General features: G+C 55.4%; 46 protein-coding genes. 29 read left to right on the top strand and 17 right to left on the bottom strand.

Features of this window, described 5'->3' with window-relative positions:
• A partial coding sequence (locus tag VFO10_RS17115) for an MFS transporter (RefSeq protein WP_325142351.1) occupies positions 1 to 808 on the top strand: 808 nt, incomplete at its 5' end.
• Positions 809 to 936: 128 nt separating this feature from the next.
• Complete coding sequence (locus VFO10_RS17110; RefSeq protein ID WP_325142349.1) at positions 937 to 1,131, top strand: hypothetical protein; 195 nt, start codon at positions 937 to 939, stop codon at positions 1,129 to 1,131.
• Positions 1,132 to 1,178: 47 nt separating this feature from the next.
• Here VFO10_RS17110 and VFO10_RS17105 read toward each other — a convergent pair whose 3' ends face one another.
• The 3 genes from VFO10_RS17105 to VFO10_RS17095 form a co-directional block, all read right to left on the bottom strand.
• Complete coding sequence (locus tag VFO10_RS17105; protein WP_325142347.1) at positions 1,179 to 1,775, bottom strand: YceI family protein; 597 nt, start codon at positions 1,773 to 1,775, stop codon at positions 1,179 to 1,181.
• A 105-nt stretch (positions 1,776 to 1,880) separates the two neighbouring features.
• Positions 1,881 to 4,583, bottom strand: coding sequence for a 7TM diverse intracellular signaling domain-containing protein (locus VFO10_RS17100; RefSeq protein WP_325142345.1), 2,703 nt, complete (start codon positions 4,581 to 4,583; stop codon positions 1,881 to 1,883).
• 130 nt (positions 4,584 to 4,713) lie between these two features.
• The gene (locus VFO10_RS17095; protein ID WP_325142344.1) at positions 4,714 to 5,853 is read right to left on the bottom strand and encodes a hypothetical protein; all 1,140 of its coding nucleotides are present in this window, start codon (positions 5,851 to 5,853) and stop codon (positions 4,714 to 4,716) included.
• Between the two features lie 364 nt (positions 5,854 to 6,217).
• On the opposite strand from VFO10_RS17095, the gene VFO10_RS17090 reads away from it, so the two are divergent.
• The 3 genes from VFO10_RS17090 to VFO10_RS17080 all read left to right on the top strand — a co-directional run bounded on the left by VFO10_RS17090 (position 6,218) and on the right by VFO10_RS17080 (position 8,665).
• Positions 6,218 to 7,330, top strand: coding sequence for a helix-turn-helix transcriptional regulator (locus VFO10_RS17090; RefSeq protein WP_325142342.1), 1,113 nt, complete (start codon positions 6,218 to 6,220; stop codon positions 7,328 to 7,330).
• Positions 7,331 to 7,717 (top strand): response regulator, encoded by a 387-nt coding sequence (locus VFO10_RS17085; protein ID WP_325142340.1) that lies wholly within the window; start codon positions 7,331 to 7,333, stop codon positions 7,715 to 7,717.
• Positions 7,718 to 7,948: 231 nt separating this feature from the next.
• A complete protein-coding gene (locus VFO10_RS17080) occupies positions 7,949 to 8,665 on the top strand; it encodes a hypothetical protein (protein ID WP_325142339.1) in 717 nt (238 codons plus the stop codon).
• A gap of 47 nt (positions 8,666 to 8,712) precedes the next feature.
• On the opposite strand, the gene VFO10_RS17075 is transcribed toward VFO10_RS17080, so the two are convergent.
• Positions 8,713 to 9,888 (bottom strand): tetratricopeptide repeat protein, encoded by a 1,176-nt coding sequence (locus tag VFO10_RS17075; RefSeq protein ID WP_325142337.1) that lies wholly within the window; start codon positions 9,886 to 9,888, stop codon positions 8,713 to 8,715.
• Positions 9,889 to 10,062: 174 nt separating this feature from the next.
• On the opposite strand from VFO10_RS17075, the gene VFO10_RS17070 reads away from it, so the two are divergent.
• From VFO10_RS17070 to VFO10_RS17050, 5 genes are all read left to right on the top strand, one after another.
• The gene (locus tag VFO10_RS17070; protein WP_325142334.1) at positions 10,063 to 11,358 is read left to right on the top strand and encodes a S8 family serine peptidase; all 1,296 of its coding nucleotides are present in this window, start codon (positions 10,063 to 10,065) and stop codon (positions 11,356 to 11,358) included.
• An 89-nt stretch (positions 11,359 to 11,447) separates the two neighbouring features.
• Complete coding sequence (locus VFO10_RS17065; protein ID WP_325142331.1) at positions 11,448 to 11,789, top strand: hypothetical protein; 342 nt, start codon at positions 11,448 to 11,450, stop codon at positions 11,787 to 11,789.
• 183 nt (positions 11,790 to 11,972) lie between these two features.
• Positions 11,973 to 13,250, top strand: coding sequence for an alpha/beta hydrolase family protein (locus tag VFO10_RS17060; protein ID WP_325142329.1), 1,278 nt, complete (start codon positions 11,973 to 11,975; stop codon positions 13,248 to 13,250).
• A 24-nt stretch (positions 13,251 to 13,274) separates the two neighbouring features.
• Complete coding sequence (locus tag VFO10_RS17055; RefSeq protein WP_325142328.1) at positions 13,275 to 14,645, top strand: OmpP1/FadL family transporter; 1,371 nt, start codon at positions 13,275 to 13,277, stop codon at positions 14,643 to 14,645.
• 437 nt (positions 14,646 to 15,082) lie between these two features.
• Entirely contained in the window at positions 15,083 to 15,736 is a 654-nt protein-coding gene (locus VFO10_RS17050; RefSeq protein WP_325142326.1) for a hypothetical protein, read from the top strand.
• 4 nt (positions 15,737 to 15,740) lie between these two features.
• Here the strand turns inward: VFO10_RS17050 and VFO10_RS17045 are convergent, their stop codons facing one another.
• The 4 genes from VFO10_RS17045 to VFO10_RS17030 form a co-directional block, all read right to left on the bottom strand.
• On the bottom strand, positions 15,741 to 17,615 hold the full coding sequence (locus VFO10_RS17045) for a hypothetical protein (protein WP_325142324.1): 1,875 nt from the start codon (positions 17,613 to 17,615) through the stop codon (positions 15,741 to 15,743).
• A 69-nt stretch (positions 17,616 to 17,684) separates the two neighbouring features.
• Entirely contained in the window at positions 17,685 to 18,530 is an 846-nt protein-coding gene (locus tag VFO10_RS17040; RefSeq protein WP_325142322.1) for a hypothetical protein, read from the bottom strand.
• A gap of 115 nt (positions 18,531 to 18,645) precedes the next feature.
• Positions 18,646 to 19,392, bottom strand: a complete 747-nt coding sequence (locus tag VFO10_RS17035; RefSeq protein ID WP_325142320.1) for an SDR family NAD(P)-dependent oxidoreductase — start codon at positions 19,390 to 19,392, stop codon at positions 18,646 to 18,648.
• A gap of 7 nt (positions 19,393 to 19,399) precedes the next feature.
• Positions 19,400 to 21,205, bottom strand: coding sequence for a DUF885 domain-containing protein (locus tag VFO10_RS17030; RefSeq protein ID WP_325142318.1), 1,806 nt, complete (start codon positions 21,203 to 21,205; stop codon positions 19,400 to 19,402).
• Between the two features lie 101 nt (positions 21,206 to 21,306).
• Between VFO10_RS17030 and VFO10_RS17025 the strand changes: the two genes are divergently transcribed.
• The 8 genes from VFO10_RS17025 (at position 21,307) to VFO10_RS16990 (ending at position 28,070) form a co-directional block, all read left to right on the top strand.
• Complete coding sequence (locus VFO10_RS17025; RefSeq protein WP_325142317.1) at positions 21,307 to 22,812, top strand: glycosyltransferase family 39 protein; 1,506 nt, start codon at positions 21,307 to 21,309, stop codon at positions 22,810 to 22,812.
• A 24-nt stretch (positions 22,813 to 22,836) separates the two neighbouring features.
• Positions 22,837 to 23,301, top strand: coding sequence for a Cys-tRNA(Pro) deacylase (ybaK, locus tag VFO10_RS17020; protein WP_349259374.1), 465 nt, complete (start codon positions 22,837 to 22,839; stop codon positions 23,299 to 23,301).
• A gap of 164 nt (positions 23,302 to 23,465) precedes the next feature.
• Entirely contained in the window at positions 23,466 to 24,089 is a 624-nt protein-coding gene (locus tag VFO10_RS17015; protein ID WP_325142313.1) for a hypothetical protein, read from the top strand.
• Positions 24,090 to 24,102: 13 nt separating this feature from the next.
• Positions 24,103 to 25,158 (top strand): hypothetical protein, encoded by a 1,056-nt coding sequence (locus VFO10_RS17010; RefSeq protein ID WP_325142310.1) that lies wholly within the window; start codon positions 24,103 to 24,105, stop codon positions 25,156 to 25,158.
• Complete coding sequence (locus VFO10_RS17005; RefSeq protein WP_325142307.1) at positions 25,148 to 26,089, top strand: metal ABC transporter substrate-binding protein; 942 nt, start codon at positions 25,148 to 25,150, stop codon at positions 26,087 to 26,089. Before VFO10_RS17010 ends, VFO10_RS17005 begins: the two co-directional genes overlap by 11 nt.
• 4 nt (positions 26,090 to 26,093) lie before the next feature.
• On the top strand, positions 26,094 to 26,708 hold the full coding sequence (locus tag VFO10_RS17000) for an ABC transporter ATP-binding protein (protein ID WP_325142305.1): 615 nt from the start codon (positions 26,094 to 26,096) through the stop codon (positions 26,706 to 26,708).
• The gene (locus tag VFO10_RS16995; protein ID WP_325142303.1) at positions 26,705 to 27,523 is read left to right on the top strand and encodes a metal ABC transporter permease; all 819 of its coding nucleotides are present in this window, start codon (positions 26,705 to 26,707) and stop codon (positions 27,521 to 27,523) included. Before VFO10_RS17000 ends, VFO10_RS16995 begins: the two co-directional genes overlap by 4 nt.
• 91 nt (positions 27,524 to 27,614) lie before the next feature.
• On the top strand, positions 27,615 to 28,070 hold the full coding sequence (locus VFO10_RS16990) for a hypothetical protein (RefSeq protein ID WP_325142301.1): 456 nt from the start codon (positions 27,615 to 27,617) through the stop codon (positions 28,068 to 28,070).
• Between the two features lie 49 nt (positions 28,071 to 28,119).
• On the opposite strand, the gene VFO10_RS16985 is transcribed toward VFO10_RS16990, so the two are convergent.
• Positions 28,120 to 29,346, bottom strand: a complete 1,227-nt coding sequence (locus VFO10_RS16985) for a hypothetical protein (protein WP_325142299.1) — start codon at positions 29,344 to 29,346, stop codon at positions 28,120 to 28,122.
• A 234-nt stretch (positions 29,347 to 29,580) separates the two neighbouring features.
• On the opposite strand from VFO10_RS16985, the gene VFO10_RS16980 reads away from it, so the two are divergent.
• The gene (locus VFO10_RS16980) at positions 29,581 to 30,402 is read left to right on the top strand and encodes a PstS family phosphate ABC transporter substrate-binding protein (protein ID WP_325142297.1); all 822 of its coding nucleotides are present in this window, start codon (positions 29,581 to 29,583) and stop codon (positions 30,400 to 30,402) included.
• Here VFO10_RS16980 and VFO10_RS16975 read toward each other — a convergent pair.
• Both VFO10_RS16975 and VFO10_RS16970 read right to left on the bottom strand, forming a co-directional pair.
• Positions 30,389 to 31,582, bottom strand: a complete 1,194-nt coding sequence (locus tag VFO10_RS16975; RefSeq protein WP_325142295.1) for a hypothetical protein — start codon at positions 31,580 to 31,582, stop codon at positions 30,389 to 30,391. The genes VFO10_RS16980 and VFO10_RS16975 overlap by 14 nt on opposite strands.
• 8 nt (positions 31,583 to 31,590) lie before the next feature.
• The gene (locus VFO10_RS16970; protein ID WP_325142293.1) at positions 31,591 to 32,709 is read right to left on the bottom strand and encodes a GNAT family N-acetyltransferase; all 1,119 of its coding nucleotides are present in this window, start codon (positions 32,707 to 32,709) and stop codon (positions 31,591 to 31,593) included.
• Between the two features lie 249 nt (positions 32,710 to 32,958).
• Here VFO10_RS16970 and VFO10_RS16965 point away from each other — a divergent pair, with 249 nt between their 5' ends.
• From VFO10_RS16965 to VFO10_RS16955, 3 genes are all read left to right on the top strand, one after another.
• Positions 32,959 to 33,900 (top strand): M14 family metallopeptidase, encoded by a 942-nt coding sequence (locus VFO10_RS16965; protein ID WP_325142291.1) that lies wholly within the window; start codon positions 32,959 to 32,961, stop codon positions 33,898 to 33,900.
• A gap of 117 nt (positions 33,901 to 34,017) precedes the next feature.
• Entirely contained in the window at positions 34,018 to 35,331 is a 1,314-nt protein-coding gene (locus VFO10_RS16960; protein WP_325142289.1) for an FAD-binding oxidoreductase, read from the top strand.
• On the top strand, positions 35,324 to 36,079 hold the full coding sequence (locus VFO10_RS16955) for an SDR family NAD(P)-dependent oxidoreductase (protein ID WP_325142287.1): 756 nt from the start codon (positions 35,324 to 35,326) through the stop codon (positions 36,077 to 36,079). The genes VFO10_RS16960 and VFO10_RS16955 overlap by 8 nt, the downstream gene beginning before the upstream one ends.
• On the opposite strand, the gene VFO10_RS16950 is transcribed toward VFO10_RS16955, so the two are convergent.
• Complete coding sequence (locus VFO10_RS16950; RefSeq protein WP_325142285.1) at positions 36,076 to 37,401, bottom strand: D-arabinono-1,4-lactone oxidase; 1,326 nt, start codon at positions 37,399 to 37,401, stop codon at positions 36,076 to 36,078. The genes VFO10_RS16955 and VFO10_RS16950 overlap by 4 nt on opposite strands.
• A gap of 92 nt (positions 37,402 to 37,493) precedes the next feature.
• On the opposite strand from VFO10_RS16950, the gene VFO10_RS16945 reads away from it, so the two are divergent.
• Positions 37,494 to 38,696, top strand: coding sequence for an alanine racemase (locus tag VFO10_RS16945; protein WP_325142283.1), 1,203 nt, complete (start codon positions 37,494 to 37,496; stop codon positions 38,694 to 38,696).
• A 43-nt stretch (positions 38,697 to 38,739) separates the two neighbouring features.
• On the opposite strand, the gene VFO10_RS16940 is transcribed toward VFO10_RS16945, so the two are convergent.
• The 3 genes from VFO10_RS16940 to VFO10_RS16930 all read right to left on the bottom strand — a co-directional run bounded on the left by VFO10_RS16940 (position 38,740) and on the right by VFO10_RS16930 (position 42,249).
• Positions 38,740 to 39,597 carry an OmpA family protein gene (locus tag VFO10_RS16940; RefSeq protein ID WP_325142281.1) on the bottom strand — a complete coding sequence of 286 codons (858 nt, stop codon included), beginning with the start codon at positions 39,595 to 39,597 and terminating at the stop codon, positions 38,740 to 38,742.
• 216 nt (positions 39,598 to 39,813) lie between these two features.
• The gene (locus VFO10_RS16935) at positions 39,814 to 41,859 is read right to left on the bottom strand and encodes a tetratricopeptide repeat protein (protein ID WP_325142279.1); all 2,046 of its coding nucleotides are present in this window, start codon (positions 41,857 to 41,859) and stop codon (positions 39,814 to 39,816) included.
• A 12-nt stretch (positions 41,860 to 41,871) separates the two neighbouring features.
• Complete coding sequence (locus VFO10_RS16930; RefSeq protein ID WP_325142277.1) at positions 41,872 to 42,249, bottom strand: PilZ domain-containing protein; 378 nt, start codon at positions 42,247 to 42,249, stop codon at positions 41,872 to 41,874.
• 369 nt (positions 42,250 to 42,618) lie between these two features.
• Between VFO10_RS16930 and VFO10_RS16925 the strand changes: the two genes are divergently transcribed.
• From VFO10_RS16925 to VFO10_RS16910, 4 genes are all read left to right on the top strand, one after another.
• Positions 42,619 to 43,893: an outer membrane protein transport protein gene (locus VFO10_RS16925; RefSeq protein WP_325142275.1), complete on the top strand. Its 1,275-nt coding sequence runs from the start codon at positions 42,619 to 42,621 to the stop codon at positions 43,891 to 43,893.
• Complete coding sequence (locus VFO10_RS16920) at positions 43,883 to 48,472, top strand: hypothetical protein (protein ID WP_325142273.1); 4,590 nt, start codon at positions 43,883 to 43,885, stop codon at positions 48,470 to 48,472. Before VFO10_RS16925 ends, VFO10_RS16920 begins: the two co-directional genes overlap by 11 nt.
• A gap of 64 nt (positions 48,473 to 48,536) precedes the next feature.
• Positions 48,537 to 49,250, top strand: coding sequence for a hypothetical protein (locus tag VFO10_RS16915; RefSeq protein ID WP_325142272.1), 714 nt, complete (start codon positions 48,537 to 48,539; stop codon positions 49,248 to 49,250).
• Between the two features lie 131 nt (positions 49,251 to 49,381).
• Positions 49,382 to 49,807: an SRPBCC family protein gene (locus VFO10_RS16910; RefSeq protein ID WP_325142270.1), complete on the top strand. Its 426-nt coding sequence runs from the start codon at positions 49,382 to 49,384 to the stop codon at positions 49,805 to 49,807.
• Here the strand turns inward: VFO10_RS16910 and VFO10_RS16905 are convergent.
• A complete protein-coding gene (locus VFO10_RS16905; RefSeq protein ID WP_325142268.1) occupies positions 49,802 to 51,634 on the bottom strand; it encodes a protein adenylyltransferase SelO family protein in 1,833 nt (610 codons plus the stop codon). The genes VFO10_RS16910 and VFO10_RS16905 overlap by 6 nt on opposite strands.
• A 395-nt stretch (positions 51,635 to 52,029) precedes the next feature.
• Between VFO10_RS16905 and VFO10_RS16900 the strand changes: the two genes are divergently transcribed.
• On the top strand, positions 52,030 to 52,431 hold the full coding sequence (locus tag VFO10_RS16900; protein WP_325142266.1) for a response regulator: 402 nt from the start codon (positions 52,030 to 52,032) through the stop codon (positions 52,429 to 52,431).
• A 100-nt stretch (positions 52,432 to 52,531) separates the two neighbouring features.
• The gene (locus VFO10_RS16895; protein ID WP_325142264.1) at positions 52,532 to 53,779 is read left to right on the top strand and encodes an MFS transporter; all 1,248 of its coding nucleotides are present in this window, start codon (positions 52,532 to 52,534) and stop codon (positions 53,777 to 53,779) included.
• A gap of 3 nt (positions 53,780 to 53,782) precedes the next feature.
• On the opposite strand, the gene VFO10_RS16890 is transcribed toward VFO10_RS16895, so the two are convergent.
• Complete coding sequence (locus VFO10_RS16890; protein WP_325142261.1) at positions 53,783 to 54,565, bottom strand: hypothetical protein; 783 nt, start codon at positions 54,563 to 54,565, stop codon at positions 53,783 to 53,785.
• Positions 54,566 to 55,251: the final 686 nt, after the last annotated feature.

Here is a 55,251-nt window from a genome sequence, read left to right as displayed (position 1 = left end):
CCTGAGCAGTATTCTGACGGTTCGGGGCAGCCCTGCCGAGTCTCGCGGACGTTATGTGGCCATGCAGCAGGTGATGTACGGAGCAGGTTCACTGATTGCACCTCTTCTTTTCAGTGCGCTGACGCATGCCGAGAAACCCTGGTGGTGGCTGTTCACGGGTTCATCGCTGGTCATGCTCCTTTTGGGTTTCAGCTATTACAGAATACTGCCGCCCGAAGTCATCGAGCCTCCGACGAGGCAAACGGCCACCACTGGAGCCCGATGGAACAGCACAGCGATCCTGATGCTCGTGGTCTTTTCCTTTTATGTGGCCGGCGAAGTTCTGGCTTCGATGTGGATGAACACGCTGATGGTCGGTCAGCAGAATTTCAAGCCTGAGGATGCCGCTCAGTATCAGATGGGCTTTTTTCTGATGATCGGGCTCACGCGTTTTCTTTGCTTTCTTCTGGTGCGGCCACGTTATGAAACCCTGGTCCTGGTCGGCTGCCTCACGCTGGGGGCACTGTTTGGCATTCTCGGGCAGCAGGGGCATAGCTGGGCTTTGCCGCTGATGGGCATCGTGGGCCCTTTCTTTCCTTTGTCCATGGCGCGGATCAGCATCAAGTTTCCGAGCACATGGAAACAGATGATGATGAATGTTTATGTCTGCATGCAGATGATGCTGGCCTTCATGCATGTGTCGGTGGGTCGGGTCGCGGATACTCTTGGAATCGGCACGGCCTTTCTCTTGGCTCCCGCGTTTTTACTTCTGACCCTGGTCCTCATGATCCCGCTTCTCAAGTCCCAGCCGCAGGGCCGCCCTGCCTGATGTACAAAAGCTGAGCAGGGGTCGGGAATATAACCTCATCCTTCAATTTAAGTCATTGATATAATGGGATTTAATGAAGGAACAGGCTTTGCATTATAAAGGGTGTCTGACATCCAAAGGAGATGACTATGCGCCCCTTGTATCTGATCCCAATGCTGCTCTTCCCGCTGTCGGCTTGCATGACCCAGCGTGATCAAACCGTGTGGCAGGAATTCAAAGCTGAGATTTCGAGCGACGCTCCCGCAGAATCCAAAGCGGAAGCTCAGGACGCGGATGCTGCTTCAGAAGCCGTGACGCCCCCTGCAGCCGTCGACAAGGAATGAAAAAAGGGCCAGGCGGCCCTTTTTTTTTACTGCGGTCTGGGACCGTCTCAGGACTTCCGGGTTTCAGGAAGCTTCTTGGCTTCGATCTCGAGCTGAATCGTGACATCGTCACCCACTGTCACGCCGCCGGCATCGAGGGCCTTATTCCAAACAATGCCGAAATCCTTCCGATTGATTTTCGTGACGGCTGTGAATCCCGCCTTCATATTGCCCCAGGGATCCTTGACCTCACCATTGTAAGTGACGTCCAAAACCACAGGCTTGGTCACGCCGCGCATCGTAAGATCACCATGAACCTTGAAGCTCTCAGGCTTGTTGCCTTCGACCTTGGTGCTTTTAAAGAGGATATCAGGGTGCTTCTGGGTGAAGAAGAAGTCTTCGTTGCGAAGATGCTCATCGCGCTTTTCATCATTGGTAAAGACGCTGCCGGCCTTTATTTTCGCCGTGAATTTCGATTTTTCCACATTTTTGGCATCGAAGTCAATCTCACCAGAAAAGTCCTTGAACGAGCCTTTGACAGTCGAGATCACAAGGTGCTTGACCGCAAAACCTACCTCAGAGTGGGAACGGTCGATTTCATAGGGAGCTGCGGAAACCATGGGCGACAGGAAAGTCAAAGCGAGGCCAAACAGAATCTTCTTCATGAGACATCCTTCAGTCGATAGTCAGACCGTTGTAATGGATAAAACGCAAGGTTAAACAACCGTTTGTCCAAGATCAACAGGATTCTGAGTCGACCCAGCGGATGATCAGCCGGCATCCCGAACGGCGAACGGAATTCTAAGCTCCAAGGTAAACGGACGGCGACCATCATCAAAGCCTGGTTCTTTATCCAGGCGAATCGTGACAGCCCCTCCTATCTGCAGGATATAAGCCCTGACAGCATCAAGCCCGATCCCACGCCCGGCATGAAGGGAAACTTCAACGGCCGTTGAGACGCCACTCTTAAAAAGGGATTCCAGGATCTCGTCCTCGCTGCTTTGCTCATGAAGGACCCCGGCTTTCAAACCGGCTGCGAATATCTCCTTCAAAGCGAGGCCGCGGCCGTCGTCCGACACCTGCAGGACGAAGTTGCGGCCATCCAGGAACGAGGAGATACGGAGGGTGCCCCTCGGATCCTTGCCGGCTCGCTGGCGTTCTTCGCTGGCTTCAATCCCATGCACCAGCGCGTTGGATACGATATGAATCATGCACTGATCAAGGACGGCCAGCAGGCTTTCGGAAAGGGGCGCTTCGATCACCTCAAAGACGAAGTTCGGAGGGTCTCTGCCAAGGTCCTGAGCCAAATGCAGGGCATGCTGCTGGAAACGATCGAGCAGGCTGGACAACGAACTCTGGGGAGGGGTCCATGCCTGGGATTTCCCTTGGCGCGAACGATTCAGCTGATGGAAGTTGATGGCCTCATGCTGCTCAAAACTTTCCAACACCGCATGGAAGGCATTCCATAAACGCCCTCTATCCACCTTGCCGCTTTGCTGCATGAACTCCTGATAGGTATCTTCCGCTTGATGCAGGGCGTTTGCCAGATCCATCAGATTCAAAGTCCGCGCGGAACCTTTTACTGTGTGGGCATGCATGAAAAGCTCTTTGATGATCGCCTGATCAGGCGTTTCTCCAAGCAGGATAAGCAGGCGCCGGCTTTTCTGCAGCAAGGCTCCCGAGGATTCAAAAAAGCGCACCGCATCCATGGGCTCGATCATGAGCAGCTGCCGGACGATTTCGAATTCACGCAGCTTCGTCTCGTGTTCCCGGGCTGCACGCAGTTCGCTGGTCACATCCAAAAGGGTCAAAAGGATGAATTCGACCTGGCCTCTGCGGCTGGTGAGGACCGTCCAGGTGGCTTTAATGTGCTGGATTCGATCCCCGATCTGCAGGGTGAAGGCTTTGGGCAGGTTGTCGACGTTCACATCGAAACTCAAGCGGCGCGTTCCTATCGCGGCTCGAAGCGAATGGAGAAGCCGATCGCGCCTGTCCGAATCGAGATCGGAATATTGAAAGATCAGATCCATCACGGACTGCCCGGCTATGTCCCTGGTTCCGATGAGCTCGATCAGATTCGCTGAATAATCGCCCGTTACCTTTGCGTCTTTGCCGATCAAAAGCACTCCCTGCGGAATATGGTCGAGGATCGTGCGCACTTCGCGGCTTTTGAAATCCACCATGGACTGCAGATTCTCGTTGAAGGCTTCGATCTCGGCATTCTTGATATTCAGAGCGGCGGCCAAAGACTCAGCCTCGGCAAAGGACTGAGCCGAACGCCTTACTACCAGCTGACTGTGGATGATCAGAAAGATGGTGAGACCATACTGGATGATATGAGTGGAGGACACGATCCCTTGGGGAATCAGTGTATCGTGAACCAGCGCAAGGAAAGCCGCCAGGGTTCCAGCGAAGATATAGGAAACTCCATCAGCACGCTGGTAAAGACTTTTGAAGAGGAGATAGGCGCCGAGACCGACATTCACCACAAGGGACGCGAGGAGCATGGGGCGATAGAGGGTGACAGCTTCGATCGAAGCCGCAAGAACGAAGCCAACATAGAACACGTTGAAAAGCACGAGCGTTCGATACACCCATTCATGGAGTTTCGCCGTAAGGCTTGAGTTCAGGAACAGGATGTAAAAGCTGACGGCAAGGGATGCTGATATGAAATCAATCTGCAGCTGGATCTTGAAGAAGGGCTTGGTATCCGAGAAATATTGGTAGAGTATGGGGTTATAAAAGATCACGCGAAGAATCACGAGGCTGGCCACGCAGGCCAGCATAAGCGCCGCTTGATCCGTCCTGCGTCTTAAGTGAAGCATGAGGCTATAGAAGGCGATCGAGGCCATCGCCCCCAAGCATATGAACGTGCCTATCTGCTGAAGCTCAAAGTTTCTTTGATAGCTATTGCCTAAGGACAAAAAAGGCGCTTCACGAAAACCGCCGAGCTCGTGGTGATGGTTGCTGACCTGGACCAGGACCACCCAATTCTCAATCCTGTCCGAACCAAACGCGACAGAGTTCCACTTCCGAGAGGGTACAGCCCCTTCCTTGGTCAGGGACACGATGCCTGAGGTCACGACCCGCGCTTCCTCGGGTCTGCCTTCGGGGAAGATATAGGCGCGATAGGATGTCAAAGCATAGCGGAATGTAAGGCTGTAGCCATCGGCGTGCGGAGGAAGATCGCGCAGGACATAACGATAGGTGGCGCTGCCCTGTGAGGGAGTGACCCGTCCGGTGCTCTGCACGAAGCCATTCCAAATCCGCCCCATAGCCAGCTGCGAAACGTCCTCGGGCAGACTATCCGTGGGGCTGAGCAGCGCATTCCAATAAAAATCCCAGGGCCCTGTGAGCAGGACGGTACCGCCGTTCGCCTGAAGCCACTGATCGACGGGAAGGGCTTTCGTGTCGGCCGCGGGTGCCAGTCGACAACCCGCTGTCCCCAGGAGCATGATGAGCAGCGCGATCATGGAAAATCTTTCCCTTAGGTAATTTTCCACGAAGCTGAACCCCTTGATGAAATGCGGCCGCAGTCCCTTTTACACTGACCTCCTGATCGGCAAAAAGCCGAAGAAAATTTACGAAAATCGCAAACGTGCATCACTTGGAAAAATGCTTGATCACGACGGCGCTGCCCCACCATCTCTGCCCGTTTTTACCGGGATCGGCCACGCGCTCGCTATAAACGATGCGATGGCTGCCGTCGGGATTGGAGCCGCCGTCTGCAATCAAAGGGTTGGGCATTTTCTGGTCGCGGAAATTTTCACTCATCGACTCATTGGCGAAACCTTCAAATTCGGGAACACGCCCGAACTTCGCGTCATTCCAAAAAACCGAGCGGCTTTTGCCTGCGTTGGATCCGATCTTGACCATCTGAATCCCGGATGAGGTTTTGTTTTTGATGTTGACGAGAGTCCGGGTCGCCGACACATCCGCGCCCACATCGCCTGTTCCCTGGAACTGGCCCTCGCTGATGATTTCCGTGTACTGGGCTTCGGCCGGGATATCAATCGTCAGATCCTTGCGGCTATCGAGGAAAGCAACCTTGGTGCCGACGATCGCGCCCGTCGAGGACGGCGGCGTTCCCATCAAGCAGATGCGGCTTTGACCAGGAGCGCCTCCAAAAAGGAGAAGCTTGTCATTGCTCCAATCCAAAGGTGCCTGAGTCAGTGGATCTTTCGCAAAGGTCTTGCCATCGATCTTCTGAGCCGCTCGTATGACCAGGGATTGGTTGGTCCAGTCACAGGCAGCGCGGAGCCTCCAATTGCCGATTTTACCGCTGCGATCGAATTGGGCATTCAAATCCTCGGTCAAGGGACGGCGGGATCCGTCCTGCGTCCTGACATAAATCTGCAGAGGATACGAGCGGAGCAGCGAGCTTTCCGAACTCCCGTTAGCGTTGCAAAGCTGCTGATTGCTGGTGACGCCGGCCGCGATCCGGGCCTTCTCCAGAGTGTAGTCGCAGTCGATGTATTTGGCGATCAGCTGCTGGGTGTTGCTGAGGTCGGCATAAATCTCCACCTTCTTCTGACCTTTCAAACCCAGGACCATGGTTTTGGAAACTCCCATGGCCAGGATGCTCGCAAGGCCGAGGCCCATGAGCACCGATACGAGGCTGATGCCCCTTTCCCCTGCGTTTTCCGATGCCGCTTCGATGGGACCTGCAATTCCTTCCATCAGTCCAAACTTGATTCGGGAAAGAAACCGTTGTCCCGCCGGCTGCCAAGATATTTGAGCCATAAGACTTACCCCCTAATCCTGTCGCATGGTACGCACTTTGCCGTGAATGTATGGAAGACTTATCGCCCGATGTGAGCCTGAATTTGAAGCGTCGCGATAGGGGCTGACATTACGGGGAATTAAAGGCTTGTATTAAAAATAGCCAACGTCACACGCGCGTCACATGCAGGACTTGGACGCGCCACAAGTTTTCCTGAAAAACTCAATCCTTACCCAAGGACACGGCCGCACGAATACTCCAACCCGGATGGGCTCAAATCCCTAAAAGAGCAAATAAAATCGCCGAACCCTTAGGAAAAGGGAGACTGCGGTCGATAAGTTTGTGACGCTTCTGTGACGAGCGGACGGAAAGGATCGGTCGTGCATGACCAACCGGGTTAAGCTGAATGTTTCAAATCTCAAGTCCGCCGTGGCCAAGGCCCGTTTGAAAAAAATGGACCTTGCCGTGGATATTGGCGTGTCGCGCGAGACCTTCAGCCGCTGGCTGGCGGGCAAGGTCGACTATATCGAGGAAAGCAAAGTCCGTAGGCTCAGCACCCTGCTCGGCTGCGAACTGTCCTGGCTATCACCGGAAATTCCCGCCGAGGTCATGCCTCCGTCGCAGCCCTTGAATCCGGCCGAGCGCATCCGCGGCGATGACTTTCTTCGGCTTGGCCTTTACTCGGGACTTTGGCGCGAGGTGGCGCTGCTCTATAAAACTTCGGTACATCCCGACGTTTTGGAGCATGGGCATGTGAATCGTTCCCTGTGTGAGGCTATGCAGGCCCTCATGGAAATGAATGGATCGGGAGTTGAAGGCTGGTCCCGACCTTTGGATCCCGCGCATAAAAACTATGAGCTTTTTGAAGTCATAGCCAAGGCCAATCTCTGTGAAGCCCTTGGTCTCCTTTGGAAAAATCGCCTCGACGACGGCCATCGCCTGCTGAAGCGGGTCGTCGTGCAGGGACAGTCTGAGTGGGTCGTGTCCCTCGCCTACCTGCTCTCGGGTTTATGCTACATGCTGCAGTCCCGTCGCAAGGAGGCCCATGAAACCTGGAACCGAGGTCTTCAGAGTTTTCCGCACAGCAGCGATGACCTGACACTCTTCATACAGGCCAACCTGGGCCTTGCGATCTGTCTTGAGGGGCTTGATGTAGACCCGCAGCAAAGCGCAGGTCAGCTCGCGAGGGCGCGAACACTGATGGAATCCATCGGCTATCGTTTGGGTTATGCTCGCTGCCTTGCCTATGAAGCCCTGCTGCTCAGCCTGCAGGAAAAAAAGGCTGATTCGATCGCCAAATGCCAGGAGCTTTCAGGCTTTATCCATAAGATGCCGCGGCTCTATCAATTCGAGTCCTATCTTCTTTTGGCCCGGACGCATGCGCTCCACACCAATCAGGAGGCGGCTCTGCAGTATCTGGAAATGGCCTCAGAGCTTGCGCATGGATCGCCTTTCTTTGAAAATATATTGCGTACGATGCAGCAGGGAGGGAAGTGAATGCGACGAGTATTGGTCGTTGAAGACGCGGAATCGGTAAGAAAGGGAATCCTGGATGCCCTGCGCGGCATCAAGGATCTTGACGTAACGGAAGCCGAGGACGGCAACCGAGGCTTTGCGCTTTTGCAGAATCAGCCCCAGCCTTATGACCTTGTGCTCATGGATTACCAAATGCCTGGCATGACGGGCATTGATATCCTCCGCAGCTTACGCGACAAGGGCCGGGCTCTAAGCTGTCCTGTGGTCATGATCACGACAGAATTTGAAAGCCGAGGGTCCGAGGCCAAGGATCTGAATATCGTGGCCTGGATCATAAAACCGATCAGCAAAGCTCGCCTGGAGCAGCTCGTGATACAGATCTTTGAAGACCTCGATGCCCCTGTTTAAAGTTGGATCACTGTCAAAGTCTGAATGTGACGCCCGGAACCTCCTGAACTTGCCGCCAGATTCATCCTCCGCACGAAAAAAAGGGCCAGCACGCCCCCTACTTTCCTGACGGGACGGTCACAGCGATCGTCACATATTTTTGAATTTGCATCACTTTTTTGTGACGTTCAGCGGCCTCGATTTTGCAACAGTCAGGATAAAGCTGGGTAACAACAGAATACTGGGGGAATCATGAAAACGTCATTCGTAATCGCTTTGGTCTTTGGTCTCGTCGCCTGTTCCAATAACCATGTGATGGAATCCAAACGCTCCAGCGGCCTTCCCGCGGACGATGAATCCGACGCCGAGGTTTATCAGGTGCCATCCGAAGAGGGGGCCTTCGTTACGGCTTCGATTCGCAGTGATGAACTGGCGATCATCAGCCAGGAAGTAGTGGAAACCTATACGAGCGTTCTGCCGTCGACAACCTCCGCTCCGAAAGATGAGCCTGCGTCGACAGATACCCCCAAGGTCACGGAAACGCCCAAAAGTCCCGCGCCCGTGAAAAATCCTGATGTACCCAGCAAGCCCAAGCCCAGCCTGCCGCCCGAGATTAAAGCGCAACTCGCGGCCTGCTATCCCCAATGGGAACGGCTGCCCTGGGCCAGTGATGCCATGATTGATATTCGGACGTTTACCCTTGATGTGCAGAAGCTGAGAAAGACCAATCTTCAGCTGGCCGGCAGCAATCCTGAAATTGTCTTTGTGAAGATCGAGTCCGCGACGCGAATCGCCAAAGTCAGTCTGTCCATGATGAACAAGAACGCCCTTTACTGCGTGGACATCGACGCCGGCAAGGTCATCAATAAGCTCGAACTCGTCACAGCCTGTGGCGCAAAAGTCGGGACCGTATCCATAGATTCCGGTCGCGTCGCCAAAAACATCAGCTTCAGGGAAGTCTGCCCCTGAGCTGCCCCTCGATATAACAAAAGGGCCTTTCGGCCCTTTTTTTTGTTTCAAGATGATTTCTTCAGCGGCTGTCGCAGCAGCTGCTCAAGCTGCACCTTCGCTTTCTCATAATTGGGATCAATCTGCAGCGCTTTTTTCAGATGCTTGACGGCACCTTCGTTGTCACCAAGACGGCGATGGGACAAGGCGATGTTGAAATGAATCAGCGGCTTCAGGCGATTGGTTTTGAGAGCCCGCATGGCTGTTTCATAGAGTTTCAGAGCCTGCTCCGGCTTGCCGTCTCGAACAGCGGCGACCGCTGCATTATTGAAGAATCCAGCTGACTCGTCTTCGGACACGCTGTTTTTGAAAAGATTGAGAGCTTCCTCGACCTGCCCCATTTCCAATTTGATTTGCCCCATCTGCCGATGCGCAGCGGGAACCATGTCGGGATCAAGATCCGCGGCTTCTTCGTAGCACTGCAGGGCCTTGTTCAGATCGCCCTTGCCATAGCACGCATCGCCGATCATAACGAGGCGCTCGGGATTGGAGGGACTCAGGATCTGAGCCTGCTCCAGGGTTTCCAAGGCTTTATCCCACTGCCCCTGTTTCATCATGGCCCGGGCCATCAGATTCATGGCTCGCAGGTTCTGCGGCTCACGCGCCACGAGGTCCGAAGCCAGGACCAAGGCCTCGGCATATTTATTCTGCCGGAAGTTCAGGTTGCCGAATTCAAGTTTCACCTTGTTATCGTGGGGGAACTTCTGATAAAGCTCCTCGACCTTACTATCCAGTTTCTGCTGATCGTACTTGAAGCCTTCCGCCCGCGTCTCGCGAACGAGCTGGGCTATTTCACTCTTATCCTGGACCGAGGTCACCATATCCAGCTCCGCCCCCAGATTCAGGCTCGCCGAGCCGTAGCTGTAAACGCGCTCGATGAGGGCATCGTTGGCAAAGGCCAAAAGATTGGGCGTGACGTCCGGCACGATCAGAACGCGCACGAGCTCTGTGGCGGTGCTGGTCCGGGCAAAATTGAGGTGGAATTTACGGGTCTGGGTTTCGTCGACGGCCGCCCAGTCGTGAACCATAACGCTCGGCTTGAATTCAGCGATGGCGGATGTGACTTCGCTCAGCGAGCTGATAAAGCTCACTTTATAGTTCGCCATGGCCAATGCTTTGCGCACCAGTTCACGGTTTTGCTGAGCACACAGCGAGAGAACCTTACGGCTTAACAAATCAACCATTCTTCGTCCTCTTGGCGATCTACAAAAAAAATTATAAGCGATTCCCACGTTGTCCACCAGCTTACGAAGAATTCTTAACGCGCTTTCGTTCCAAATCATTGAATTGACCAGCTGGCCGACCTTAGTAGGATGACGCCCTGATGCTTTTATACAAATTCGCAAAAGGAGCCGATTATGAGAGGTATGCTGGCGGCATGGACTACTCTTTTAGGTGTAGGCGTTTCAGGCGTGAGCCTGGCCGAAGCTCGTATGATTGATTTTGAGAAGCCTCACCGTCCGAATCGTTACATTGTCCGTTTGAAAGATGATGCCGCAGCCGCACGCTCACTCTTTCGTGCCGCCGGGGTTACTCCCGTTCACAGTTTTTCGACTTTGAATGCCTTCGTCGTCGAAACAGATAAGGGCATGGAAGCCGATGCTCTGGAAGCTTTGCGTCAGAACCCTGATGTGGCTTACGTTCAGGCCAACCGCATCTTCAAAATTTCAAAAACGCCCAACGACCCCAGCTATGGGTCGCAGTATCATCATAAGAACATAGCCAGCACGCAGGCGTGGGAAGTGAACACCGGTGACAAGGAAGTGGTCGTCGCTGTGATCGACACCGGCGTGAACTATACGCATCCGGATCTGGCTCCCAACTACTGGACCAACCCGGGTGAAAGCGGACTCGACGCCAAGGGCAAGGACAAGCGCAGCAATGGTGTCGACGATGATGGCAACGGTTATGTTGATGACTTCCGCGGTTGGAACTTTGTCAAGAACACCAACGATCCCATGGACGATCACGGTCATGGCACCCACTGCGCGGGTCTGATCGGGGCCAAGGGCAATAACGGCATGAACGTCGTGGGTGTTAACTGGGATGTCAGTATTGTCGGTCTGAAATTCATCGACGGCAAGACCGGCGAAGGGGACACCGAAGGTGCCCTGAAGGCCATTGAATATGCTAATAAAATGGGCATTCCTATCACCAGCAACAGCTGGGGTGGGCAGGTGGATAATACCTATGATCCGAATGAGCCGGATGCTTTGAAGGAACTCATCGCTCAGTCTGGCGAACAAGGGTTTCTCTTCGTGGCTGCTGCCGGCAACGACGGCTCGAACAACGATAAGAAAGCAACCCTGCCCGCGAGTTATGATCTTGATAATATCCTGTCGGTTGCCGCTACAGGTTCGACCGATGCTCTGGCCATTTACTCAAGCTACGGTGTAAGCACCGTGGATATCGCAGCTCCAGGCAGCAACGTGCTTTCCACCTGGCTCGGCACCCGCACGCAAAAATTAAGCGGCACATCCATGGCGGCTCCTGTGGTCGCGGGCGCGGCTGCTCTTCTGAAAGCGGCTCATCCGAACTGGACCGCGAAAGAAATCAAAGCCCGGCTCATGGAAACCGTGGATCCGATTTCAGCCTTGAAAACAAGGGTGATGAGCGGTGGACGTCTGAACGTCGGCCGGGCCCTTGCCGACTGATCACGAGGATCTGTGGTATCCTTCCAAGGAGGCCGAAGCGGATAAGCCAGCGCTGGCTTGTTCGCTTTTACTTTTTTGGGAGACTCGGGATGGATGTGATTGTGCTCTTCGATAATTACTGCGTGGTGTGCCGCGCACTGGCTTCTCTTCTGCAGAACAATCCTCCGAGCGGCTGGCGGGTCGAGGCCTGGCAGGAATCACAGATTTCCAAATTTTCAACGGAAGCGAGGCCGAACGAACTTCAAATTCTTCGCGGTGGTGAACTTTTATCCGGTCTCGACGCCTGGAGTTTCTTGATCGAGCATGCGCCCCAAATGAAGGCCTATCAACGGATGGCCAGTCGAATTGGAATCGCCCCGCCCCGCCAGGCCCGGTGGCTCCGCTTTCTGGGCCACAGCCTGCGGCGCCTTTGTCCAGGCTGCCGACGCTGACAGGTCAAAACGTTAATAAAACCTGCCTTCAGGGCCCGATCAACGCGCCAGCCTTGACGTGACACGGGTCCACGCGCCTCCCTTCCGAAAAAGCTTTTCCATTGCAAAGCCTGGACTTATCACCTAAGAAACTACACTGTCCCTTAGTCTGAAACCACCGTCAAACTTGGAAGGAATCTGCGTATGATTCGTATCCGCCCCGTCTTGGTCTGCGGCGCCCTTGCCAGTCTTCTGGCCTGCGCTGAAGGCAGTAAAGTTGAATCCGTGCAACCGGATCGTCCGGCCAATTTTCAATTGGTCGACGCGCCTGCACAAAGCGCTCGTGGTGATCTGGTCGAGTCCACGCACGTCGTGAGTCTGAGCCAAGATGAAGTCGCGCAACGCCTCGGCCCCATCCTCGCCGGCTTCAAACTGCAAGCGCAGAATGGTGTTCACATTTATCGCGTGAAATACCAGACGCAAACTCCCGCGACGCCCACCGCAGCTGCAACGCCCGTGGTCGCTTCCGGTCTGATGATCGTTCCGGACAGCAAACAGGCTTCGTATCCTTGGATCGGAGTTCAGCACGGAACCGTGACCAGCAAAGCCGATGCGCCTTCGGTCACGCCAGCGGAAGGCATCTTCGAAGCTTCGCAAGGTTTCGTGACCGTGGTGATGGATTACATCGGCTACGGTTCGTCCAGCAAAGTCTTCCATCCCTATCTGGTTGAAAGAGCCTATGCCGATGCTGGCATCGACTTCTTGAAAGCGACCTACAAATTCGCAGAACTGAACACGATCGGCAAAGGTCCCCTCTTCCTGAAAGGTTATTCGGAAGGCGGATACGCGACCCTCGCTCTGCAAAAAGAAATTGAAACCAATTACGCTGGCGTCTTTCCTCTGGTCGCCACGGGTCCCTCGGGCGGCCCTTACAACCTGGAAGCAATCGCCGTGGAACTCCTCCAGCGCGAAACCGTGCATCCTGTGAACATTCCTTTCCTCGTTCTGTCCTATACCAAGTGGCTTTCGCAGAATGACTTCAATCCCGAAGCCATCTTCGCTCTGCCCACTGCCAATGTTTCCGCTCTTTTCACTGGCCAATTCAATAACGACTACATCGGCACCAAGATCCCTACGCAGAACGCTGCGATGCTGGAACCAGCCTTGGTCGCTGATTTCCTGAGTGCTGAACCCAAGTTGAACGAAGCTGCGAAACTCCGCGGCTACCTGAAGTCGCAGAGCCTGACCAATCAAGGCTGGCAGCCGCGCTCCACGACCCTCTTCTTCCACTGCGTGGATGATGAAGTCGTGCCTGTGAGTTCGGTGAAAGTTGCGAAGGAAGCCTTCCCAGGCCCGAACGTTGTGGTCACCACGTTCCCAAGCCCGGCCGAAGGTCCGAAGCTGAGACACGGCACTTGCCCGGCGATCTTCGCGCCGACCGTGGCTTTCCTCGACGTCCTGAAAAAAATGTCCGGCAAATAAAAAACAGCACAAGGGAGTTCATTCATGCAAAATCATATGCGTAACAGTGCAATCGTCGCTGCGCTCGCAGCTATCGCACCCCAGGCCCTGGCCGGTGGTTATCAGATCGTGGAAAAAAACGCACGCGGCCTCGGTCGGGCTTATGCGGGCGAAGCAGCGGCTGGCGAAGACGCCACCACTGTCGGCAGCAACCCTGCAGCCATGAGCCGTCTTAAAAGACCGCAATTCAGTGTATCGGCTGCGACCATCGATGCCGATCTTAAAATTGAAGTCGAAGAATCGACCATCGTCGTCCCAGCTCTCCAGGCAGCTGGCCTTCCAGCCATCAAAGCCCAGGGCGTATCCAGCGCCAACGCAGCTCCAGAACGCCCCCTTATTCCTGCTCTCTATGCAGTTTATCCCCTGAGCGAAGACTACGCTCTCGGCCTCGGCGTATTCTCGAACTTTGCAAGCGAAACCGGCTACGATGCTGACTTCGCAGGTCGCATCGCGGCCGAGAAATCCAATGTCCGCACGACCAACATCAACCCGAGCGTCTCCATCAAGCTGAATCCCATGCTGTCGCTCGGCGCTGGTTTCAACGCGGTCTATGCCCAGGCGGAACTGACCTCGGCCAACCCTTCGGCCAGCCCTCTTTTTCTCGCCCCCGGTGTTGTCGCCCTGAACCCGCAAACAGGTGAAGCGATCGTCGCTCCCAACGGCCAGACTCTGGGTTCCAGCTCGGTGGAAGGTGATGCCTGGGGCTACGGTTGGAACGCCGGTATACTCCTGTCCTTCACGGAATCGAGCCGCATCGGTCTTTCCTACCGTTCGACAGTCGATGCCAACCTTGAAGGTGACACCACGTTCAAAGGCACACCGACCGTGGATTCCTTCCGTGATTTCGCCGCGACTGCCCCGCTGCAGCTGCCTGAAATCATCAGCCTCAGCTACGTGCAGGGCCTGGGTGCCGGCCTTCAGTTGAGCGCCGACATCACGCAGACGAGCTGGAGCAACTTTGAAGAACTCAGTATCTACAGAAAAGACAGCGGCGCGGTTGCCAGTCGCGTGGATGAGCGCTGGGAAGATGCCCTGCGTTACTCGGTGGGCCTTGATTATGCTGTGACCCCTGGTCTTACGCTCCGCACGGGTTACGCGTATGACAACTCCCCTGTTCCGAACGAACGCCGCACGCTGCGCATCCCCACGGGCGACATGCGGTTCTATTCGCTCGGCGGCAGCTATATCTTCAATGAAACTGCGTCCTTGGACCTTGGCTACAGCCGCGTGAGCCAGACCAAGACCGGCATCAACGATACCCGCGAATTCGTGGGCCAGCCTTTCTATGCGAAAGTCGTGGGTTCCTCGGAAATCGACGGCAACATCTTTGCCGCGCAGATGAACATCAGTCTGTAATTCCAAAGGGTTCCCGCCTCCCGGGCGGGAGCCGTTTTCCACAGCGGTATCCGGCCCACCCCAAATCCCAAGGTCTGACCCGTCTTGAAGCAAATAGTCCCCGCCAGCATTATTCATCGCAGTTTTTTCATGGCAGCGAAGGATGGCTTTTGATAGCTATGAATCAGCGACTGGAGTGAGTCGCATCCTTAGTGAATTTGGGAAAGCCGTTTGTCGAAAAAGCTCCTAAAACGAGTTGGATTCGGTAAACCTGTATTGAAGTTTGGGGGGAGAAGCGCTTTGCGGTTCTCCCCCAAATTTTTTCCCTCTTTGTCGCGATTTCCACACTGTCTGTCCAAAGTTTTGACAAGCGCCTCGATTTAGCCAGGGATTTCGAGCCAAAAGTCCAGGCATATTCCTTGCTTATTTGCTGAATGAACTGCAACAAGGACACCACGATGGGCACGACAAGCAAAATCATTTTCTTGGCTTTCTTCTTTCATTCCGCAGCCTGCTCCGGCGGTAAGTTTTCGGGTCAAACCGATGCCGGCGCTGCAGAGCCTGGTCAAGTGGAAAGCACAAGCGGCACTGTGGGTACGGGTGATGCCAGCGGCAACGGCAGCGGCAACGCAGGACCAGTCGCCGGCTGCGATAAGAATGCGGTCGGCATCACGCAGGCCAAACTCCTGTCGAATGGCATCAGCACGCAGCTCGGTACACAGACGCTGCGTTATGAACTTTCCGTATTGAATTGCAAGGACGGTTCGGTGCAATCGCTGAAGGATCAGCCCATCCTCTTCGATCTGGACGCCAGCCTCGCCACCGGCTTTCAGCCTGTTGCCTATGCGGTCCTTGATACCCAGGGCATGCAGATTTCAGCGTCGATCCTGCAGGTCGTCACGGGCAGCGATCTCTTTGGCAACACGGGGAACTTCGCTCACTGGACCACGCAGAATTTCAGCTATTCCAGCCAGCTCGAGAAGCTGATCCTGGAAATCAAGCTGGAGAATATCCAGGTGCTGCCGCGCAATGAAGCCGACACGCAAATCAAAAGCTTTCTGCGCATAGGCAGTGCTCAGGCTGTGACGCAGCCGCTGAACATCATCAATTGATGCGTTAAAGCGCAACCTGCTTTTTCGCGGTTTCCTGATACTTTGCCAGACTTTCACGCACCGCGGCATCCTGGGTTTGCTCCAGGAGCTGCGCGATTATTTTCAGCGAAGATTCGCGATACTTCCTCACAGTCCCCACAAGACTCTTGGCGAGCGTGATCTTATCATCGTCGGGCAAGGCCTGTGCCGCGAGTTTACGCAGCGCCTGAAACCACGCGTCATCAGGGGTGCGGAGACTGATTGCCTGCAGGATCTGCCGCCTGACTTCAGCCGAAGCTTCCATAGGATAATGAAGGACAAGGTAATCAGGCGTGTTCAAGGGCTTGGCAAAACGCAGCGCAAAGAAAGCCTGACCGCGAATCGCGGGATCTGGATGCGTCAGCCAAGGGTCCAGGTCCTCGATCCGGCTGACTCCGCAATTGCCGAGCACGGCAAGTGCTTCGGTGGTGGCACCGAGTCCCTCGGCCTGCCTCAGATTTTGCAAAGCCAGGGCCTCCAAATGCTGCGCTCTTTTTTGCGCTTCGGGATTTTGAACCTGACTCAACCTTTGCCCCATCATCCCGAGCGCCAGACGACTGCTGCGCCGGACCGGGGAATCCTCGGGACCACGACTGAAGTTCTCCAAAGATTCCTGCGCTTCACGCGCGGGTTCAGGAAGGAGGCCAAGGGTCGTGATGATTTTTCGCGCCAGCGGCACATCGCTTTGCCTTTGATCCAAAAGATCGACCAGGGCCTTCTGCGCCTCAGGCTGACCCGAAGCGGCCAAAGCACGAATGGTCATCTTCAGGGCGGGATCGCTTTCATCCAGAACCTTCAGACGTTCCATGAGCCGGCGAATTTCGAGCGGATGCAGGTAAATCCAGGCTTTGAGCTTCAGATAGAGTTCCTGTGAGTTCTGCGTCCCCGGCTGATGCATCTGTCCCCAAAGATCTTCGAGTCCAAGGCTGCCGAGCGCGACCTTCTGAATGCTGGCCTCTTCACTGGAACCGCCCTCGCTTTGGCTTTGACCCCAGCGCGCTTCCAGACTGGCGACCCGCGTTTCATTCTGCGTGATTCGCTTCTGCCAATGAAGTTTCAGCACCGTATCGCTGGACCAGCTTTGGCCATTCAAGTCCTGCACTTCGCGCGTATCGGCCTGCAGCTGCTCCAGACCCTCGAAATGCGGCCGCATCAGGATCAAACTTTCACCACTGATTTTCTTTTGTGGTATCGGCGCTGCATCAAAGGATTTTTGGATATAAATCTTCTCAGCAAAGAGCGCTGGGCTCAAAGATGTAGGATCTATTTCATAGCGGGCCATAGTCGCGCCACCGGCCATGCTTTCCTGCTGATCCCAGGTGGGTGTGGCCAACGAAGCCGGAAGCACAACCTGCGTGCGCTCGCCCAGCGACTGCCAGAACTGGGCAACGGCGCCATCGGTTTCGCTGCTGATTTCGGGCTGCAGAAAAAAACCGCGGGTCGCGAGGCGTGCGCCCGTTCCTTCCACCCAACCTTTCAGAAGAGTCGACCGCAGCGGCGCTGGAATATGGGTGAGCTGCGGTGATCCCTCCGGTCGAATGCTGAGCCAGACGCGATAGCCATCGGTTTCCTCGGATAATACGAGGATATGCAGAGTGCCGACCAGTTCCACCTGAAAGCCCTGATCGCTTTGTCCGGGAAAATGCCCGAGACCGCTATAGTTCAAATCATAGATCAGCTCTTCTCCCCGCACCAAAGTCCAAAGGGGAATATCCTGCGGCGTCCAGATCGGAGTGATCCGGGATGATCCGGAGCGCGGAGCTTTGGAATAAAGTGCCTCGGGTCTGACATAATAAAGACCCGTGGCGGTCAGGAAGGTCAGAAGACCGATCCCGAGCACGATAAGGAGGCGTTTCTTCATGAAGCCCCTTTCTTCATAGAGGGACAGGGTTTCGCATCATGCGAGACCCTGCGCGATTCTGCTAAAAGCTTATTTCAGGATAGCGACACGCTCGGAATAGTCAAAGAGCAATTCATCGTGATGGTAACCGTCCCAGCGCAGGAGGTCGCGTTCGTAGGATTTGGAAACAGGACCCAGACCGGCTTTGGCTCGGATGAACACATGCCCGCGCAGAGCGTCCAGGGCATTGCGGCTCGTGGCATCGAAAAGAATGTAACCCCGGTCGCTGTCTTCGAAAAAGAGCGCGATATCATTGCGCAACACATCGTCGACCAAAACCACATCACCCCGGGCGATGGCTTCAGCGATCGCAATATCGACTCCGGCCTGGACATAAACCTGAGCGCTTGCGGCGGGTTCCAGGTTCAAAGCCACACCAAAACCCTTGGTTCCGCCGCGGATCGACATCCGGGCATTGGTGGTGACCCCATATTTCACAGGAACCGGCACAGGGCCGACGTTCAGGGTCAAGGAACCCGACACGTCAAGCTCGGGTTCGGGACTGATCGCGACATCCAGCATGGAATCCAGATCCAGATCCTCGCGGGCCACTTCAAAACCCATGACCAAAACGCGGGCACCAGCTCTTGCCGGCTCGCCCGTCCGGGCCTCTGCCCTGGCTTCCGCCTGCAGAAGATTCAGATCAAGGTCGAAGACGCCGGCGCGCGCTTCAGCACCGGCAAAGGCCTGGGCCACCTGGCAGTCGTAACTCAAACGGACTTCGCTGTGGACATTGATGTAGGCCTGTTCGTTGCCCATCGGCAGGTCATAAGGAAAAAACTTCTCATACGCATGCTGACAGTCGCTCGCAGCCCATACCGTTCCGGTCAGACCTAAACCCATTGCAGCCAAAAGCATCGGTCGCAGACTTTTCATGGCCAGCTCCATATGTTCCAAATTTTTGTATAAGGACAATGGGAGCGATCTTAGTGCCTGAAACACCCGGGCACAAGTAAAACTCATGTGAGGATTTCGTGCAACGACTGTACACTCAGCGGGCCGACCCGTAGCGTGTTTCCAGATAAAAGGGCAGATCGGAGCGATTCAGGATCTGCCAGAGTTCACGCGCGGAATCCTCGGGTGCCACCAGCTGACCGCTGCTTTCCAGCTGTCGAAAACGTTCCACCTGAGGAAAGGTCGTGGCCGGAATCTGCCGCAACTCGGTCTGCATCGGACTATTTAAAACTCCGGGCTCATAAACCACCATGCGCAGATCGCGGCCTGAAATCTCGGCTTCTGCTGCCATGACCTGAGCCGCCATGCGCAGACCGGCTTTGCTGCTGCAGTAAACACCCCAACCCGCATAGGGCTTGTGCGAGGCGCCACTGGAAATTTGTGCGATCCGAAGGGACTGCGCTGGAAATTTACGCAGGAGCCAATTGCAAAGCTGCAAAGGCACGGTAAGGTTGGTGTGAAGACTGGCCGCGATGCCGGCTGCATCCAGCTGTCCGATCGCGCCCACCGGATGCATGGTTCCGGCGTTATTCACCAGCGCCACACTCTTCCAGGCGTTGTGATCGGTATCAAGCAGAGACAGCGGCTGCAGGACCTGTTCGATGCCATGGTCCTGCGCGCTGAAATCCGCCTGGATTTGCCGCAGCCTTGGATGCTGAAGGTCCAGCCGGCGCCGCGCAATGCCAAGGACATGCGTACCGTCCTGAAGGCAAACATCCAGCAAGGCTCGACCGAGCCCAGAACTGTGGCCGGTGATGATGACAAGATCTTCTTTGGATTTCATGGGCCCCTCAACGCTGTTGTGCGATCCATCGTTCCACCCGCTCTTCCAGAAGGATCAGCGGCATGGCGCCATTTTCCAAAACCGCCTGATGAAAAGCTTTTCGATTGAATCGGTCGCCCAGGGCTGCCTGGGCCTTGCTACGTAATTCCAAAAATTTCAGCATGCCGATCATGTAGGAACAGGCCTGCCCCGGAACCACCACATAGCGCTCCACTTCGCGCACGGCCTGAGGTGCGGGCATGACCGCTTCTTTTCGCAGATAATCGATCGCCTCCTGCCGCGTCCAACGTTTCGCGTGAAGGCCCGTATCAACCACAAGCCGCGCCGCGCGATTCAGTTCAGCCCGCAGACGACCGATCGAATCGAAGGGATCCTTTTCCAAACCGGCTTCAAAGGCGAGTCGTTCCGCATAAAGCGCCCAGCCTTCCACATAGGCTGTGAAATTCATATCACGCCGGAACAAAGGCAGATCCTTCAGCTCCTGATTCAAAGCCACCTGCAGATGATGCCCGGGTATGGTTTCGTGATAAGCGAGTGTCCGCATTCCATACTTCGTCGTGCTGCGAATGTCACCGAGGTTCGCATAGAAAATCCCCTCGCGGCTCCCATCGACGGACGGCATGGAATACGAACCCGCGGGCGCGGATTTTTCCATATAGGACGGCGCCCGCTCGACCTTGACCCTGGCCTTGGGCATGGCTATGAAGTCCTGGCCCAGATTCTGCGCGGCCTCGTCGATGATGGCCTGATAATCCTTAAGAATCTGGGCACGGCCCTCTTCATTATCCGCATAGTAAAAGCGCGAATCCGCTTCAAGTCCTTCCATCATGGCACTCAAGTCGGCTCCGGGAAAACCCTGCTTGACCAGCAAAGCCCGCAGCTCATCCTGAACACGCGCCACCTCATTCAAACCCAGCTGATGGACAGCCTCAGGATCCAGATCGAGGGTCGTATGTTCAGCCAGGATATAACGATAGTAATCGACTCCGTTCGGCCATTTCCACACTCCGGCGTCGCTGCTCGCGACTTTCCGCAGATCTTCCGCGACGGCGATCAGTTTTTGATAGGCAGGATAAACAGCATCGCGCAGAGCCTCTTCCGCACCTGTTCGATAGATGTCCCTATCCTTCTCGTCGATAGCCGTGGCCGCGCGCAGCTTCTGATCGAAGGACGTATAGAGAATATTCTCCCGATGCGGAACGGCAATGAAAGCGCGCATAGTGTCCAGCACGCGATCCAAAATGAAGTCGGGGGGAACGATGCCCTTGTCCTTACGAATCTTCAAACCTTCGATCAGCTGATCGAACTTGTCCCGCGCCGCATAAAGACGAGCCACGTAATCCCGCGCTTCGGCCCGGCTTTCCACGGTGTGGACTTCCTGCATGAAAACCGGGAAATCATTCTGCACGCCGCTGAGGGGATTCAAAGGATAATCATGAAAGCGCCAGGGCCCCGTGGCATTTTTGAGCGAGCGCAGATACCAGGTGAAGACATCATAGGACAGCGCCTGCTTTTCGTTCAGGTCCGCCCGCGCATACCCCTGCAGGGTAGCCTCGCTCTGCGTGACGAAACGCTCCAAGCGATCCAGGGACTGCACGGAAATATCATCCAGATGCTTGCGATGCGAGGTGATCCCGTACTGATCAAGAATCCGTATGGTGGAAAGATATTCCGGGCTGTCGAGAGCATAAAGAAGGAAGGTGCGATCGAAAAAGTGATCGATATTCAAGGGCCTCAGGAAAAGCAGGCGAACCAGCCAAAACCCGCCCAGGAGGAGCAGCAGTAGTATTCCGTATTTCCAAGTTCTTCGCATCAGCCAGCCTCAGCATGGGAATGGTTGCAAATCATTGACAGCAAAGTATATCAAGCCTATACATTTCGCAAGACGCACGCTGCTGAGAATGAGGTTGCCTGATGAAGTCGCGACTCCCCGGTCCATGGTTGGTGCTGTTCGCTCCTTTCGTGCTCGTCCTGCTTCACGCCTGTTTTTACCGATCCTACGGTATCTTCCGCGATGAGTTCTACTATTTTGTCTGCGGTCAAAGGCCGGCCTGGGGTTACGTCGATCAACCGCCGCTGGTGGCCTGGATCAGCTATGCCCTGTCCTATCTTTTTCAGCAGGATTTGTCTCTTTACCGATTCTGGTCGTTTGCGGCCTCTGCGGCGCATCTGGCTCTGGTCCTGGCCTGGGTGCGCAAACATAAGGGAGGCACCCTGGCCCAGGCGCTGGTCGCAGTGGCGGTGATCATGTCCCCTCTGCGATTGGCCATGGATCATTTTTTCTCGATGAACAGTCTGGAGCCGCTCCTTTGGTTCGCGATTTTTTGGCTTTTCCCCCACATCGGCAGTCTGAAGCGGCACGAACTTTTGGGACTCGGGATACTGATCGGCATCGGTATTCTGAATAAGCACACGACCGCGCTCTATGTCGCCCTGATGAGCGTCGCCTTCTTCTGGAATACCCCGAACCGTTCACGTTATGTCGGACGCATTGCCTTCCTGGCCTTCATCAGCCTTGTCATCATCAGCCCCCATCTTTTATGGCAAATGCGCGAAGGCTGGCCCACGCTGGAATTCATGGAACATTCGAGGCTCTATAAAAACGAAGCGCTGACGCTGCTTTCACTGCTGGCAGACTTGATTGTGCACCATCATCCCCTGGTCGCCTTTCTTTGGGTGCCGGGATTGTTCGTGCTCCTGACCCGCACGCGCTGGCATTACCTGCGTCCCTACGCTTGGGTCGTGCTGGCTTTTTGCGTGCTTCTGATTCCCTCGCATGGCAAAAGCTATTACGCCGCGAGCCTGATGACACCGCTGATTGCCATCGGCGCTCTGGAGTTCGAATCACTCGGCCTCAGGGGTCGCTGGATTTTTCCGGTGCTGATCGGATTGAGCGGCCTTGTTATCATGCCCCTGAGTTTGCCGGTGCTGCCTGTGAATGTTTTTTTAAACTACCAGGAACTTTTAGGCTTCAAGGCGAATACCGGCGAAAAACAACTACAGGGTGTGCTGCCGCAGCATTATGCGGATATGTTCGGCTGGGAAGAGATGGCCCGCTTCGTGGCGAAGGCCTATGATGAGCTGCCCGAGGAAAGTCGGGCGGTCACGGCGGTTTTCGCCCAGAATTACGGCGAGGCCGGCGCTCTTGATTACTACGGCCGGCATCTGGGTCTTCCGCCCGCCTCATCGGGCCATAACAATTATTTCCTTTGGGGCTATCATCCTGCGGACGCCACGCAGCTTCTGATCCTGGGCGGCCTGCGCGAGGATCATGAAAAAGCCTGCGGAACCTTGAGCCCTCTTGGGGAATTCGACCAGCCCCTGCGCATGCCCTATGAAAGGCACCTGGTCCTTTATCTCTGTCAGAATTTAAAAAAACCTTTGAGCGAACTGTGGCCCGCGACGCGAAAATTCATTTGAGGGGTTTTTTCCGTGAATCATCCTATGACTCTGGCTGTGCGTCAGCTCCTGGCGGAAAAGGTGGAATTCACTCCGCATCTTTATAACTACGAGGAAAAGGGCGGCACCACGGTGTCGGCGCGCGAACTCAAGGTCGATGAACATGCCGTGATCAAAACCCTGATCATGGAAGATGACCAGAAGCGGCCGCTGATCGTGCTGATGCATGGCGATCGTCAGGTGTCGACCAAGGAGCTGGCGCGGCATCTGAAAGTGAAGACCATCGCGCCTTGCAAACCCGAGGTCGCCGATCGTCATTCCGGATACCAGGTGGGGGGCACCTCGCCTTTTGGCACGAAGCGCAGGATGCCGGTCTATTTTGAAGCCAGCATGCTGCAGCTCGATCGCGTTTACATCAACGGTGGCAAACGCGGTTTTCTGCTCGGCATGAATCCTCACGATATCGTTCGCATCCTTCAGGCCGAAGCGGTTCAGGTCGCGATCCCCTGAGGGGTCCCACGCAGAATGACGCCCACAGTGGCTAATGCAATATTCTGCTTTAGTGATGCGCTTTCCCCCTTCCCTTTTCCAAACAAATGGGGTTCTATGGACCCCTGCAGCCTTTCCTATTGCAAGAGGCTTGCAAATAAAAGAGTTCAACCAAGGAGATGACCATGAAACATCTGCATGCTCTCACCGCCCTGGCTTTGTTTACAGCTGTAGGCTGCAAAAAAGACGAGGATAAGACGACGGACCTGCCGCAGGGGTCTTTTGCCGAGCAAAAGTATTACCTGCTCGAAACCGGCGATCTGCAGCAGGGTGACGATCGTCTGCAGGGCTCCGGGGCTCTGGTCTTTGCATCCCCCTTGAATGCTATTCAATCCCAGGATAATTTCGCTTTGGAATTTACCATAGCCGAAGGCGGATCCCTGTCCTTGGTCACGCATTCGGATAGCAGTCTGTCTGATGGACTCACGGTGCAGTTCGAACGGGCGGGGACGGAACTGATCTCCAGCCTGAAGGCGGATGGAGCCGGCACAGGCGACAATGTTCTGAGTGGTGTGGACGCGTCGGGTCCGATTTCCCTGGCGGTGGATGTTCACAATAACGAAACACCGGCCCATGTTTTGATCTGGAACGCTGTCAATGGTTCTTATGAGGAAAATGAAGCTCTTTATAATTCAGAAGATGATGCCGACGCTCCGGGCGTTGGAAAAGGCACACTCTGGGGTCTGGTGCTGCGCAACGCGACCGTAAAAAAAGTGGAACGCGGCGAACCTAAATTCACCGAGGAATAAGAAAGGCGGCAGCATGCGTTTGCGTTGGTTCACAGTGCTTGGTCTATCGAGTGCCGCAGCCTGGGGTCAGGATTCCAGTGGCCTTAAAATCTCAGCGGCCGTGGATCTCATGGGCTCCTATAAGGTGAATGAGGAGAGCAGCGCCCCGGACAGCTTCGATGCGCGTGAGGCGGAAATCGTTCTGACCGCACCGATCGATCCATCCTTCGATGGTTTTTTAAGCTTCGCGGCCCATCGTGAAGACGGCGAGGCCGTCGCGGAACTCCATGAGGCCTTCATTCGAACCACACGCCTCGTGCCCCGCTCCAATATCCGGGCAGGCCAGTTTTTTCTGGGCGTGGGACGCCTCAATCGACTGCACCGGCATGAGTGGCCCATAATCTCGGCACCCAAAGTTCACACGGAATTTTTCGGTGAAGAAGGCGCCTTGGATTCCGGCCTTGAATACACCTGGCTGGCGCCGTTGCCTTTCTTTTTGGAAAGCACCTTCGGCGTGACCAACGGTTATACCTATGGCCACGCGCATGACGCCGGTGAAAAACCCAAGCAGCCCACGCATTATGCAAGGCTCGCGACCTATACGGAATTGCCTGGCAATGGCGGAGCCCAGACCGCGTTGAACTATCTAAGCCGCACCGATGCCACCGGCACGCGCATGACTTTGGCTGGTCTGGATCTGACCGCGAAGTGGCGGGATGCCGGCGTTTTGGATTTCCTTCTGCAAAGCGAGATCTGGCACCGCACCCTGACCCCTGAGGGCGCAGCTGCGGAAAAAACTCTCGGCGCTTACGTCCTGCCTCAGTATGCGTTCGATGCCCAGTTCTATCTGGGCCTTCTGGTGGATTATTATAGTGTTTTAAGCCTGAAGGATGCCATCGGTCAGAGCGTGGATAATTCCGTGATCGGCGTTGTTCCGACTTTGACCTATAAAGCCAGTGAATTTTCCACTCTGCGCCTTGCCTATCATCATGAAAGGACAACGCGTGAAGATCAGGCTGATCAGAACGATCAGCGCCTGGAATTTCAAGCCAACTTCACCATAGGAGCCCATCCCGCTCATGACTTCTAAACATATCATCCTAAGTCTTTTCTGGAGTTTTGTGTGGAGCGCCAACGCCTGGGCCGCGGACCGCATCAAGGTCATCACCACCCTTCCCGATTTTGCCTGGATGGCTCAGGAAATCGGCGGCGAATTCGTCGAAGCCAAAGCCCTTCTGCGCGGCACGGAAAATCCGCACTATGTGGATGCCGTGCCTGATTTCATTCGCCTCGTGGCCGATGCGAAAGTCGTCTGCGTGGCCGGAATGGATCTTGAAGTCGGTTATATGCCGGCGGTTCTGAGCAAGTCCGGCAATGCCGCTGTGCAGCCGGGTGGTCCGGGTTACTGTGAAATCGGCAAGGGCGTGACCGCGCTGGATAAACCCACGGGGCCCATCGATCGCTCGATGGGGGATGTGCATCCGGCGGGCAACCCGCATTTTTTCCTGAGCCCTAAAAGTATGGCCGAAGGCAGTCAGGAACTTGTCAAAGCCCTCGCGCGCGTGGACCCGCCTCATGCTGCCCAGTATGAAAAAGCCGGTGCCGCCTTCAAAACGAAAATGGATAATCTGAGCCGGGAAATCAAAGCGAAATTGGAGCCTTTCCGGGCCGCTCAGCAGGGCAAGCCCCTTCTTCTGGAATATCATAAGGAATATGCCTATTTTCTTGCGGACAATGGGCTTTTGTCCTATGGCAGTCTGGAAGAAAAACCAGGCATGCCTCCATCGGCGGGACGACTCGCCACTGTCGGATCAGCGGCCAAGGCCGCGGGTGTGAAACTGGTCCTGGCTGCGGATTATAATCCGGAAAAAACTCTGCAGCGCTTTCAGGAAATCTCGGGCATTCCCCCTGTGATCGTGCCGACCATGATCCAGGCCAAGGGCCCGGCCACCAGCTATCCTGAACTTCAAAAACAGATCGCTGATGCGCTTCTCAAAGCTCTTCAGGCCAAAGGAAAGTGATCTCATGCCGCAGCTGCTCAAGGTTTCTGACCTTGCCTATCATACGCCGGATCACAGGCCTTTGATCCACCGTCTGAGCTTCGCCCTGGATCATGGCGAACTCATGACCATCACGGGCCCCAATGGAATTGGGAAGAGCACGCTGCTGCGGCTTCTTTTGGGTGAAGGCCGCCAGGCAGGAGGCAGCATTCAGTGGCAGCTTCCGATGTCGCGCATCGGTTTTCTGTCCCAGCTGCATAACCGTGAGTTTCACATCAGCCTGACCCTGGCTGATATCCTCGGCTTTTCCTGCCGCGTGGATCCGGAGCGAATCCATAAGCAAAGCCATGGGCTTTTGCAGGCCGATCATTTGAATCGGGCCTGGAATACAGCCAGCGGTGGCGAGCGGCAAAAGACTCTTCTGACCCGCATCTTTCTGAAGGATCCTACCGTCCTTATCCTGGATGAACCGATGAATCATCTGGATGTCACCGGGCGTCAGCAGCTGCGGAGCGCTCTCATGCATTTCATCCAGGATGGGCAGCATGCTGTGATCATGGTCGGGCACGAATCCTTGCTCGACCCCACGGAATGGAATCCGCATCATAAGATCGACCTGAAAGGATATGTCGTCCCGTGAACCAGCTTCTTGCCATCTATGGTTGGACCATAGCCGCCAGTATGATTCTCGCCGCCGGTCTTGCTCTACTCGGGACGCAGCTCGCGGCGCGTGATCGCGCCATGCAAACCCTTTGCATGGGCCAGGGTGCGATGCTCGGTGTGCTTTTAGGTCTTGGCCTTGCCGTGCATCCTCTTTTGCCTTTGATCGCAGCTTTGGCCAGCGCGGCCTTGACTTTTGCCGTCAGCGAATTCCTGGTCGCCCGGCGCATGGCATCGAGCAATACCCATTTTTCCAGCCTTTTCGCGGTGCTTCTGGCCGGCGGCTATCTGATCAGCGCGCTCTTTCCGGCCTTGGAAAACCACATGGCGCAAAAGTACTTCGGTGATTTGGCAACACTGAGCGCCGAGGAATCCTACTGGGTGCTCATCATGGGTTTGATCCTGCTCCTTCTGATGACCCTTTTCCATAGACGTTTCACCTGCGAATCCTTTGAAAAATCCATCACGGGCGTCAGTCACCCCGGACGAGTTCCCTTCTCGACCTTTGATGTGATCACGCTCGTCACCCTTTGCTTCTGTGTACAGACCGTGGGTTATCTTTTCACGATCGCCTGCCTTTTTATTCCGACCGCCGTGGCTTCGCGGCAGCTGGCGGCGGGTCTTCGGCGTCATCTCTGGTTTTGCGGAGTGACTGCGTTCGTCGCCTCAGGCGCAGGCTTTTTCCTGTCTTTGGAATCCACGCGCATGCCGACAGTCCCGACGATCATCGCCGTGATGCTGCTGGTGAGTCTCGTCTTTTCCCCGCTTTTTGCAGGACGCAGACGACATCGGTAATCTTAGCTATTTATCGCTTCCCCAAAACGACCATAATCAAAGCCGAGGCCTAAGATCATGGCACGACGTTCTCGTTTTGGAGGAATAAAACATGAATACTGCCACTCAAAAAAGATCAGCCCTCAGCCTCCGTTCGGATAAACTTCGGCTTCATGGTTGGGCCATGGGCCTTATTCTTCTGGCCGCGAGTCTGCTCGTCGCCTCATCCGTGACGGCCGTCGTTAATTTTGTCCTGATTGCGATTCCCGTTCTGACGATCGCCGCCGTGCTTGCCATGTTTGTCATGGGACTGCCTATGGTGGCTGCGGGCATCGAAGCCCGGCGCGAAGCCCGCGAAATGGATTTCCAGGGAAGTCCTACTCTTTTAGCCTTGAATGGTTCCTGGAAGCATCCCCAGGCCTGGAGAAGGGGCTATCATCATCATTTTCTGGGCTTTCAGCCTCTCGATCATCGGGTTGGGATACATCTGGCTTCGGATTCGGACTATTATGATGCACGTGGACTCGACCACACTTTGGAAGGCTTGACCAACTGGAGGCGCTACTGAAAAAAAAGAGGAAGAGCCGCGAAGCTCCCCCTCCAGCATGGGCGCATGATCAGCCATCGAAGTCTGTATCATCCGCTTCAAAATTATCGCGATCGACGTGAAGCAGGTTCAGGCGGCCCTGACCGTCGCCAATGCTGAGCACATCGTGTTGCCAGCTCAGAACCTCGGCTTGGAAATTTTTTCCCAAATCCAAATAGCCTTCCAGCTGCAGCGAGCGATCCTTGCAGCGATTGCCCTGATCGTCCGTTCGCACCGAATAAACGTAAACTCCAGCGTCCCCATTGGCTGTCAGAAGAAGGCCATGACTCAGGGCTGCATCACGCGTGCTGCTCCGGGCAGGATCAAGGCCAGCCTTGATCACAGCGGGCACACGAAATAAAGCCTTTTGATCCGCCTGGCAGAAGGCGCGAACACCGCCCTCACCCAGGATGGTCATGGCCATTTCCTGTCCGATGCGAATCGGTCCATGGGCCTCCTGCTTCAGCGGGGCATCTTCCGCGGGAAACGAAGCCTTCACCTGAAGGTCGGGGTCGAGCTGCACCAGCTGCGAGGCCCGGATCATCCAGAGGGAAGCAGCATCACGACCCAGCTGCTCCAGGCTGGTGACAGTCAACTGCGAGCTGATCCCGCCATCCTTTTTATGGAGGCCGAGGAGCTGCCCCTGACTGCGATCGAGCAGCCAGACCTTGTCCCCCAGAACAGCAAGGTCCGAAACCGTGCTCATCTCCAGAGTTTGAATCTTCAAGTCATCCTGCCATTCAAAACCCTGAATGGAAATGCGTCCGACCTGTGCCTGCCCGGGATTGCCACTGAAGCCTGCAAAGTAAACCGAACTTCCATCCAGCGCCACACTCGTGACAGCCATCGTCGGCAGCTGCAGCTCTGCTCGCAAAACAGGAGCCTCAGGATCGGACATATCAATCAAGGCCAGGGCGCCCAGCGCGCGTCCATCAGGACTTGCATAGGCGACGAGGAGGATTTGATTCTGCTGCAGAAGACGGGTGATACGCAAAGGCGCTCCGCCGACTGAAGGCGCTTCCAAAACTGTTGAGAGCTGCACCGACATCGGCCGGTTTCCCAGGGAAGCCAGGTTGCCAAAGACGGTGTGCAAGGGAATATCCCGTTCCTCTACAATCTGTCTTTCCGTATGAAGCTGTTCGCCGCGTAAGACAGTGTATTCGATCGGTGTGGAGTAACGAACTCCCGGCTGGGGCATGGCGCATGCTGTTGCAACTAGAGCCAGGCCTCCAGGCAGGAAAGGAAATCTGGGGAGCATAATCTCCTCCTTTCATGGAGCACCCTATCGACACGAGTGACCGCGGGATTTCCGACTTTCCTGTTTGATTCTATTTTTACAATAATATCATATGCTTAAAAGCGAAATGCGGTCATCAATTGACCGGTTTTCAATCTTTACCGGGGCTTCACAGTCAATTGATTTGTCGCAAAGTTCCCAAGGTTTTATACCCGAGCTACCCCTTCGGGTGCCCACAAAACCAAGGAGATACTTATGAAGCGCCAACTGTTTTTCGGCTCACTCTGGATCGGCACATCTCTTTTCGCTCAGGCTTATGCGGGTTCTTTGACTTTGAAAGGTTCCGATACACTCGCCCCCTATATGGAGGATGCGATTCGCGCCAGTGCCCTCGACACGAATCTTGTTTATCAGGGCGGCGGTTCAAGCCTCGGTGAATCGGCCTTGATCAATGAGGAGCAGCACCTGGCTCCCATGTCGCGCGCCTTCAAACCCGAGCAGCTTCAAAAAGCGGCCGCCGCGGGTATCCAGATCGTCGAGCACGTGATCGGTTTGGATGGCGTTGGCGTCTTTGTCAATAAAAGCAATAGCACTGTGTCCCTTACTTTGGACCAGCTGAAAAAAATTTATAGCTGCGAGATCAGCAACTGGTCAGCCGTCGGCGGTCAGGATAAAGCCATCGTAGCCTATCGTCGCGATGATGCCTCGGGCACCACGGACACCTTCAAATCCCTGCTTGGCCTTGCAAGCTTCGGCAGCTGCGTTCAGGTTCTGAATGATACGGCCGCGATTGCTGATCTTACTGCGAAGGAAGCTGCGGCGGTCGGTTACTCGGGTCTTTCCGCAATTCGCGACGGCAACCGTGAACTGCCCCTCGCCAGGACCGCAGACGCTCAGGCCTATGCGCCAAGCCCTGCGAACATTCGCAGCTTTGATTATCCCCTCGCCCGCCGTCTTTATATTTATGAAGCCGTCGGCACTCTGACCGAAGGCGAGCAGACTCTTTTGAGCAACATCCGGGATCGTTCCTTCTCGGACCCGATCCTGACGAAACATGATTTCTTCACGCTTGATTGATAAGGTTGGGCCTCGGTCTCGCCGAGGCTTCCTCCTGCCCTGCCCGTTCTTCATTCCACTCAATGCCATCCATCGTGCAGCTTGAGAGCGGAAATCTTTCGCGGCGGCAGATCTTGAAAAAATAGAGATAGCATTTGATCTGATAGAGCAGCGGCCAAAGATCCGACCATGCAAACATCACATCCGGAGCGCGGAAGCATTCGCGCAGCGTTTTCCAGGCCAGGCGTGGGCTCGATAGGATATCAGGCAGCGCCGTCACCACTCCCAGAACGATCTGCGCGCGGCTGCGGGACGCCTTCTGCGGCAAGGGGCGATCGGGATTCAGTATGGCCTGGGCCAGCACATCCGGGTTCACAAGGTGAATGCCGCTGGTGATCCGGGGATTGCATTCAAGGGCGAAGATCTCGCCGGCTGGCGTTCTTTGAAAATCAAAGGAAAGGAAACCGTGATAATTCGTCTTGCGCGCGAAGGTTTCGATCCACTGCTCAATGCGCGCATCACGGATGCTTTGAAACACGACTCCGATGTGCCCGAGCGTGACCGAAGGGCGATAGAGCTGGGTTTTCATAAGACGTCCGTTTTGGACAACGGAAAAGGAGCAGAGCGTTTCCCCCGGGATCTTTTTTTGAATCAGCCAGCTGCCGTCCATCGGCACATCGCAGGTCGCGGGATCGGTTCCCGCCTTGGCGAAGATCACGCGACTGCCACCCCGGGAATAGCAGCGTTTAAGGACAAAGTCGTCCTGCGTGAGCTTCTGCGCGACGCTGCCTTTTAAAAGAAGCGTGGACGGCGGAACGCTCAGACCCATGGCGTGCGACATATCGTTGAAATTCTGCTTATGATGGCATTGCAGCATAAGCGGGGCATCGGCAAAGAAAAAAGCGCAGTGCTTTTCAATCTCGGCCGCGAAGCTTGCGAGGTAAAGGACCTCTTCACTGGCTGGCACCACGAGTTCAATGCGCTCGCGTTTGATGATATCAATGATCGCGAGTTCATAAGAGGCGGGTTGCTGCCGGGGTGGTGGCACCACATAGGCCTTCGCCACCGCACGCGAGCCCTGACAGATAAAGGTGGGATAACTATCCGCGACCACCACATGGCAGCCTGCGCGCGCAAGGGCCCGAGCCAACTCCAGAGCGCTCGGCACGCGCCCGGACGTCAGCAGAATTCGCTTTGCCAAATTGCCCCCTAGATCAAGGCAACGTCAACGTACGGAGCTTTTTCCCCGGACGCCTGCATCAGGGCCGTTGGCTCCGCAGCTGCTTTGACTTGATGTGAATAAAGATGAACCTTGGTCTTGACTCGAATTATAGCGCGAAGACATTGTTTGAGCCTATCTTTTTCATGAAAGCCAACGGCCACGAACTGATGCTCGCCCTGCTGTCTGACCTCGCGCATGACAACGCGCACGAGATTCCGTAGAGCGGAAACAGCTGTAGGCTGACAAGCCGGCCAGCGCAGATAGAGATAACGGAGAGGCCGACCTTCGACCGGAACCGGCGGGACCTTCCAGATCGCCCCGAGCCAGGCCAGAAGACGGACCACCAGCCGAAAGAATCGACTCAGACGAACTGCCACTGTGCGGCGGAGGCTCTTTTGGTCCCAGGTGCCGAGGCAGGCCAGGATCTCGCCCGCTTCATTTTCCGCCAGCCAGATATTCTGCAGGCCGAACGAACCATGGGCTTCAATCGAACGAGCCAGAAATTCCTCGGTAAAGGCTGGGGCTCCCGGACTGCTTTCGTAGCTGCGGCTCAGAAGCGCCGCGATTGCAGGCAAATCCTCGGGTCCGGCCGTGCGATAGCGGTAGTGTTTGGAAGGCCGATAGTTCCAGATGGGAAGGAGCTGATAGAAGTCGATTGCGCCATCATAACATACCTTGATCGCGTCCCCCAGAAGACGCTGGGCTTTGACCGGGGCGGCGTTGCCCTCCATGATTTCGGCGCTGCCGTGATGATAGCCCTCGCTCAAAAGTTTATGCCGATAGATCTCGACAAACTTCGCCGCAATGCGGGTTCCTCGCCAGGCGGGATGGGTGCGCAGATCGCCGATGTGAAGAACCTTGACCAGTTTCCCGTGCCAGTATTCCTGTCGCTCAATCAAGACCACCGAGCCGACCAGATCACCCCGGACATCTTCCGCGACGTAAATATACGAGCGATCGCCCTGCAGTCTGGTCATCGCAAAAAAATCAGGATAACGGTCGAGGTAGACCTGAAGCTGACCGCGCATCGGACAACGGCGAACCAATTCGATCAGCCGTTCATTATCATCCAGAGCAGCTTCACGGATACGATACGATAAGGCCATTACGTCCCTCTTTGGCAGACTCAAACGCTGAATATCATGGCGGTAAAAGTCTTCTTCTTCCGACGAATGAGTGGCTTTGTCAAATGAGAATATCAAGATCACGTCACGCGGACCGACGACGCCTGCATCCCTGTTGCGAGAAGAGAGCGAAAGCCTTGCCTGCTCTGATGTTCTACATGGCTTGTCAATTGACACTTGCCGCGTCAAGCGATAGTATCCGCCTCAGAAACGAAACAGGAAATAAACGCCATGCGCGCGATTTTCATTCTCTACATCCAGATCATGGTTTTGGCCTCGGGCTTCACCCAGACGGCTTATGGACTCCAGTTCCAACGCTACCATGCTCAGGAAGAGATCGCTCAATATCTTCGCAGTCGCGCGCAAAATTATCCAGATGTGGCACGCTTTGTTGTCCTGGGACAATCCCTTCAGGGCCGCGAGATCGCGTATGTCGCGATCAGTAAAAACTGGAGCCCTGACGTCCCCGCCATCTATTTCAATGGCACTCATCATGGAAACGAAAAGGCTTCGACGGAAGCTGTGCTGGGTTTGATTGATTTTCTGATCCATCAGCGCGACCGTACCGATGTTGATCGGCTTCTGCGGAAGTATCGCATCGTCCTGCAGCCTTTGGTCAATCCGGATGGTCACGCGGCCAATCTGCGAACCGATTCTCAGGGTGTCGATCCCAACCGGGATTATGCCACGCCCACACGCCCCGAGTCAGAGGCTTTCCGCCTTGTGGAAACACGCCTCGTCCGTCGTCTTTTGAGTAATGAACGCGTGGTGGCCTCGGCGGCCTTTCACTCTGGACTGGAAGCGGTGCTCTGGCCCTGGTGTCATACACCGTCAACGAGCCGACATGATCCGATCTTCAAGTCCCTCGGTCAAAGTGTGGCGCGAACCATGGGCATGCCTAAATACACGCAATCGTTCCACGACTACCAGACCGACGGTGAATTCATCGACTTTGCCTATATGAAGTTTGGCGTCTATGCCTTGACCCTTGAGGTCGCTCATGAGGCGACACCCGACGCCGAGCAGCTCCCCGCCATTGTTCAGCGCGCTGTGAACGGCTCGGTGGCCTTTTTGAAGGCTGTGGATCGCGTTCTGCCCAAAGCTCCTGTTCAGCAGGTCAGCAACAGCGACAAGACCAAGGCGGCCCGGCCTCTTCTTGGAGCCGGTCACTAACCTTTCCTGATGTGCCAACCGCCCCACAGGATTTTCCCAGCAGATACGAACGCCCCCGCTGGATTTTCCCGATTGACCCCGGTATGCTGACTCATGTCACGAATTCAGGGAGCACCGGTGAAACCAACGCAGTCTTGGGGTGGGATGAAGGGTCGCGAGTCCCGCCAGGAACCCGTCTATTGGAAGCAGGATCTTCACGCGGCTCTTTTGCGCGATACGCAATTCCTCTGCTATGGGCAGGGTCGCAGTTACGGTGACAGCTGTTTGCCGAGTGGTGGTACGGCGCTTCTTATGAGTCCCCTCAATAAACTCCAAAACTTTGACGCCCAAACCGGACTGATCAAAGCCGAAGCCGGCCTCAGCTTCGAAGCCCTGCTGGATTTCATCGTCCCCCACGGCTGGTTCGTCCCGGTCACCCCAGGCACGAAGTATGTGACCCTGGGTGGCGCGATTGCCAATGACATTCACGGCAAAAATCATCACAAGCGTGGCACCATAGGCTGTCACGTCCAGGAGCTGGAAGTTCTGCGATCGAACGGGGAAACGATCACCTGCAGCCCCACGCGCGAAGCGGAGTTCTTCGCCGCCACCGTCGGTGGGCTGGGTTTGACCGGCGTGATCACCGTCTGCACCCTTCAGCTCATTCCGATCGCCTCAGCCTTTATGGACGCGGAAACGATTAAAACCACCGGGCTTGACGATTTCTTTACCCTGGAAGACGAATCCGCACGCGACTGGGAATATTCGATGTCCTGGATCGATTGCATGGCGCATGGAAAAAAACGAGGGCGCGGGATCTTCTTCCGCGGCAATCACGCGAAAAACGGTGACCCCGCCGCGGAATTCACGGAACAAGCCAAATGGAAAGTCGCCGTGCCCTTCCAGGCGCCGTCCTGGATTTTGAACCGCTGGTCCATCCGCGCGTTCAATGAGCTTTATTATCAGCAGCAGCAAACAAGGGTAAAAAAGGGCCGCATGCCGCTCGATCCCTTCTTTTATCCGCTCGATAAGATCCTGCATTGGAACCGGATGTATGGACAGCACGGCCTTCTGCAATACCAGTTCGTGCTCGATTCCAAACGGCAGCAGGAACTCACTGAAATCTTCGACATCATCGCCCAGTCGGGCATGGGATCCTTCCTTGCCGTTTTAAAAAAATTCGGCGATATCCGCTCCCCCGGCATGCTTTCCTTCCCGCGGGATGGTTATACGCTCACCCTCGATTTTCAGAATCAAGGGCCACGGTCGGAAGCTCTTTTCAAAAAACTCGATGCGATCGTCCTAAGGGCCGGCGGACGACTTTATCCCGCCAAGGACGCGATGATGAGTCCCGAACTCTTTCAAAGTGGATATCCGCTGTGGCGTGAGTTCAGTCGCTTTGTGGATCCCAAATTCACTTCCCAATTTTGGCAAAGGGTGAGCCGTGGTTGAGTCCCCCAATGATCCTGTCGTGGCCATCTTCGGCGCGAGTTCCGGCATGGCCTTCTCTGTGGCGCGGATTTATGCGCAAAAGCATGCCCGCCTTTTTCTGATTGCCCGTGACAAGCAAAAACTGAACGATATCGAACGCGACCTCAAAGCACGCGGCGCCAGTGAAGTCCAGTCACTGGTGGCGGATCTCGGCAGCGCATTCGGAGCCCGCGCCGCCACAGAACTTTTACGGCAGCGCACCACGCATGTCGATGTCGTGATCATTGCCTCCGGCATCCTTGGGGATACCGAGCAGCTCCTCAGTGATCCGAAGGCCTGCGAAGACCTCTTCAATGTGAACGTGCAGGCACCTATAGCGATCAGCAACAGCATCCTGCCCCTCCTTTTGCAGCAAAAAAGCGGTGTGCTCGCCATCTTCTCCAGCGTCGCCGGTGATCGCGGCCGGGCCAGCAATTTTGTTTATGGCGCGAGCAAAGCGGCCCTGACAGCCTATGCCTCGGGCCTTCGCGCAAGACTCTCGGAAAGCGGCGTGCAAGTCCTGACCATCAAGCCCGGAATCGTGGCCACGGCGATGACGGCACATCTGCCGCGCGGGCCACTGACTGCCAATCCCGAGGCCGTGGCCAAACGCATTGTGCAGGCCATCGAGAAGCGGAAGGATACTCTCTATGCTCCAGGCTTTTGGCGCTGGGTCATGGCCGTGATCACACACCTGCCGGAATTTATTTTCAAGCGCCTGCGTTTTTAAAAATCCCGACCGTGCACCAGAGCATCCGCAAATGGATTCAGGAATTTCCCCCCGGGATCCAGGCTCTGGCGTATTTTATTCCATTCGTGAAAACGTGGATACGCATCCATCGGATTTTTGTAAAAGAGTTTACCCCAATGCGGCCGTCCCTTGATCTTGCGAAACTCATCTTCCATGGTTCGGAAATAGCCTTCATAGCCGGAGCCAAAGGATGGAAAGACCTGGACCGCAAGATAGGACGTCGGCTGGCCGAGCGTCGGTGACAGCATGGTTCCCACGTCACCGCCCAGAAAGCGGACTTCGCCGGGGAAGCTCGCATAATAGGCTTCGCCCTTGGTCTTTTGCGCGTGAAAGCGATTCACATCATGATAGATGGTGAGCGCCTCTTCAATCCGCTCCAAGGGAAAGGCATATTCCATTTCAAAGAAGCGAACGTTGCGCATGGAGGCCATCACTTCATAACAACGGCCGACATAGTGCTCTTCGCTCGCCAGCTGAGTCATCAGACGCATCACAGAGCCTATTTTTGAAGGCCAGAATGAAGTGAGACGTAAAACAGACGCGAGCACGAAATTTTCCATGACGACATCATTGATCCAGGCGCCCAGGCGTCCGCGATCACAGGTCTTGCTGCAATGGTCGCGCGTCAGCATCAGAACCTGATCATGAAAAGGAAACGTGAAATATTCGAAATGATCGTGGGTTTTATAAAGGGCAGGATCCAAAGCCTCTTTCTGCGAGACGATACGGCTGCTGAATTCCAGGTGATGCGCATCTTCGAGCTGAAAGCTGAGGGAATAAATCACGCCCAAAGTCCCAAGCGACAGTCGCGCGGCTTCCAGCATCAGCCGGTCGTCCTCGCGATCCGCCCGCAGTTCCAAAAGACTGCCATCGGCGAGCACAAGCTCCATTCCGATCAGAGAGCGCCCGTCACAGAACGATCCCCACTTCAGGCCCGTCCCATGCGTCCCGGTCGCAACCAATCCGCCCATGGCCTGTTCCGCAATATCACCCAGACTGGGGAAAGCGAGTCCGTTCTGCCATAGAACCAGATTCAGATCCTTGAGCTTGATACCCGCCTCGACCTTCACCTGCTTTTTTACAGGATCCAGATGCAGCACGCGATTCAGGGCATCGGAATGGAGCAGGGTATCAGGCGTGGCCACACAGGCATTGAAGCTATGCCCCGTACCCCGGACCCGGACCTTGTGACTTTTTTGGACGACGCTTTGCAGCTCGGCGAGGTTTTGGGGGCGCAGTGTCTCCCGGGGCCGGGCTTGAATCAAACGAGACCAGTTGCGAAATACCACGTCTGCTGCCACGTTTTCCTCCTGGGCACCCGGCGATCCGTTGCCTTGCTCGTGGGACCTGCATTATGATTCCTTTTTTCTGCTTCGCATTCTTAAGGATTTTTATGGCCACTGCAACAGCCAATCCGCCCAGCTATGAGGCCTATTCGGCCGCCATCCAGGGCCGCGCCCTGCCACTGGCCTATATAGATATGGATCTTCTGGACGCCAATGCCGAGGCGCTCTGTCAAAGAGCGGGCCCCTACCCGCTGCGCCTTGCCACCAAGTCTCTGCGCTGTGTTTACATTCTGCGTTATCTCTTAAAACGCTATCCGGGATTCAAGGGACTGATGGCCTATTCCGCGGCGGAAGCGGCTCTGCTGGCTGAATCCGGCTTCAATGATATTCTGATCGCCTATCCGACGATGGAGTCACGCGACATCAAAGCCTGCCTGCCCTCGATACAAACGGGCAAGCGTATTCTTTTTATGGTGGATCATCCGGACCAGCTGAAGCTTCTGCAAAAGCATGCAGAATCCGGAATGACGACCATCTCCGTCTGCATCGACCTGGATCTTTCGACTCATTTCCCGCTTCTGCATTTTGGGGTTTTTCGCTCGCCTATTCGTCATCCCAAGGATGTGCAGCCGCTCATTAATACCCTGCGCCAGTGCCATCTGCTTCAGCTCGAAGGCCTGATGGGCTATGAAGGCCAGATTGCGGGCCTGCCCGATCATCTGCCGCGCTCCCGGATCTACAATCTCTTCGTGCGCTTTTTGAAGAAAATTTCCGTAAAGGAATGCTTCGCGCGACGCGTGGCGACGGTGGAATACCTGCGGAAGGCCGGGTATAGGCTGAGTCTCGTCAACGGCGGCGGCACCGGCAGCGTGAGCGTGACCCGCCACGATCCCAGCGTCACGGAAATAACAGTAGGCTCGGGGCTCTATTCCCCCACGCTCTTTGATCACTTCAAAGATTTTAAATATGCACCGGCGGCGGGTTTTGCCCTGCCCATCGTGCGTCAGGCCCGGTCTCATGTCTATGCCTGCAGCGGCGGGGGTTACATTGCGTCCGGTCCGATTCATGTCGATAAGCAGCCGCAGATTTTTCTGCCGCGTGGTTTGACTCTTTTCAAAATGCTCGGCGCCGGTGAGGTGCAGACATCGTTCCGTTCACCTGAGGAGAGAAAACTCGGGGAGCCGATTTTCTTCCGTCATGCCAAGGCCGGGGAATTGATGGAGCGTTTTCAGGAAGTGCATCTTCTGCGAGGAGGCAAGGTCGAGCAGGTGGTGAAGACCTATCGCGGGGAAGGCTGGTGCTTCTTTTAAAAGGGCCGGTGGAAGGCTCATCGCCTTCCACCACGCGTCCATTTTAGAAGCGGACGCCGAAGTCCATGCCTACGCGGTCCAGCGTGCTGCTGCGACCTGCGCCGAGGAAGAGCGACCACTGATCACGTTCCACACCCAGACGGAGTTCCGCACCGGTATCGGTGAAGTCCTTGTCTGTTTCGTAGCTGTGAACCACACCGGCCAGACCGCGAACGCCGGCGACGTAACCGGAGTTCTGGTAACCGACGGTGGGTGCGAAGTGATACGAACCGAGACGGTTGCGGTTGCCTTCCGCATAAAGGCTGGCCAGAGCGCCGACTTCAAGGCGAAGGTTCGGATGAACGTTCGGCAGATAAGCGACGTCGAGTCCGGGAGCGAAATATTCTTCGCGCTGTTCGATACGGGTGGTATCGAAACCGCTACGAAGGGCGGCACGCCAGCGACCTTGGGTCGTCGAGGCGGAAGCAGTTTTGGTGGCAACGGCATCGCTTGTTCCGAGAGCGGCGACCTTGGTGCCGGGAATTTCTTCGGAAGCGACGGCGGTATCCGCAGCATCCATGATCAGAATCGCCACGCGGCTTTCCATATCGCGCTCACCCAGGCCTTGGGCTTTCACGTCCAGCTGCTTCACGCGCTTTTGCAAAGCGCTTGTGACGGCCGCGGCACGTTTCTGGGACAATTTCAGGTTATACGCTTTGGTGCCTTCTTCGGAAGCGTAGGCATCAATCTGAACCTTGTCACCGGCCTTCAGCTGCAAAACGTCAACGCAGACGTCCAGAGCCTTGCTATCCACTTTCGCGCTATTGAATTCGAAAGTGATCTGGCAATTCTTTTGTGCAGCAAAAGCCGCTGGGCTCAAAACAGCCAGCACCATGGCACAGGTGGTCAATGTCGTTTTCATAAAACTCCTCCAGAACAAACGGGTCATCCGTTGGTTGGATCTGTTTGCTAGCAGGCTTTGCGGGAAGTGTCCAGCGGGTAATTAAGTCCAGGGATTCGGGGGGCTTGGATGCCGGGCGAGGCTGCATCGACGCACACGAGGACGCCCCAAAAATGGGTGCTCAGGCCGCCCGCCTTCAGCGCGATACTGCCTCGCTCTCTGCGTGAGTGGGACGATTCAGGAAACCTTGGGCAGACCGGGCCGCTCGGCCAGGACCAGACCCCGCAGGAAATAAGCCTTGCGCCGCTCGGCTTCGCGGTCCTGAAAGAGGTTGACCTCTTCGATGGAAAGTTCTGATGTTTCGCTCCGACTATCCGAACTCGCGACATTGAGCTTGACGCTAATATTCAAGCGACGGGCGTCGAGGATGCGCTTATGAAGGGATTCAGCCCGGGCATAGACCACGCTGGGACCACGATCGAGCGCGGCCTTGATGTGGACGGAACCAAGGTTGGGATCTTCGTTTTTCACGCAGGCAAGGCCCAGGTTGTAATCCACGATGGCCTTCAGATCGGGTCTGTCCTCGGGAATGATCTTGCCGCAGTTCTTATAGAGCCGCATGCCCTCGGGGATATCGCCCGTCTTCACAAAGGCCACGGCCATGTTGTTCAGATAGGCGATCACGTCCTGGGCGTTGTTCATGTTCTTCATCAGATCGAGCGCCCGCTGGGTCTGTCCACCCGCAACAGCGACCTTGGCCCTGGCTTTTTTCACAAGCGGGGATTCATGATCCAGGCCCTCGGCTTTTTGCAGAGCATCCTCGGCCGTATGCACATTCTTGATCTGCAGGGCGACTTCAGCAAGATTGCAAAGCCGCTCGATATGCTTGGGACTCAGCTGGGTGCAGCGCTTCAAAAGGGACAACGCGGCCTGAAAATCCCCGAGCTTGATCAGGCATTTCGCCAGCAAAGCGGCCACATGCACGTTATCTCCCGCCGATTCGTGCGTGGCTTCGATCAAAAGCACCTTGGCTTCGAAATAGCGCTGCTCATGATAAAGAATGCAGGCCTTCAGATATTTTTCCTTGATGGGATCGCGGGTGGAGATCGCCTGAAAGCCCCGCAGAACCTGACGCGCGCGCTCGGCCTCGCCGCGATTCAGATGCACCTGGATCTTCCGCTCGAAGCTGCTGGCTTCGGTCGGCATCCGCGACTGCGACATCGACCAGGCCGCGGCCATCATGAACTGCTGGATACTAAGGGGTCGGCGCAGGACCTGAGCGACGCCCATCTCACGAACGAGCTGGCTGTCGGTACGATCGAGGATTTCCGTCAGAACGATGATCGGCGCCTCGTGCTGCCCTTTCTCCCTTATTCTTTGAAGAAGGAAGGGACCGGACAGACCAGGCGTCTGCCATTCGAGGACATAAAAATCAAAGGATCGTTTGCTGATGATTTCAGCCGCTCGCGCCCCGCTGCTGCAGTGCTCGACGATCTGAAAGCCGAGTTCGCGGAGTTTCTGCTGCAGGACCTGGGCCGTTTCATCAATGGGATCGACGATCAGGACCGAGGTCATCTGATACTGATAAGCCAAGGCCCGCATGCTGCCTTCATCCTCTTTCAAAAGGATGCTGCGCAGCTGCATCACCTGCTCGGCCGTGGCCGGGTCATAGTATTCGATCGACAAAAGAAGAGTCTTGGCTTTTTCCGTCTCACCGAGCTTGGCATAGGCTTCCACCTGATTCAGGCGCAGCATGTCATCAAAAGGATAAAGGCGGAGAAGATTATCGGTGAGCCGAAGGATATCCGTCCAGCGTGATTGGCTCTTATAATAGGCTTTTAAATAAGAGAACGCGATCATGCAGGGATTGATGTCGGGCTCGATCTTCTTATGCAGCCTGAAGAGTCCCTGGGCTATGTCTTCCGGATTATCCGTATTCTCATGCCAGCTCATAAGGCCGCAATCAAAAAGATGCGGCAGATGCTGCTGGTCGGCGTCACGGATCATCACGCTGAAACAAATTGAATCCGTATAACCAGCCCCCTGCAGGTGCTGCAGATAAGCCAGGAGCGTTTCGCCCTCTTCATCGCGGAAGGAGGCATAGACCCACTGCACCTCCCTTTTATCAAGGGCCACGGTCATATCAAAGAAGCTGCGGAACCACTGGACGTTGCGAGTCTGCAGAAGTCCAAAAGCGTCCATGATCTGGCGCCTTTTGATTTCATTTTCCGCCACCACCGCGACTGCGGCCGTGCCCTGTTTGATACCCGCAAGATCAAGCACGCTTTGAATTCCTCATTGATCGACACAATCAAAAACGCGAAGACGCTCCACGAGGTTATCACCCGGCATAAGGAGCGCGAGGCCCACGCGCGTCAAACCCAGCCCCTCCTGTTCACCGAGGCGCGAGCGCCTCATCCAACGCACGACCATGACCAAAGGGGCCTGACCGTCGATGCAGAAGTTCACCGTATCACCGACCCGCTGCGTAAAGCCGTGGGCCAGAATTCCAAGCCCACCGCGCGACACATCCAGCATCACGACATCCAGGTCGCGTCCGTCGAGGCTTTGAATGACAGCCGGCACAAGCCCGTTCAGACCGTAACGCACGTCGCTGCGCTTGTCCGCGAGTCGATCCAGATCAGGAAGCTCAATCAGTCGTTCACGCGGCATGGGTTCCTCCCGTAAGTCTGCATCGGCATGATTTTGTAAGAATAAAGGTACAGCTGTGATCCCGTTTAAAAAGGTAAAATCAGGGCTCCGGGAGAGCCGCATGATGATTGCAGATGCTCGATGGAACAGCTGTGCGCAAGCGCATATTTTACATAGAAGTAAGAATGCCAAAGCGCAAGGACCTTGCCTCATATAGCCTTCCGAGGCTTCACCGCGCGTGATGTCCTGCAGCGGGCACGAACCAGCCTCGACACTGTTAAAAACTTTACATTTGACCGGCTCCTCGATCGTTGCTAAGCACATGCAAAGTTCTCTTCATTTTCTTCGCCCAAGCTCTTTTGAAGAGAACTCACACACTGAGGGGACAATATGACTCATCTGTTTGGCCGTTGTGCCATTCTGGGCATGCTTGCGTGCATCGCCCATCCAGCCTTCGCGAATGTCTTTGATACCTATGGTTTGGGAGCATCAACCGTCGCGGTCGGCAATGCCACCACGGCCGGCGGCCCCACAGCCTATGCCGCCTATAGCAATCCGGCCCTCCTCGTGAAGTCCGATCGCAGCGAAATCGCCTCGGCTGCGATGCTGACCCAATTCAAATTGCAGGATCTGCCCGCCGGGGAAGCGGGTCGCCTGCCGCGGGATCCTGATCGGGAATCCGATGCCAACGCCCTGCAGGGCGGCAGTCTTGGTTTGAATCTCAAACTAACGGATGATCTGCACTTTGGTCTCGCGGCCTATATGCCCCAGGGCAGCTTCGGTCGTATCAAAGGCCTTTCTCCTTACGAAGCCACCTATCTGCGTTATTCCGAGCAGCAGCAAAAACCTGCGGCTTATACCGCGCTCGCCATCAAAGGCCCCTGGGACCTTTCCTTCGGCGTGGGCGCGTACTACTCCCTCAGAGCGCGCGGACTTTTGCAGGTGGCGCTCGACAGTCAGGAATCGGAAGGCCGCCTTGAATTTATTATGGAGCCTGTTGTGGTTCCTTACTTCGGTGTGTCCTGGAGCACCGGCAACTGGGTTCTGGGCGCCATGCATCGCGAGGCGCAGGAAACGGAATCGACCATCGAATCCTCGTTTGCCTTCAGCACCGAAAGCGCCATGCTGCCCTTCGATGCTTCGACGAGTTTGATTCCATTCTACGATCCGGCCATGACCCGCATAGGCTTTGCCTGGAACGGCGAACGCCTGCGCGTGATGGGCAGTTTGGAACGCGCATCGTGGTCGCGCTTCAATGCTCCGGTCGTGACCATCACAGGTTCGGATGTCGCCGCGCTGTCGGTGGAAAATCGTCCGGGCAATGCCAATCTTCGGGATACGCAGGCCTTCCGCTTTGGAATCGCAGCCCCCCTCGCCGCGCTGCAGGATCGCCTGGAACTGCGCGCCGGACTTGAAGCGCATACTTCGGCCAATCGCCGGAATGCTCCCAGCTATGTCGTCGACCCTGAGCGTCGCACGCTGGCCCTGGGCTCCGCTTATAACTTTTCCCCCGACAAAGACGGTCATCAACTGACTCTGGATGCGGCTTATCAATTAAGCCAGCTCTCCAGCCTCAGCGTGCAAACACCAAAAGGGCTGCCCATAGCTCTGGATGGTTCGAGCACTATCCAGACCTTTGTCGGAGGGGTAAGGTATGCGCTCTAGATATTCCTGGCTCTTTTTGATCCTGACCGGGAGCGTCATCAGCTGCACCAATAAAAAACAGGATCTGAATCGAGGCGAAGGCTTCGCCTTCTTCAAGAATCCCGAATCGAACGAGGCCTGCCTCAGCACCAATCTTTCCCAGTGGGAACTGAGCGGTGCATTCTTGCATAAGATGCTGAGCTGCGCTTCCAATAGGAGTCGCGATGGAGGCGAGACGCTGCCCGCGACCAAGAATCTGCTCGCGGAATTATCCGCGGATAAGATGCAGAAGCTGGTGGATTTCGCGCTGATGCCGGATGAGACCGCCACCACGCATGAAGAGCGTTATCCTTATCTTCTGGCCCTCGCCAGCATCCTGGATCGGGGTTTGAGCGAGGGGGAAAAGCAGGGCCTCAATCTTGCGACCGAACGCCTCGATCAGCTGCAGCCCTTTCTTTTAAGCCTGGATCCTTCGCGCCTGCAGCAGCAGCTGACCCTCTGGTCGCAATCGGGCCGCATGAATGATCTTCTGGCGGAACTCGGCGTTTTCGTCAATGCCCTCGAAAAAGACAGCCTTTCGGCGATGACGCGGGAAGTTTTGGAAGGCCGGAATTTCGGTCCACGTTTTTTAACAGTCAGTACCACAGTCCTTCAGCAGAATGCGCTGATGAATAGCGTGGATGCGGCCCTCAGTGCGCAGCCCCTTCAGATACCGGACGCCGCGAGCCAGGCGCGCATGCTGGAGTCCTTTCGACAGCCGCAGAGTCCGGATGCAGCATCCGCCCTGCCTTCTGTGACCCTGACTGCCGGTTCCACGACGACCTTTGCGAAGCACCTCGACCAATTCACGCAAACTCTCAGCGATGCCGAGATTGAAAAACTCAGCCGCTTTATCACAAGTTTTTGGAATGCCTATCGGGGTCTCGACAGCGGGGAACGTTCTTTCATCTCGAAGCGTCTGGCTCAAGGATTGGAACAGAGCCTGGATCAGCAGCAAAACCCAGCCCGCTGGCTCCTGGCAGTGGCACAGGATTTGAGCAGCATGCCGGCCTCGGATTTGAACAGCATCAGTGAAACGCTCAGCCGCCTGCTGGAACCTTCCAATGATCCTTCACTGGATACACTGCGCGCCAAGCTCTGGTCGAGTCGCATCATGGAACAGATGCTGGACCTTTTGGCCAAAGGCGGCGCTGTCCCGGGCTGTTCGGCCCTGACGATTCCCGGCCTGAAAGATCTTTCCTCCACGGATTTTGCTCCCACTTATGAAATACTGCGAACCCTGAACACGCCTCAGTCGGCGTGTGATGGACAGGTTCCCATGACCATGGCTTTGGAATCCTGGTCCAAGGTCGCTGTGGGGCGCACCTGCGCCGAGGCCGACTGTCTGGAGCTGACAGCCAAACCCAATGATACGGATCTGACAGCTTCGTATTGGGCCGATCCCTATGCGGAGCCTGAACCGAAACTCATTCAGGATCTCATGCGCACAGTGCTGCTGGAAAGCAAGCAGCTGCTGGAGAGGGATCGCTATTACCTGAAAAATATCGGGGTGGCCAACCGCGCCGTGGATCCCTCGATCATGGATCGACTGCTGGGACTTTGGCAGAAGGCCGAGCCGAAATCCTTGCGTGATGTCGCGCTTTGGGAAACGACTTTGATGCAGGATGCCGAGCTGCAGAGACTTTTTGCGGCCGATCCGATTGAAAAACTCTTGAGTTTGAAATTGGAGCGACTCAGCAGCCTCAGTCAGCAGTTCCATGATCTGCTTCCCGCTGATACGAAAGACCTTGATAAGGTCACCAATCAAAGGGCCGCAAGGGTCTTTGCCGGAGTCTATAATCAAGGGCCTTTGGAACAGGCGCTCCGTTACAAACTCCCCGCGACTCTTGAAGGCCAGGACGATATCCTTCAGGATGCCACATTTCAATGGCCCGAGGATGTGAGGCAAACCTTCGCCAGGGACCGTTCGCTCTTCTCGCACTTTTTGTATCGCTTTAAAAATGCCGACAGCATTTTCCGCAATCCCGAACTCGGATCTTTGGTCGATGGTTCGGATACCACCATGGCGAGTCTCGGCAGCCCGGCGCGTTACCTCGGTTTTGAAGAACCCGGCCAGGTCTCGATACAGCCGCGCGTTGAAAATCGTATCATTCAGCCCATGCAGTCGGTCCGTCCTTTGGGGGATGATCCCACGGGCTGGGGCCTTTGGTATCAGCAGCTGACCAGCAGCGGCCTTGTCAGCAAGGATCTGCCGCCCCAGGAAACCGGCAGCTTTCAGGATTTCTCGAATCAGTTCGTGCAGAATATCAGCAGTGATGCCCGCTGGACGGATTTAACAGCATCCGAAGAACCTTTATGGAGTCAAACCGCTCCGGGCATCACCACTGAATTTTTTGAAGTCGAGCACTACAGCGCTGCCGAATCCCGTCTTCTGACTCTCTATTACCTGCGGCACTATCATAAACTTCCGGTCGCCTTTCCTCAGGATGCTCAGCTCGGCGCCGTACCCACGGGTGGCCTGAAGGGATTCTTCAGCGCCGCGGCGCTTGTGAGCAATATGGATGCGGATTATGCTCTGTTTGTGAAGCTTTTCCCTGACCAACTGGGAGCCAATGTTTCCACGCTGGAAGATCTGGGTTCCCAGGCACTGGTGCGGAATCGTGATGGCACGGCGCTCTTTCCCGCGACCAAGGTCAGCACCGTGACGCGCGTGGGACTTTTGAAAAATCCGCAGCTGCTCAGCAACCCAAACTTTCAGATGCTGTCCACCTTCAACCTGCTCGGTCTGACCAAAGCCGGCAGCTCGTATTATATTCAGCCCCTGATCGGCCTGGATGATAAAACCTGTGCCGCGGCCGATGGGAAGCCGGCCTCCTGTGCTTTGGAACTCAAAGGCAGCGACACCGGCATTCGCGAGGCCCAGTATCAGACCTTCATGGCTTCGGTCATTGCGCAAAATTTCTGCCCGCTGCTCAGCACCGATCAATTCGGACCGCGTGATCAGTGGTCGCAGCGTCTTCAGTTGAAAACCAAAGACAGCAGCACCTGCACCAGCTTGAAAATAACGGAAGCCAGGGTGAGTGATGAACTGCGTTTCCCCGCCTGGTTCACCCGCCGCGTATTGAATGATGTGTTCAGTATGGGTCGCAAAGCCCAGTTGAAAAAAGGGTTGGCGCAAATTCCGGCGGCCCTCCGCTTTCATAAGCTCGCTCAGGAGCAGCTGAACGCGGAAGAACGCACCGAACTTTGGCTGCGGCAGGCCCGCGGTCACTGGTCAGCTTTGAATGCGGCTTCGCAAAGTCGGCGGGAATACTATGCGGTGCAATTCTGGGCGGCGCAGCCCAGTCTTCTGAATGCGGCCATGGATCAGTGGGAACAGGGCATTGAAACCACGAGCTGGACGGATTTCCTGGCCCGCCTCGCCCAAAGGAACGGTGACGGCACCTCGCTGGATGTCGTGCATGAATTCCTGTCCCTCGTGATCAACACCCAGCAGGAAAGTGCCAAGGCCGGTCAGTCCATGCTGGAAATGGCTTTTTTGCTGATGGAACGCATCAGCGCACGACCGGATCTTTTGGATGCGGCGGGACATATCCTCGGCAACTTCGCGAGTGCGGAAAATTATGATTTCGCGGGTCGTGATCTGCCGTATGCGATGACTCTTTTCACCAGCTTCAATTGGAATGAGCCGGGTCTGCGCTTCAGTAAATTCCTCGGGCAAAAGGAAACCATTCGCACCTGGGTCCTGCTCTGCGAGTATTTCAGTCCGGACGAATTCGGACGCTTTCTGAATCAGGTTCAAAAAAGCAGCACCGAGCTGGGCGAAAAATCGGAGCGCGCGAATCTTCTGCAGCGTTTCCTGAAAGAAAATGTGGCGCTTGGCCTCCTGCTGGCGGACCAGCAGGAAACCCTGAGCGATCGCTGGAATACAATCCTCCAGGCCTGGCGCCATGCTGATTTCGGTGCGGGCTTTTTGAATGATTGGGAAAGTCTTTTGGCTACGCTGGATGCTCCGCTGCAAACTCTGGATGGTCGCGAAACAAACAGCACGGCCAGGATCATGGAACTCTGGCTGCCGCATCTTCTGCGTCAGGGCATAGGACTTTTGCAGCTGCATCAGGAGGCCGGGGCCAGTGCGGAACCATCGTTCTGGTCGAAGATGATGCTGAACCTCGTTCAGTCCATTCAGAATGAATCGCTCGGCGCACGCGCGCTCTCCCGTTTCCTGGCCGATCCACGCCTTGGATTGGTGCAGGGAAAAATTTGGACAGAGGCGCTGACCGACGCCAAATACCGACAGCCTATGGCCGAAGCTTTGATCAGTCTCAGCTCGGTTTCTGAGCATCTGTGGCGCGAAGCCCTGGTGGAATCAAGCGATCTTCTGAGTCGTCTCAGCAAAGCGCTTGGCTACATGAAACAGCGGATGGTGTGGAAAGAAGATCCGGAGCACAATGCCTATCGCATCGTGATGGATCAGCTCTATTTACTGAGCCGCGATGGAACCTTAAGGGACCGTCAGATCGAAATTTTACAGCTATGGTTTCGGGATGAGGAGAGGGAGCCAAGGATGGCCGAGTCCCCGTCCCTGATGATTAACTAAGGGGTTTACATTCGAATTTGAGGGCCTTTCGCTCCTCAAATCCCAAAGTCACAAAGGAGTTCTTATGAAAACATGGATCGCACTAGGAATGGGTTGCCTTCTGGCTGGCCACGCTGCAGCTGAAACCGCCAAAGCTCCCCCGGTGCCCAAGGATGTTGCGGCTTGCGTTGCAGCGATCGCGGATCAACGCTTCTGCGTGGAAACCGAGGCTGGCAGCTTCCCGATCAACATTCGCTTTTACATCGTCGTCGACAAGGAAGCCTACCCGACTGTTGAAAATCTGCTCGACAGGTACCTCGCCTTTGACGAGTGGCCTGCATACGTTGACACTGTGGGTTCGGACAGCATCGTCTTCAACCGCAGCGCCCGTCTCGACGATATGAAAGCGGCTGATGGCACCACCATCGCGCGTCACTATTATGACTACAAACTGAAGTCCCCCATCGGCTACCAAAAAGTTCGTGGCGTGACCTACAACACCCGCCTCGCGACACCCTATGCCGGCGCGGAAGGCACGATTGAATTCGCTGCCCAGACTGCTGGCGTTCAGCAGGTTCCAGCTGGTGAAAAACCTTTGACCGGCGCGGAAGGCGTAAAACTGCAAACCGGCGTGATCAACGCGGTGGCTTGCACCGATAACGCTCTTTGCAGCGAAGGCCAGTGGCTTTTGACCTATGAGTCCAGCATTACTCCGGCCATCACCCTTCTGCCAAAAGTGGCTGCCGGGTCGATTCAGCAAGGCCTCGAAACCGTTCTGGTTGGCATGCTGTTCAACTGATGACAGGTCCCGGGCTCCACGGCCCGGGCTTTTCCTTTTCCCGTCCACTTCACTCCGCTCTGGCAAGTTTGCGATGAATCAGCTAATTAAAAAGACTCGCAAATTTCCCTGAACCCTGGAGAGGTGTGACGATGGCTGGTGCATCCCGCGAAGAAGTCTTTGACGTCCCTGCCGAGAAATTCTATGCAGCTTTGATTGATTACGCGAGCTACCCCGAGATTCTGGGTGAGGTCGACGAGGTCGAGGTTTTGGATTTCAGTGAAACCAGTGCCCGCATCCAGTACACCATCAATATCGTCAAATCCTTTTCCTACATCCTGAAGATGACCCAAAAGCGCCCCGAAGTGGTGGCCTGGACGCTGGAGTCCGGCAGCCTGTTCAAGGTCAATCAGGGCCGCTGGAAGATCACGCCGCAGAGCGCGAATTCCTGCAAGGTTCAGTATGAGCTGGATGTCGATCTGAAGGTATTCGCGCCGAAGGCGATTACGAATAAACTTGTCGCCGTAAACCTGCCGCGGATGATGCAGGCCTTTTATGAAAAGGCCAAGGCGTTATAATCCTTCCCGATAGCTGCGCACGATTTTCAGGGCTCGACGCACCAGAGGTTCGAGCCTCGCATCACTGCGCAGCTGGGGTTGGAAGGCACTCGGCTGATAATCAGGATTGAGCACCTGCTCGCGGATGATCATTTCCAAAAGCTTATGGAATTGCCGCGAACTCAAATGCCGCCGATGGCTCATCAGCTGCTCGGCCAGAAGACAGACAGCGTCGCCGGTGATGCGGTTTTCATCGTTCAGTTTCCCACTCCACATGCTGACGACCTTCATAAGCCGCGTAAGGTCAGTCCTGGCCAGGGACGCAGCCTCGACCATCACATGCCGATAAAGGCGGGTCAGCTGCACAAGCTCACGAACGTGAGCCGGACGCACGGCATGCGCATCCTCATGAGCCGCCCAGGCCAAAGAACCCTTCAATAACTCCGAGGCCTCGCGTGATGTTACGTTCTGCTCAACAGTCTGGGGCAGTTCACGGAGGAGCCGGCGCATCACATAAAGCATGTTCCAATTCATGCCATCCGGCACGCGGTACTTGCCTTTTTTCGTCTTCGCATATTCCAGGCGCATGAAGCATTTTTCCAGCTCCTGCACTTTTTTGCCCTGCAGCTTTAAAAGCTCAGCGGCCAACGATTCTGTCAAACCCATTCTGCGCAGAAGATAAAGGCGGCGTGAACGCAGAAAGATCTTATCAAACTCGCGCACCGACGCATGACGCGCGAAGCGTTCGATAGATTTTTTCCGTCCCGTCTTCAAAAAATCCGCTATCTGGGCAAAGGTCTGCACCATGTAGCGGGCCTTGGAGCGCTGTTCTTTCAGGTTCGTGGACCAGCGTTCATGATCGTCGAAGCGATACTCATGGAAGAAAAGCCCAAACTGGCGAATGGAGCCGTAGTCGATGATTCCGGCATCAGCCAGGATATTGTCACCGTCCCATTCCATCCAGCAGAAGATATAATCGGATTCAAAGCGGGCCGCGGCCGTCGCGAAATCGCGCGTCATCGACTGCAGGAAGTATTCATAAGGATTCTGGCCGGACTCGATGGTCCAGGTCCCATTATTCACCTGGCGCTGGATATGATAATCGACCAGAGCCTTCAGACGATCCCAACGCCCCTGCTTCAGATGCAGGAAAAAGTGCGAAGGCCGCAGAAGATTCTCGGCGACGCGCACGGTCACGGCAAAGCCTTTCGGATATTCGAGCACGCAGAGCACGCGCTCGGTACGCACACCATTCCGATGCAGAATTTCGCTGAAAAGAGTATCGATCAGACCTTCATGAAGTTTGCAGTAGCCGCAGCCATAGGAGACGTTCGGATCACCCGAGCGGAAGAACGTCTTGCTTTTGCTGCTGGCCGGGGACAGACAGGTCGCTCCCGTTCCGCAGCTGCTGATGTCCCAGGTTTTCCCGGCAAACTGCCAGCATCCGTTCCAGATGCTCCGGCCGTCGCCCGACGTGAGTCCACGACGATCGGGATGCTGCAGCTGCAGGTACCGCGTGGCCATATAGGTTTTCGGTTTGATGCTCTGCTTGTCGACGCGCTCGGGATGCAGTTGATCGTATTCGTTGACGATCAGAAGACCGAAGGTTTGCAAGAGAGTCTGCTCAAGTTCCGCATTCATCTCGTGACTGTGACCGGGATCAATGAGTCCCATGTCTTTGGCCAGCGTGAAGTTGAAGAAGGCGACCTTGCCGCCTGGGCGATGCCGGGCGTGATAAGGGACGTGGGAGAAGGGCACTTGCTCCTGAATCGGATGGCTGCCGTCAATCTGCGAAAAACCCGCATAGGGTGCCGTGGGTTTCAGTTTTAAGTGTTTGAGTCGCGTCAATGGCCTGCCTCCGAAAAATAAGCCTGCTCTCCAACCCTCGGCATATTTTGAAGAAACTTAAGACTTCGGCGCGCTTGCTCAGCGATTTGGCCATTTTTTACTATGAATACGGAAGTTTAGGACATGCCGGGCACCTGCCTTAAAAAGCATCAAAAGCTGAAATTTCCTCGGCTTCCGATCGATTTTTCGTGCCTTTCATGAGGAATTCGGCGGAAAATTACAGAAGAGACAGGGCCGCTGAAATCGGGCCGCGCGGCAAGTGCGCAGGAAATAGACGGAAAAAGACGCTGGAGTAAAGGGCTGTTTGCGCGCAGCTTCAGGTTTCTTTCCTTCAGTACCGAAGCATCTTCCTATCGGGTCACGGTTATGTCTCATAACCCGATAGGGAGGATTCCTTGGTCGATAGATCCACGTCGCGCGGTATCCGCATCCTTCTCGTCGAAGATAATGACGTCAACAGTCGCCTCACGACGCGCATGCTGACCCGCCTGGGTTATCAGGTCGATGCCGTCCTCAATGGCCGCGAAGCCATCCGCGCCCTTCAGACCCAAACTTATGCGATCGTCCTGATGGATCTGAATATGCCGGAAATGGATGGATTCACCGCGACCCGCTGGATTCTGAATCATCCTAGCGAAATCCTGCTTGTTCCCAGCATCATTGCCTTGACGGCCAATACTTTGCCCGAGGATCGCAAGCGCTGCGAGGAATCTGGCATGGTCGACTTTATTGCCAAACCCATAGGCCTCGATTCGCTGTGCCATGTTCTGGAAAAATGGTCCCGCCGCGCGGCCTGAACTGAGGACGCAATTTTATTCGGATGGCCTCATTCCCACGTTGCAACTCATCCAAGCTATCGACCATACTTAAAGGATGTCCTGAAAATAAGGATCCCGCATGTCGAGTATTCCCAAAGACGCCATCAAGAAATTTTCGCCCTATCAAAAGTTTGTCGTCGCCGTTCTCGCCTTTTTGCAGTTTACCGTAGTCCTTGACTTCATGATACTGTCGCCGCTCGGGGCGATCCTCATGCCGACCCTGAACATCACGACTTCGCAGTTCGGGCTCGTGGTCTCAGGTTACGCGTTCAGCGCGGGGGCTTCAGGACTTTTGGCTGCGGGCTTCGCCGATCGCTTCGATCGTAAAAAACTTTTAATGTTTTTTTATATCGGTTTTATTTTGGGAACGCTCTTCTGCGGACTGGCGCCCAGCTATGAATTCCTGCTGGCGGCGCGTATCGTGACGGGACTCTTCGGCGGCGTCGTCGGCTCCGTTTCCTTTGCGATCATCACCGATCTTTTCCCCTACGATATGCGCGGCCGCGTGATGGGGATCATCCAGACATCTTTCGCTGCCAGTCAGGTGATGGGCCTGCCCTTCGGTCTTTACCTCTCGAATCACTGGGGCTGGCACGCTCCTTTCATCCTGATCGTGATCATCGGAATTATGGCCGGCGTGATGATCGGCCTTCGGCTGCAACCCATCCGCGATCACCTGAAAATGCAGCATGACAACAACCCCTTTGTGCATCTCTTCAAAACCGTGAGCCAGCGGAATTACCTTCAGGGCTTTGCCACGACAGCGCTTTTGTCGACCGGTGGTTTTATGCTGATGCCCTTTGCCAGTGCGTTCAATGTCAATAACCTTGGTGTGCGCCTGGATCAGCTGCCGCTGATTTATATGGTGACGGGCGTGATCTCGATCATCACAGGGCCTTTGGTTGGGCGGCTCAGTGATCGGATCGGAAAAATGCTGATCTTCATGATGGGTTCGACTCTGGCCATCATCACCATTGCCGTCTATACCCGCCTGTCGATGGTCTCCATCTGGACAGTGATTGCCGTGAATACCGTGATGTGGATTGGCGTCTCGGCCCGGATGATCTCTTCATCGGCTTTGATGTCGGCCTTGCCCAAGCCGCAGGATCGCGGGGCATACATGTCGGTGAGTTCGTCGATTCAGCAGATTTCGGGCGGACTTGCAGCAATCCTGGCTGGTCTTATCGTGGTGGCGGAGCCCAGCGGCCGGCTGGATCACTTTGATAGCCTCGGGAATGTGATCATCGCCTCGACCATGATCACCATGTTCCTGATGTTCATGATCGGCAAGCTGCTGAAGCGCATCACGCATCAGCAGCAGGTGTGAGCCTCAGCCTCTCAACTTGAAGCGGCGGACCAGGGCCTCGAAATCAGCGAGATATTCCTGATAAAAGGCATGGTCCATGGCATAGGTCAGGACGATGAGCGCGGGATAGGTTTCCTCGATATACCGATCATTGGGCTTAACTTTTTTGCCATAAACGCCCCGCAGGTCTTTCCAACCTTCCGGCGCCTTGGGCTTGATCATCACCATCTTATAGCGCATCAAACGGTGTTCAGGATTGAGCTTCAGCTGCTCGGCATTGGCCACGTCCACGACCACTTCGTAGGTATCCGCAGTGCCGATGGTCCCGGCTTTGCCTTCCACGATGTTGGTCACATAGTTTTTCCCCTTGCCGACGCCACTTCCGCCATCAACTAGAGACGCATAATATAGGCCGCTCAGGCGTTCCATATGATCCTTGGCCAGGATGGGGAGTTTTTTATAAGCCGCGCTTTCTCCGAGGGGCACGCTCTGAACGGAAATAACGCCGTTTGTTTCACGATGTTTGAAGACGAGGTCCAGATCCTGCACCAGCATCGTCTCCTCATGCCCGCTGTAGCTCTTCACCTCCAGGCGGCGGATACCGTTGTCCTTCGGGGAAGGCTGCCCCTGGCTATTGGTTTCCAGCGTCCACGATGAATTGATGAAGAGCTTTTCATTCGCCTTCGCATAGGGCAGGGAATAACCGACCTTATCATGGGTGAAGCCCTGGGAATCCAGCTTTCCGGTGCTGACGCAGGCCGTGGGAATCAGGATAAGGGCCAAAATTGAAATGAGGGAGCGCAGCATAATCATTCTCTTTGAAAAGATAAGACTCAAGACCAATGCCAGGACGCGCATGACTGGGAATTTATTGCAATTGGACGAAAAAAAGACCCTGGGAGGAGTTCATTCCCAGGGCCGTTCTAAGGGGGCACACTCGAAAACTGATTTGCGAATGTCACCGGGCAGATTTTTTAAGGTTTCGGCAGTCATTTGGTTTGCCTGTCGATGAGGGGAATCTATGCGAGCTCTCGTAAGAAAGCTACAAAAAAAATGGGGCTGAATCCGAATTTTTTAAATTTTGTTGTAATTAAACACCACAACCTGGCTGATCCACTCTGCCTTCCGACATGATGCTAGCTGTGATGGATGGGTTGACCCGACAAAGCACCATTTTAGCGAACAAATCAACGCTGAATCCGCTGAAACCCGGTCCTGTCAACGGACCGGCACTAAATTAGCCGGCGGGCCAAGTGAAGAGTTGCATTCTTGATGTCGCTGAGTTACATAAATATTTGTTCCCGGCTGGAAGCCAGCTGGGGAAAGCCTTTGATTCAAAAAGACCGATTCTGTCGGGTTATTTTGGGTCGAGGCAAGGCTTGTGCAGCCGTTTTAAATGCTGTGGTTTTCGCATCATGAAGAACGGAATGGGTACAAGGATTCGCCATTTATCCTTCAATAAAAGAAGCAGGGTTTCCGATGAAACCCTGCTT

This window comes from Oligoflexus sp. (assembly GCF_035712445.1).
In the GTDB taxonomy this organism is placed as follows: Bacteria; Bdellovibrionota_B; Oligoflexia; order Oligoflexales; family Oligoflexaceae; genus Oligoflexus.
The sequence above is the reverse complement of the archived record's forward strand: the minus strand, read 5'-3'. Positions and strand labels throughout refer to the sequence as shown.

Coding starts and splice junctions, on each gene's coding strand:
- VFO10_RS17105 (WP_325142347.1), bottom strand. CDS start 1,775: ATGAAGAAGATTCTGTTTGGCCTCGCTTTGACTTTCCTGTCGCCCATG.
- VFO10_RS16945 (WP_325142283.1), top strand. CDS start 37,494: ATGGCCACTGCAACAGCCAATCCGCCCAGCTATGAGGCCTATTCGGCC.
- VFO10_RS16965 (WP_325142291.1), top strand. CDS start 32,959: ATGCGCGCGATTTTCATTCTCTACATCCAGATCATGGTTTTGGCCTCG.
- VFO10_RS16940 (WP_325142281.1), bottom strand. CDS start 39,597: ATGAAAACGACATTGACCACCTGTGCCATGGTGCTGGCTGTTTTGAGC.
- VFO10_RS16970 (WP_325142293.1), bottom strand. CDS start 32,709: ATGGCCTTATCGTATCGTATCCGTGAAGCTGCTCTGGATGATAATGAA.
- VFO10_RS17015 (WP_325142313.1), top strand. CDS start 23,466: ATGAAACATCTGCATGCTCTCACCGCCCTGGCTTTGTTTACAGCTGTA.
- VFO10_RS17095 (WP_325142344.1), bottom strand. CDS start 5,853: ATGGCTCAAATATCTTGGCAGCCGGCGGGACAACGGTTTCTTTCCCGA.
- VFO10_RS17000 (WP_325142305.1), top strand. CDS start 26,094: ATGCCGCAGCTGCTCAAGGTTTCTGACCTTGCCTATCATACGCCGGAT.
- VFO10_RS16890 (WP_325142261.1), bottom strand. CDS start 54,565: ATGCTGCGCTCCCTCATTTCAATTTTGGCCCTTATCCTGATTCCCACG.
- VFO10_RS17085 (WP_325142340.1), top strand. CDS start 7,331: ATGCGACGAGTATTGGTCGTTGAAGACGCGGAATCGGTAAGAAAGGGA.
- VFO10_RS17035 (WP_325142320.1), bottom strand. CDS start 19,392: ATGAAATCCAAAGAAGATCTTGTCATCATCACCGGCCACAGTTCTGGG.
- VFO10_RS16980 (WP_325142297.1), top strand. CDS start 29,581: ATGAAGCGCCAACTGTTTTTCGGCTCACTCTGGATCGGCACATCTCTT.
- VFO10_RS17110 (WP_325142349.1), top strand. CDS start 937: ATGCGCCCCTTGTATCTGATCCCAATGCTGCTCTTCCCGCTGTCGGCT.
- VFO10_RS17070 (WP_325142334.1), top strand. CDS start 10,063: ATGAGAGGTATGCTGGCGGCATGGACTACTCTTTTAGGTGTAGGCGTT.
- VFO10_RS17040 (WP_325142322.1), bottom strand. CDS start 18,530: ATGAAAAGTCTGCGACCGATGCTTTTGGCTGCAATGGGTTTAGGTCTG.
- VFO10_RS17080 (WP_325142339.1), top strand. CDS start 7,949: ATGAAAACGTCATTCGTAATCGCTTTGGTCTTTGGTCTCGTCGCCTGT.
- VFO10_RS16990 (WP_325142301.1), top strand. CDS start 27,615: ATGAATACTGCCACTCAAAAAAGATCAGCCCTCAGCCTCCGTTCGGAT.
- VFO10_RS17050 (WP_325142326.1), top strand. CDS start 15,083: ATGGGCACGACAAGCAAAATCATTTTCTTGGCTTTCTTCTTTCATTCC.
- VFO10_RS17090 (WP_325142342.1), top strand. CDS start 6,218: ATGACCAACCGGGTTAAGCTGAATGTTTCAAATCTCAAGTCCGCCGTG.
- VFO10_RS16920 (WP_325142273.1), top strand. CDS start 43,883: ATGCGCTCTAGATATTCCTGGCTCTTTTTGATCCTGACCGGGAGCGTC.
- ybaK (WP_349259374.1), top strand. CDS start 22,837: ATGACTCTGGCTGTGCGTCAGCTCCTGGCGGAAAAGGTGGAATTCACT.
- VFO10_RS17100 (WP_325142345.1), bottom strand. CDS start 4,583: ATGATCGCGCTGCTCATCATGCTCCTGGGGACAGCGGGTTGTCGACTG.
- VFO10_RS16925 (WP_325142275.1), top strand. CDS start 42,619: ATGACTCATCTGTTTGGCCGTTGTGCCATTCTGGGCATGCTTGCGTGC.
- VFO10_RS17065 (WP_325142331.1), top strand. CDS start 11,448: ATGGATGTGATTGTGCTCTTCGATAATTACTGCGTGGTGTGCCGCGCA.
- VFO10_RS16910 (WP_325142270.1), top strand. CDS start 49,382: ATGGCTGGTGCATCCCGCGAAGAAGTCTTTGACGTCCCTGCCGAGAAA.
- VFO10_RS16985 (WP_325142299.1), bottom strand. CDS start 29,346: ATGCTCCCCAGATTTCCTTTCCTGCCTGGAGGCCTGGCTCTAGTTGCA.
- VFO10_RS16895 (WP_325142264.1), top strand. CDS start 52,532: ATGTCGAGTATTCCCAAAGACGCCATCAAGAAATTTTCGCCCTATCAA.
- VFO10_RS16930 (WP_325142277.1), bottom strand. CDS start 42,249: ATGCCGCGTGAACGACTGATTGAGCTTCCTGATCTGGATCGACTCGCG.
- VFO10_RS17060 (WP_325142329.1), top strand. CDS start 11,973: ATGATTCGTATCCGCCCCGTCTTGGTCTGCGGCGCCCTTGCCAGTCTT.
- VFO10_RS17005 (WP_325142307.1), top strand. CDS start 25,148: ATGACTTCTAAACATATCATCCTAAGTCTTTTCTGGAGTTTTGTGTGG.
- VFO10_RS17030 (WP_325142318.1), bottom strand. CDS start 21,205: ATGCGAAGAACTTGGAAATACGGAATACTACTGCTGCTCCTCCTGGGC.
- VFO10_RS17045 (WP_325142324.1), bottom strand. CDS start 17,615: ATGAAGAAACGCCTCCTTATCGTGCTCGGGATCGGTCTTCTGACCTTC.
- VFO10_RS16915 (WP_325142272.1), top strand. CDS start 48,537: ATGAAAACATGGATCGCACTAGGAATGGGTTGCCTTCTGGCTGGCCAC.
- VFO10_RS17025 (WP_325142317.1), top strand. CDS start 21,307: ATGAAGTCGCGACTCCCCGGTCCATGGTTGGTGCTGTTCGCTCCTTTC.
- VFO10_RS17055 (WP_325142328.1), top strand. CDS start 13,275: ATGCAAAATCATATGCGTAACAGTGCAATCGTCGCTGCGCTCGCAGCT.
- VFO10_RS17075 (WP_325142337.1), bottom strand. CDS start 9,888: ATGGTTGATTTGTTAAGCCGTAAGGTTCTCTCGCTGTGTGCTCAGCAA.
- VFO10_RS17010 (WP_325142310.1), top strand. CDS start 24,103: ATGCGTTTGCGTTGGTTCACAGTGCTTGGTCTATCGAGTGCCGCAGCC.